Genomic DNA, 40,754 nt, shown 5'->3' with positions numbered 1-40,754 from the left:
AGTCCTTTATTTAATGAATCGCCTCTCAGGTTTAGGAATTTCTCAACTGTAGATTTGATCTTTTCACTATCCGATGCGTCAGGTATATAACAGGCTTCATTCCAGTTATGCTTTTCAGATTTCACATAATCTTTGATAACTATTGGGGCCTCTCCAAATTCAGAGACAAGTTTTATTAAGGTACTTAGCTCCTGTTCTGTTGTCCAAACAGATTTAGGGGTTTTACCTTCGATTTTATGATAGGATTCAGGCAGATAGTGACAGTGAATGTATTCTTCAGGTGTATTGATTAGTTGAATATGCTTTGCCGCAAGACCTTCGTAGAGGTTTTTATATTGATCAGGGGTTAACATCCAGCCTCTGTAGATTGCTTGTTCATTTTTTTCAGCTTTGTGGACAAGTTTTAAAGCTGTTGTTGTATTACCTGCTGTTAGCTCCTCAAAGTTTACAAGGGAAATTCGAAACCCTGCTTTTATTGCAGATTTCATTTCATCCTCATAATCTGGCTCAACTTGTTTATTGTCTATTATACTATTACAAAATATTATTCTCATTGTTGCATGATCTTAAAGTCACCCCACAAAATCCTCCTCAAAACTCGAAATAAACTCAGAAATATACTTTTTGGACTGATCCTCAACCCGTGAGATCAGGTAATGCGTTCTTTTTAGACCATTTTTGCCAATGCGCTTAAATACCAGCTCTTCCGGGATCCTGAACATCGTTAAGGCCCATTGGGGCATACAGGTGATGCCCATGTTGGCGCTCACCATTTCTAGGGCTACTTCGGTGAGGGGTATGGCAGAAATGCGGACGGGGATAATGTGGTTTGGTTTTAGGAATGTCTGGTAGACCGACACAGTCTCCAAAGGGAAAGAGTGGATAATCAGGTGGGCTTCGGTGAAGTCGCCGGCTTCCACATGAGGTTTGTCGGCCAATGGATGCTCGCGGTGCATAATAGCGAAGATCTCATCTTCAAATAATGCCTTGCTGGAAAGAGCAGGAGAGGCTGGTCTTGAGGTTACGATAGCCATATCCAGATCATTGGAGAGTATTTTAGAGACAGGCTGGTGTGTGGCATCAAGTATGAGCTCAACTTCTATTTTTGGATAAAGTGCGGCCATTTTTTGAATGAATGTCGGTAAGCCCTGATAGAACGAGTAGCATTCCGTACTGATCCTGACCAGTCCTTTGGTGCCCTCATTAATTTTTTTGATACTATGAAAGCCCTGCTCTATGGCTGCATGAATGGTGTTGGCCAGCTTGTGCAGTTCGGCGCCTTCATCAGTCAGCTCCCATTTGTTGCGCGAGCGGTGGAACACCTTAAAACCCAATTGCTCTTCAAGCTCCCGAAGCTGGTGGCTTAGGGCCGATTGGGTAAGAAACAGCTTTTCTGATGAGTTGGCAATGTTGCCTTCCTCCGCTATGGTTTTGATGAGCCGGAAGTGTTTGAGTTCCATAGTTTAGTGGTTATGGCGTGCGGTCACGATATGTATCAGACCCTAAAGTTATCACAAATGTGGCTCACTTTAAACTGAAAAATTTTCAGCTATATCATCAAAAACGCTCAATTACAGCATATAGACTTCCCCAGGCTACCCGCATACTTTTGGGAAAACAAAAATTCCTAAAGGTTATGAACAAGCAAATTGAATTTTATGAAAGTAAGCTGGCTTATGAAATGGACCCGTCTGACTTATTTGATGCACTGGAAAATGGGGAAGAAGTAGTGGTGATCGATGCCCGGCAAAGCTTTGGCTATGAAAAGGAGCACATTCCCGGGGCTATCAACATTCCACACCGTGAAATGTCTGAGGGGACTACAAAACACCTTGATAAATCCAAAACCTATGTCTGCTATTGTGACGGCATAGGTTGCAACGCTTCTACCAAAGGGGCACTGAATATGGCACGTCTGGGGTTCAGGGTAAAGGAACTGATCGGCGGAATTGAATGGTGGAAGTTTGACCGCTATGCCACCGAGGGAACCAGCGCAACGGCGGGGTCGGAAATACAGTGTGCATGCTAGAAGAGTACTCCATCAGAGACGCAAAACCCGGTGACATGGATGAGATCATCGGGCTTTGCTATGAACATGCAGCTTTTGAAAAAGCCGAAATCTCAGGTCATGTGGACTGGAAGGTTCTTGAGGATCATATTTTTCATCATAAGGATGTGTACTGCCTGGTGGTTGAATATCAAGATCAGGTTGCCGGCTTCGCCACATTGATGAAGCAATTCTCCACCTGGGATGCGGCTTACTACCTCTATCTCGATTGTTTGTATTTGAAAAGTGTAGCCAGAGGCATAGGACTTGGTCAGGTAATGATGCAGAAAGTAGCCGCATTAGCCAAAGCTCAGGGGTGCGGTTTGGTGCAATGGCAGACTCCGGTTTTTAATGAACCTGCCATCAGGTTTTATGACCGGCTTGGGGCTGTTTCGAAGGATAAGAAGAGGTTTTATTGGAAGGTGTGAGGCTGAGGCCTTTGCCTTTCCGGGTTTGTACAGGTTAGTGTCAGGGCCGATGCAGAGTTTTTCAAAAGACTCTGCTGGGACACTAGATGAACAACGCTGAGTTCTGGGAGAGACCCAGCTTGAACCTGAGGGTATCCAATCCATCAAAATCAAAAAGCCGCAGAAACACGGTTCCTGCGGCCTTAGGTTTAGGCAGGTTGATTAGGTTATTCGAAGTATATTTTCTTAACTATTGTTTCAGCTTTACCCTTGATATGTACCAGGTATATTCCGCTGACAGGTTGGTTTATCTTTATAGCAAATGCCTCATTGTTAGGAGCTTGAGGTGGTATTTGCTGCCTATGTATTACTACACCCTGCGTACTGGTAACCGTTACCTCAAGCTCACCGGCCCTTTCCGGGTAGGAGAGGAAGAATTGAGCCTGCCTTGAAGGGTTGGGGTACAGGCTCACATTTTCCTGAGAAACCGTTTCTCCAAACTTGGTTGATGACACTACGTCTTCAACATTTAAAGTGTAATCTTCCACCTCACTTAGGGCAATGCTGCCGCATGCTGTTGGCGTTGCTCCTTGGGCAACCCTTACCCTGAGTACCACCTCACCGGCTTCGGTACCTGCGGGTACAGTGATTGCCGAACTATACACTTCACCGGCACCTCCGGCACTAAGTACTTCTTCTCCCAGATCATCAAAGTCGCCGTCCCTGTTCCAGTCTACCCAGGCTTTGGCTTTTGTTTCTTCTGTGGCCTGGTTTGGCGTTACCGTCAGTTCCGCTACGGATGCGATATTAGTGCTTTGACCGGTGTAGTCGGCATATCCAGTGGCGTTGTAGCCGGAGCTGTTGCTGATGGTGCCTATAGCCACTTTTTTGATGTGCTGTTCGCTGGCAGAGATGTTGTTATCTGCCGCACAATAAGCCAGGTCAGGCGTGGTGACACTTGCGGTATTGGAGTAAGCGGAGAAAGCATCACCGTTTTTAGCCCTCACTCTATAGGTGTAAGTGGTGTTGGTCAGTAAGCTGCCATTAATGTAGCTTGTGACATCGGCAGCAACCGTCCCAATTTGCTCAAAATCTCCTCCTTCTGACATTCTTTCAATAGCAAAACCATCTTCGTTATCCGAATTATCTTCCCAGCCAAGAGTGACTACAGTGAAAGAAGTAAGCTCAGCCGTGAGCGCAGTGGGTGTTTCGGGGGTGGGGCTTTCGAGTATTTCCACGCTATAATCCTCAACCTCACCATCACCTATAAGCCCGCAGGCATCAGGGGCGGTCGCGAATTGCATGCTTACCCTCATCCGGGTGGTACCGGTCAAAGCAGTTTCGGGTACAGTGATGGTGCCGGTTACAGTCGAAGATGATGCTGTTCCTGCATCAAAAGCCAGTTCGCCGGCATCGTCGAAATCCCTGTCTTGGTTGAAGTCTATCCAAACCCGGAAATACTCTTCAAAGGCGATGTCCAAAAAGCCCGGAGTGAGGGTAATGTCGTTGTTGCCCTGCCTGAGTTCAACAGTCAGGTGGGTGAAATCACTGTACTTTGATGAGTCGGAGGGATTGGAGAAATTCCCCGTTTCCACCTGGGCAATGTACTCATAAGCTGCCCTTTCAGAGGAAGAGGTACAGTAGCCTGAGGCTTCCTCTACAGTGATGTAGCCATTGAGCGTCTTGGTATTGCTGCCATTGCCATTGGTTGCTGTCAGGGTTACGTCATAAACTCCCGGGGTAGTATAGGTGACCACCGGATTTTGTTCACTGCTGCTTTCAGGTGTACCTTTGGAAAAAGTCCATGACCAGGAAGTCGGGGAGTTTGAAGACTGGTCAGTGAATGTGATACTTTCTCCTGCTACAACAGTTGTTTTGGAGGCAGAGAAGGCTGCCATGGGTACCGGTGCGGAGTCGTCGCTGATCACTATGGAATAGTCCTCCACTTCACCGATATACGTATCATCCCCGCAAGGTACTATTTTATCGGCTGAGCCATACCCGATCCTGATCCGCATAGTAGTTACACCCGTAACGGCATTGGCAGGCGTGCTCACCACGGTTTCATATGGCCCGGCACCGTAAAGGTTGAAGACTTCCTCGCCTGTGTCGTCAAAATCTCCGTCCGCGTTCCAGTCAATCCATGCGCCAACGGCATTACCGTCCCAATAGCTGTTTTTTGTGCCAATAGTCAGGGCTTCTGAAGCCCCGCGTTCAAGGCTGGTAACCTGGCTGGTAAAGTCGCTGTAGTTTTGGTATCCTGATGGGTTGTCAATTGCGCCGAATTTTACCCGGTTGACATAATTATCTTCCCGGCTTCCTGACGCACTGCAATAGTTGAGGTTGCTTTTTGCGTGAATGGTGATGTAGGAGGATTTTAGCTCATTATATGAGCCATCACTGCCTGTTACCGTCAGCGTAACATCGTAGGTGCCGGGTGTGTCATAGGCAATTACCGGGGCTGTCTCATTTTCCACACTTGAGGGAGAGCCGCCGGGAAATGACCACTGGATGGATTTGATGTAGCCACTGGAAAGGCTGTTGAACTCCACGGTGCTTCCTGCAATGGCCGCCGTATTTTTAGCAGTAAAATCTGGCTGTGGGGTATCCGGCACATTGGCATCTTTGAGTGGGCCAAGGATTACGATGTCTGCTGCAGGTGTTCCTGTACTAAAATCGAGGTTTTTAAAATACCCGATGGAGTAGTTGAAATTATTCAGTAATGGATTTTTCCTTAGTGCCAGTAAAATGTTATCGAGGGCCGCGCCTATTTCCTGCGCCGCATCTGCATTGTTATTTGCGGCTCCGGAACCTGTAATGGAGGCATCTATGCGGAAACGCCTGTTCATAGCCGAGGCATCCAAAGTGGCGGAAGCAGAGGATAAGCCTGTTGCGTTGATAAATTCATTTTCAATGTCTTCTTCGGAACCCATGGCCAGGTAGTCATCATCGAGCCAGTTGGTTTCAGGCTCCCAACCCTCAACCGTGCCGTTGGCTACCTCAGTAAGGAAAGCGGTAAAATCGGTTTCACCGGTAGCTCTCATTGCATTGACGAGGTTATCAAAGCCCGCTACATCATTGCTTCTGGTCAGCTCAAAGAAGGTTTTGATTTTGTCGAAATCATTCATGTAAAAGTTGTACCACACCATATTGCCGTAGTGATAATGGTAATAGTTGCCACTGGAGTAGCTTGAGTTCAATACAGTATTGAGCGATGGCCAGTCTCCCTGACTATTGGCGATATTGTTTGCGTTGGATGCCAGCAACTTAATGCCATTGGTTTCGGTAGACCCTGCAAAGAATTCTGCCATGCCTTCTTCAAACCACACCAGGCGACTGTCGTTGTAAATTTCACCTTCGCCCCAGTTTCCCGGAATCAAATATCTGCCCTGGAGGTAATGGGTGTATTCATGCCTGAACATCGCTTCCAGTGACAGGGAGCTTTCAACGCCTACGGTGCGGTCCCAGGTGTAAAAGGTAGCGCCTCGCTCGATGTACATGCCGCCGTTATTGGTAGCGATGTTGAAAAGGTAAGTCGCATAATCCTCATACTGCTGTTTGGAGCCGAAAACTACGATGTTCAAAACCTCATTGATATCACCGGCTACGGGTTCATCAGTCTGTAGCATTCTGAAAAACTGGCTTTGAGACTGCTTGGCGGCATGGTACAGCCCCTGTACTTTTTCTTCGTTCAGAGGAGTCCTGACTTTTATCTTGCCGTCATCAAAAGAGTAGGAGTTGGGAAACAGCATTTCATTCAGTTCATCCTTTAGCTCTTCCATGTTTTCGCAAAGATTGTAAGCGGCACAATTGCCATAATCATTGAGAGCTTCAATAGCTTTGAGCCAGCGGGTACTGAGTCGGGTTGAATTGTTGATGATGTCCACCAAAAGCCCTTCGACATCATCGATCAGTAGTGGTGACTCGGCTGCCCTGGCGATTTCTGCAGCAGCATTTTCAGTGATAAAATTGAACTCGTCATTATTTTGAAGTTCAGTATTTGAACTGATGGTGTAGATGAGGTTGAAATAATCAGCGTCACCATTTACGGCATTAATGTATTCGTCATCCTGCATGCCTCTGAACATTAGGAAAAATATGCGATTATAGGCACTGGCGTAGGTTCGGATCAGGTCATTAGGAAGCTGCTTCCATGTTTCATTGATCGCCAGGTCTGTCATGGCCTTTTTGACCAAACTTAGTACCCCTGGTTTGTGTCTCAAACCCGGAAAGTCGAGCAAAATGAGGTATTCATCCAGGATGTCCAGGGCGTCTTCCGTGAGTAAAAACAGGTTGGGGTTGTCTGTGAGTGCTTCACACGCCAGAATGTACCCATCAACAGTAGTGCTATTCATGCTCACGGCATCGTTGTAAAAATCCTGATAGCTGGCTGCGTGTAGGTAGTAAGCCAAGCCATAAAGGCCACTGGCCCGGGTGCCATCGTAGCTTGCCGACAGGTTGTACATGGCTGATGCTACGGCATGCATATTCGTATTGGAAAATATAGATGGGGCGTAGGTTGATTCAATATTGAAAAAACTTCCAAAGCATTCGTAGTCGCCCATTTTAAGTTGGTTAACCAGCTCCGACGAACTGAGTGCGGCCCATTCGGCAGCCTCTGAAGGGCAGGCGGATTGGGTAACTTTCAGGGAAGAAAGACTTGCAATCCGGCCAGCCGCAGGAGGACGGATGTTTTTGTTTTTGGACGTTTTATTTCCATTTGCCATCTGCATTCGGGAGCAGTGATCATGACTATGGTCATGTGGTGTCCTGGGCTGCTGTACCTGGCCTGTTGAATAAGTCTGTACCAGCAGGCACAGTACAAACAGAATAAATTTGGGTTTATGGGGTAACATTTTCACAAATTGTTTTTGGTTTATAGATGATCAAAAAGATTTTACCGGCATTGAAATAGCCACTGAAGGAAGTCTCTCCCTCTAATAAGTTAGTAGAGACCGGAGCAGGACATTAGTTGCCTGCTCCGGATCACTCATGTGTTGGTTTATTGGAATTGAATTTTTCTTACTACTGACGAACTGTTGTTTTTCACCCTTACGAGATACGTTCCCCGCACATTTTGATTGAGTTGAATGGAGATCATGCCAATATTGGCCGCATGCTGAGGTATAACTTCCTGATGTATAGTTACTCCCTGAAGGCTCAATACGGTTATTTCAAGATCCCCCTCATATTCAGGGTATTTTATACTGAATTTCCCCTCTCTGGAAGGATTAGGGAATAGTGAAACCTCTTTTTCGAAATCGATACCTGCACCTGAACGGGTTGGTCCTGCACTGGACCCGGTGTTAAGCGTGTAATCTTCAACTTCACTGAAATACAGGTCTTCACATGGAGTCGGCGTGGCGCTATAGGCTACCCGCACACGTAGCCTTACCGAACCGGAAACACCCGATGGTACTGAAATGGTTGCGCTATAAGGACCTGCTGCACCGCTGGCCGACAGCACCTCTTCATTGGCATCATCGAAATCTCCGTCCTTATTCCAGTCAACCCAGGCCTTGGCTGCCGTGCCGGGCCAGGTATTATGAGGAGTGATGGTAAGCGTCTCTGACGATGAGATGTTGGTGCTTTGGGCGGTGTAATCAGAATAACCATTGGTATCAAACGAAGAGCTGTTGTCGATACTGCCTATAGATACTCTGGTAATGTATTGTCCTGACGGGTTGCCGTTGGTAACGCTACAGTATTCCGCCCCACTGGATGTTGTGGCACTGCTGCTGTTGGAGTATGCAGAGTAAGCCGATCCCTTTTTTGCCCTTACCCGGTAAGTGTAGGTGGTGTTAGGGGAGAGGCCTGTGTCACTGTATGAAGTAGTGTTTGTAGCTACAGAGGTTACCGGAGAGAAGTTGGTGCCATCGGCAGACCTTTCTATTTCAAAGCTCTCTTCATTATCAGAGTTGTCAGTCCAGTTCAGGGAAACGGAAGTAGAGGCACCACTCGCGGTAAGGTTGCCCGGAGCGTTTATGGTAATGGCGTCACCAATGCTCGCCGTGTAGTCTTCTACCTCGCCATAAACGATCGATCCACACGCCTGAGGTGCTGAGCGATATCGCATGCTTACCCTGAGCCTCGTGGTACCCTCAGATGCAGAAGCGGGTACAGTAATAGAGCCTGAAACCGCGGAGGATAAAGCGCTTCCTGCATCAAAGGCCAGTTCGCCGGCATCGTCGAAATCCCCGTCTTGATTGAAGTCAATCCAAACCCTGAAATACTCATTGTAAGCGCTGCCTGAAAAACCCGGTGTAAGGGTGAGGCTGTTGCTGCCCTTTACCAGATTTATAGTTAGGCCGGTATAGTCGCTATAGGTTGAAGCCCCTGTAGGGTTGGAAAAGTCGCCAATAGCTACGTTGGCTATGTGCTCATAGGAAGCGTCATCTCCGGATGAACTACAGTAAGTGGTGGAGCCGCCATCCACGGTGATGAGGTTTGTTGCGGTTTTGGTATCAGAGCCATTGGCATTGGTTACCGTAAGCGCTACATTGTAAGTTCCTGCTGTGTTGTAGGTTACTGTAGGGTTTTGCTCAGTACTTGTAGCAGGCGTTCCGCCGGGAAATGACCAGGACCAACTGTCAGGAGAGCCGGTAGACTGATCGGAATAGGTAATGCTCTCTCCCGGCGTTAAGCTGGTAGCCGAAGCGGTAAAGGCCGCAACGGGAGCTGGGTTGGTAGTAGTAGAACCTGCAATGATTGTCCCCTCGGGCTTGGTATAATAAGCATATTCGTAAACCGTAAATGCGTTTCCACTGGCATTGACACTCACTTTCATCCAGCCGTGAAGTTTTTTTCCTTCCGGGCTGGAAAATCTGAAACCTACATAACCGGTTTGCCCGTCCCAGGCCGTATAGGATGATGAACGCAGGTCATGTTCATCCGGGTAAGCACCTCCATCTACCCAGTTGTTACCGGTACCTATCGGTGTGCCACTGGTCAGCAATGAAATATTTCTTGTAGAACCTTCGCATACCAATGGTTTGGTATAAGTTTCCAGCCTCAGCTTACCGGCGTCATACCAGCTTCCGTAAGCACCATCACCATACTCAACCGTAAAATAAGTCCATGTGGCTGAGCTATTGGCAGTAATGTCGGTGATATCGTTGTAAACGATGGTGTACGGGTCCTGAAAATAAAGCGCAAAACCGCTGTAGGTAGGGTTTTGTATGGAGGAGGCTCCACCTGCAATAGCCGGATCCAGGAAGGTGATGGAAATGTCAGTCACACTGTTACTGCTGGCATGGGCTGATGCACTGCCTGTAAATGACATTTGTGCCGATGTGCTACTCTCCACGTTGATGCTCAGAGAAAGGCCTGCGGGTACATTGCTTGCCGTATAGTGAGTGCCTTGTGTAAGGATGCCGGTAGTGGCAAATGCAGCTCCGTTCTTAGCACTGATTGTGGCACTTCCTTCTATGCCGCCGTTATTGTTATCACTCTCATTCAATTGTGAAACAGAATACAGCAAAATAGGCTGTGAAGCATTGTTTACGCCCGTAGCTTCAAGGTTGGACTGCTGCCATAGCGGCTGTCGCGATGCATGGTCCAGGGCGGCAGTCATTCTGGCTATCTGTCCCTGGGTGAACATTTTGTAGCAGGAGGAATAGTCCATATAGTTTTCTCCATTAGGAATGCCCGCGCCAGGGCACATTTCTGTAGTTACATTGCATGTTCCTGAATTAGCCGTGGTGGCAGGTGTGTCATCTACATTGTCTCCGGGGGCATTGCATTCGTTATCAAAAGTATGCGCGAGGTTAAGCCAGTGCCCGAATTCATGGGTGAGTACTGAGGCAAATTCCTTATCCGTATTGCCATATAAATAGCGACCGTTATAAACCACACGTGCCAGGTTGTTGTCAGACATCCAGGTATCAGGGTACCAGGCTACGCCGGAATTATTATATGTACCGTCGGCATAAAGGTCCAGCATAATGTAAACATTCATATACATGTAGTTGTCCCAGGCATATTGCTGTATCTGGCTGTCATACCCACCGCCATTACCAAAGCCTGACCGCTCAGGGTAGTAGTTGATGCCTGTGGTAGGGTTACCGTTAGGGTCTATCTTTGCGAGCTTAAATTCAATATCCAGGGTGCTTCTAAGCCCTGAAAACAGCGCGCTTACCGTATTGTAGTCGTCATTCAGTCCGTTAAAGTCCTCATTTACTTTTTCGAGGGCGGTGATGATGGTATTGTCATCCACGGTTTTGCCGGCAAAGTCAGATCCGAAAATGTGGAATACCACCGGTATCGTGTAGCCTGAGGCAGTTACTTTGCCCGAGGCTTGGTTTAGCTTTCTCTTGTGCATTAACTGCTCAAACTCTTGTGCTTCCTTTCTTGACTCAGGGTGTTTTTGGTATAGCACCTTCATCTGTTGGTCGGTCTGGCATACCGGCCGGTCACCCTGCCCATGAACAGACAGGATGATGCAAAAACTCAGTAATAGTAAAAGTGTTTGTCTCATGATTTTTTTGGGTTTATAGGTTGTAAAGAATTGTTTAAAGTTTTAGGGGTAACTTTTGGGCAAAAGGATCCCTTTACAACAACATTTTTGTGCTGTCCAATAAAATAATCTACTGATCAAAGCTTATAAAAGACACTCGTCCGGAGACGCTATGGCGGACTAAAAACGGGGATGTTCATGGTTAACATTGGTTTAGGTTGTCATTTAGAATTTATGATTTCAAGGTAGTGGTATTTTTGAGGCGGTGTTGATACTTTTTTAACCCATGTGTATATGCAATTATCAAATTGTTAAGTTTTTAGGTTTGAGACACCATGTAAGTCGGAACTATGTGTTGGAACTGATAATTTAACTCATGCGAAATTTGATGCGGCCCTGAGAAATAGTTTTGATTGTCAATGCATTGAGAAAATGGTCTTTTTTATGCCAGACTATTTAACCAGTGGTTTTGAATAGACATTGCTGAATTCTTATTCATGTATTATAAATACAAATAAGTAGTGTTGTTGCGTGGGTATGGTAAGATAATACCGGAATTTGATCAGATAGCAACAGTTGGTTTGTTGCCGCTCGTTTCTAGTTGTGCAATTATTAACCCGTTGTTATTTGCCCGGAGCGTTAAAAGCAATCGGCAAAACCATTGGCAAGCCAGGATCAAATAATGATGGATGCAATTTAATGATTTTCAAAGGTACGAGTCACGCAACGGTCTGTCTCCCAGTAAATTCAGCTTTATGCTAAGTCAGGGACTCATATTTTTGGGCATCCGGATTAGAAAAAATTACCCTATACCAATACGATATTGTCCGTTATTTTAAACTAACTTGCTATAAGTTAGAATATATAATATTATTACTGTCGGAAAAAGTAGAGATCAGGTGAAAGTACTGCCCTTTAAAGTAACGAAAACAATAAACTCATCCTTTCTGATACAGGTGGATGATCAGCCTTATTTCTATGATATACTGCACAAGCACCCTGAGCTCCAGCTTACTACCATATTGGAAAGTGATGGCACCGTATTGATAGGTGACTACGTTGGCAATTTTAAAGCAGGTGATGTATTCCTGATTAGCAGTAATGTGCCTCATGTATTTAAAAACGACAAGAAGTATTACACTGAGACCGAAGAGTTGAGGGCGCATGGCATTTCCATATTTTTTGAAGAGACCTTATTCGGAGAGAAATTCTTCAAACTGCCGGAGACCCAGGCTGTAGGGCAGTTCCTCGGTAAGCGGCAGTCGCTAAAACTGCACCCTAAGACTGCCGAACTTTTGATACCAAAGATTACAAAGCTGCAATCTCTGAATAACCTTAGCAAGGTAATAGAGATGCTTTCTATACTTGAGATTTTGGCTGCTGCTGAGGACAGCGTTACACTGACCTCAGATGTGACCCACGATTATACGGAATCACAGGCGAAGCGCCTTAATGATATCTACCAGTTTACCATGAATGAGTTCCACCGGGAAATTACTCTCGAGGAAGTAGCGGATGTCTCCAATATGACGGTGCCATCATTTTGTCGTTATTTCAAAAAAAGAACCAGGAAAACCTATATCGAATTCCTTACTGAAATGCGTGTAAGTTATGCCTGTAAATTATTACAAAAAGAAGACCTGAGTATAACCGGTGTTTGCCACCTTTCGGGCTTCAACAACCTTTCCAACTTCAATAGAAAATTCAAGAAAATAACAGGTTACACACCGACCGTTTTCAGAAGGATCAACCACAACCTATAGTAAATCAGGCTTATCGTGCATTAGATCCCCCAATACGAGGGATGTTTAATCTATATTTATTATTCAATTGATAATATATTGTTAATACTATATTTGAATAGGTTAATGCTGTATCAATATCATGTAATATTTGGTTGTAAATTGTAATTCCATTTTTAACCACAACCGATAATGTTATGATACTCAAAACAACCTCAGTTCTCGCACCACCCTAGCGATTAAAGCCAATCCATAGTTTCTACTTTAAGATCTGTTTTTTACAGGTCTGTCATTCAAAATCGAGGCGCGCCAGGGTGCCAGAGGGAGATACCTGTGCCTGCGGGTAAGGGTGTCCCCATTTATTCAATTGTTTCATTTTTAAACCCAAACTTGTTATGAAGAAAATATTACTGATTCTGACACTGGTAATAGTGTCGGGTAATATGGCCTTTTCGCAGAATTTAGTTGTAAAAGGCCAGGTTACTGCCGATACCGACGCATCATCGTTGCCGGGAGTTTCCGTATTGATCAAAGGTACTACGAGCGGTACCATAACTGATGCCGGAGGGAACTACTCCATTGAGGTCCCTTCTGATGCTACCTTGCTGTTTTCATTTATAGGCTATGAAACGCAGGAAGTGAGCGTAGCTGGCCGGTCTGTGATAAATATAGAGCTGACCAGCGATGTTACGGAGCTGTCCGAGGTGGTAGTGACGGCCCTGGGTGTGGAGCGGGAAAAAGCTTCACTCGCCTATGCGGTGCAGGAAGTTGACGGAGATAATGTGACTAAAACCGGAGAGCAAAACTTTATGGGCGCTTTGTCCGGTAAAGTGGCGGGCGTGCAGATCACCAATCCTTCTGCGGCCAGCCTTGGAGGTACGGTAAATGTCCGTATCCGCGGAGCCAACAGTATTTCGGGCAATTCCCAGCCGCTGTATGTGGTAGATGGCATTCCTATTTCCAATCAAAACTTTTCCAATACTTACAACGGCCGTGACTACGGAAACCTCGCTCAGGATATCAACCCTAATGATATCGAGTCGATTTCTGTACTCAAAGGGCCGGCGGCATCGGCATTGTATGGTATCCGGGGAAAGAATGGCGTTATCCTCATCACCACTAAAAAAGGAACAGGCCGGAAAGGAATAGGAGTGGAATACAACGGGCAGGTGGCTTTTGACAGGGTAGCCTTACTTCCTGAATATCAAAATAAATATGCCGGAGGCTATTCGCAGGAGCTGTCCCAGGTGGATGGGCAGGATGTGCTCGACTACAATGCCGATGAAAGCTGGGGGCCTGAAATGGACGGTAGGCCGGTGCGTCACTGGGATAGCTGGTATCCGGGTACGCCGGAGTATGGAAAAACCAGACCGCTGGTACCTAACCCTGACAATGTGAAGGACTTTTTCGAAACGGGCGTTACACAATCCCACAATATCGCCATCAGCGGGGGCAATGATAATACCAGCTTCAGGTTGTCGTATGGCTTTACAGACATTAATGGCACGGTACCCTTTAGTGAGGGGAAGAAAAATAATGCTTCGCTCAATCTGAATTCGCAATTGACCGACAAACTCAGCGTAGAGGCCACAGTCAGCTATGCCAACAACAGCTACAGGGGCAGGCCGGGCTTCGGGTACACCGGCAGTTTCAGCGGCTGGACATTGATCAATGTAGGCCCCAACCTAAATATGTGGACGCAGCGCCAGCTCGACTACGACCGCTTGAAAAATTACAGAGCACCGGATGGCTCTATCAAAACATGGAACATTACCAGTCCGGATAACCTGAATCCTAATTTTTGGGACAACATCTATTTCATGCTCGAAAATGCTTCTCCTTATGATGAGCGCGACAGGATGATAGGGGGGGTGACGCTGAATTATAAGCTTAGCGATGTGTTTTCTATCAAAGGAGTAGCCAAAACTGACTTTTATGACCAGCGCATCAACAACAGGATCCCTACAGAAGCCAAAGCACAGGACTTCTACTATGAAAGCTCCAGAAAAGGTATCGAGAATAACTATGAGTTGTTGCTCAACTTTAACAAATCATTCGATAAAATCTCTCTTTCTGGTTTTGGCGGAGGTAACATCCTCAAACAAAGGTCCCTGGGTATAGAGGGAAACACCGTTGGAGGTTTGTCTGCACCCAACTGGTACAACCTTGAGGCTTCTATAGACCGTCCGTTTGTAGACAACTGGGAGATCACCAAAGAGATCAGAAGTTTGTATGCCTCTGCAAGCCTCGGCTATAATGATATGTTATACCTTGACCTTACAGCACGAAACGACTGGTCTTCGGCCTTACCGGAGAACGACAATTCCTATTTCTACCCATCGGCGGGCCTTAGTTTCGTGTTTTCTGAGTTGATCGATTCCAGGGTTCTTTCCTTTGGTAAAGTCAGAAGCAGCTTTGCCCAGGTAGGTAATGACCTTGACGCCTATGAGATCAACCAGACTTATCTGCCTGGTGGAGCCTATGGTTCGTCATCATCATTTGAGGTTCGTGATTATTATGTAGACCCTAATATCAAGCCATCGCTGACAGAGGCACTTGAGATTGGAGCTGAACTTAAGTTTTTCAACAACAGGCTGGGAGTGGATTTTAACTATTACAACCAGATCAACGAAGATGATATCGTAAGGATCAATGTTTCAGGTACTTCCGGTTATGAGAGGCTTACTACCAACGGAGGTAAAATAGTAAGCAAAGGCATAGAGCTGGCACTTTATGGCACGCCCGTACAGTCTAAAAACTTCACCTGGGATATTGCCTTCAACCTTGCCAGAAACAGGTCGGTGGTAGAAGATATCTATGGAGACATTACGGCCTACTCTATTTTGGAGCGAAGAGGAGCCAGCGTGGTATTGGAAAAAGGTGAAGAATGGGGCGTAATAAGAGGTACTGATTTTAAAATGCTGGACGGCCAGCGCGTGGTGCGGTATGCCGGAAGCTGGTACCACTACAATGATGAAGACAACCTGGAATACCTTACTGAAGATAATCAGGTTATTGGCAATGTGCTTCCTGATTTTACCGGTGGTGCAGTTAATACTTTCAGTTACAAAGGCTTTGATCTCTCCCTGAACTTCGATTTCCAGAAAGGTGGCAGCTTCCATTCTGTAACCAAGATGTTTGGTTTTGGTGCAGGGCAACTTGCCGAAACGGCAGTAATGAACAGTAATGGCATTTCCGTGCGAGACCGTATCAGCGAAGGAGGAGGTTTTGAAGTGTCCGGGGTACTTGAAGACGGTACGGCTGTAAGTGGTTATGCGTCAGGTGCACAGCATACCTGGAATATGGTAGGCGCTACCGGCAACTGGATCTATGATGCCAGCTACATCAAACTACGTGAGGTACGATTGGGCTATAGCGTGCCGTCCAAAGTACTGGAAAACCTGCCTTTTACGAGAGTAAATGTAGCAGTTACCGTAAGGAATGCCTGGCTCATCCATGCCAACATTGACGGCCTCGATCCCTCCGAGATCACTCCCGATGCATCAGGGGTTGCGTTTCATGAAGGTGGTGGTTTGCCGGGTTTCAGGACTTACGGTTTTAACCTGAGATTGAGCCTATAACTGATGGCTGGTAAATTCTAAAATTAAAAAATTACAGAAATGAATAAATTTATAATACCACTCATAATTATACTTACTGCTTGTGGCGATTTTGGGGACACCAATGTAGACCCTAATAATCCGACCAGTGTGCCCGTGGCAGGCTTTCTGACCAATGCCATTCACTCTATGCCCACGTACGAAAGTGGCATTACAGGCTTGTACTATGCACAATATTGGTCAGCAACCCGGTATACCGAAAATTCGCGCTATAGCGTTACCCAATTCGATTTTACATCCATATACAGTGGCCCGCTTAGCGACCTGCAAAAAGTCATTGATATGAACAGTGATCCTGCAACCATGGAAATGGCGGCAGAGAGTGGATCAAATGCTAATCAGATCGCAGTAGCCAGAATATTAAAAGCTTATTTTTTTCTTCACGCTACGGATCGATGGGGCGATCTGCCCTATACAGAGGCGCTTATGGCGCTGGAAAATCTTACCCCGGCTTATGATACCCAATCGGCTATCTATGCTGCGCTATTTGAAGAACTGGATAATGCAATAGAGGAATTTGATGCCGGGGCAGCGCCAAAGGGAGACATCCTGTTCAATGGTGACACTGATAAGTGGAAAAGGTTTGCGAACTCCCTGCGGTTGAGAATGGCTTTGAGAATATCTGATGTTGACGCTATAACTGCAAAAGCAGAGTTTGAGGCAGCAGTTGCCGATGGGGTGCTGGCTTCCAATGATGATAATGCCATATATCATTATTTAGGCAATGGAGTATTTGATAACCCCAGGTACAATGACTTTCTAACCCGTACTGACAATGCAGTAAGTGCAACGATAGTAGACAAGCTGATAGCGCTTAATGATCCGAGAGTTGCCACATATGCCGATCCTATTGGCGCCAGTGCCGGAGATGTCTATACAGGTATGCCCTATGGCCTTGGTAATGCAGAGGCTGGTGGTTACGGTTTTGATGAGGTGTCTCTGCCCAATTCAGTTTATGTAAAAGCCAAGGATTCCAGTGTGCCTATACTGACCTATGCGCAGGTGCTTTTTGGACTTGCCGAAGGCTCTTCATACGGATGGAATGCCGGAGGTAGTGCAGAGAGCTTTTATAATGCGGCTATCAAGGCCAGCATGGAACAATGGGATGTATTTGACCAGACAGCGTATGAAAGCTATATCCAGCAAACCTCGGTTGCTTTTGACGATACCAAAGCTATTGAACTCATAGGTGAGCAAAAATGGCTGGCTTTATACATGCAAGGTTATGAAGGTTGGGCAGAATGGAGGCGCTTAGGCTACCCCGAACTGGTGCCCGCACCTGCTGCAGCCAATAACTCAGGCCAAATCCCGAGACGCCAGGCTTACCCGGCCTCTGAGTCGCAAAACAACCAGGCGAACTATGAAAATGCAGTGGCCCGGCAGGGAGCTGATGACCTGGATACAAGAGTTTGGTGGGATGTGCAGTAAACGGAAAATTAGTTGATTAATGAACAGGAAAGGCGGGATTATTCCCGCTTTTTTTGTGATCTGGGTTAATCGGTAATTTTATAAAGCAAGGTGTCTTTATTGTGTATGGTGCGGGTAGCACTGCTCTCAATGATCAAATTTTGAGAAACTAAAAGATGCTAAATTATAAGATGTTTAAACGTATAAAATAAATATTAAATAACTAATATATTTCAATGATACATTATATATTTTAGCGTCTTAGTTAAATAATTATTCACCTAACGACACTAATTTCTACTACTATGGCGCTTAGAAAGCACTTTATTTTTGCTTTAATCTTATGTTTTTGCTTTGCCGCATGTTCATCAGATGATGACGGCGTAAAACCCGCAGACGATCAGGTTGATCAGGGAGATGGGGATAATAATGATGACGATGATGATAATGGCGATGACAGCAATGATGGTACTTCAGGGTTAACCTTTACAAAACTTACTACAGGTACGGACCTTTCTTTTTTCTCGATCCATTTTATTGATGAACAAAGTGGGTTCCTGGCAGGGGGAACTCCTTCGGTCAGTGTAGAAAAAGCTATAATACTCAAATCAACAGATGGGGGTGCCTCCTGGGCCGAGGCATATTCAAATACAGGTTTTTATATAACAGATGTAACATCATCGACAGACAATATTTTGTTTGCCACCACATCGGATGGAGCCATTCTGAAAAGTGAAAATACAGGCGATACGTGGGAAAGGATCGATATCGAACCGGGTATATACCTGGCTGATATACGATTTTTGGATGCTGAGACCGGCTTTCTCGCTGGATCTACTTCCGGTGGAAATGGCAAGCTTTTTACAACCTCTGATGGAGGAGAAAGCTGGGAGAGCATAATCAATACTACTCCACTTGAAAACAATGCCCTTCATGAAATTGCCTTTCTGGGTAATAATACCATATTGGCTTCCGGCGGAGCATGGGCTAAAGGTGTAGTGCTGAAAAGCACGAATAAGGGTGTGGACTGGACGCCAATAGATGTAGCAGAAGGAGTGAAGATAATGGATATCTCCATGGAAGGAAATTCAGGGTTTGCTGTTGGCGACAATGGACAGTACAGCACGGCAACAGAAAAAGGAATGCTTTTCAAGACGGCTGATGGAGGGGAAACATGGGAAAATGTTGACACCGGCTACGATAACAGGCTCAGGGAGTTGGCGATTAGGGGAGATGTCGGCATTGTGGCCGGTTATAACAAATCCAATAACTTAAGCAACCCCGAGTTTATAATGATGTCTTTTGACGGCGGTGAAAAATGGAGCCGGATAAATCATGATTTTGGACTGAATAGCTGGGGTGATGTGCAATTCATCTCCGATAACAAGATAATCCTTGTAGGTTATGAGGGGCTGGCCGTGATGATTGAGGTTGGTGAATAACACAAGCCGATCAGTTATAGTCATGGTCATTAAATGAAATTTAGAAGAGTCCGGTAGAGATATCGGACTTTTTGTTTTATCAGGAGTTAGATCAGACCGACTTTATCAAGAAGTTCTAAAATTTGATCTTTCGTAATATTTTCAAGTTAGCTTTTTGTCATAAATATGCACCAGGTAAATCTCCTTGTCTTCTGTAATGATATAAGTAATGATCCTTGCCCCTGCAGATTTACCTTTTCCTTTAGAGGTAATATCTGTTTCATATTAGTTTTGCCCAAGCTTGAAAGTTTCTGAATCTACTTAAATCTGTTTAATAGTTCGTTTTAATATACTTTGAATCTGTACGCAATAGTTTAATGGCTACTGAAACAGGAAATTTCAAAGAGCATGGAGATTTTAAACTTTTCTGAGAATAGCACCCAGGTTCCCAAAAATAAAATTATGAACCCACACATTATTGCGGTAACTTTAAAACCCCCGAGTTTTTTTGATTAGATAACTATTTAAGTTTAACTGCTTTAACATCTATATTTATATGGACTCCATCATCGGAATTGCCAATCAGGTTTTTGAGATTGAGCAGAAGCTCTCAGCGAAAGGGGATTCATCAGGCGTTGCCCGAAATGTCAACAGGATGAAGCATCACCTGGAGGAATTTGGTTACACTTTTCACAACCCTTTGCATGAAGATTATAATGATACACGTACCGACTGTGAAGCCAGTATTGTCGGTGACTTTGAGGATGGTAATATGTATATAAGCAAAGTTATCAAGCCAATCATTTTCAAAGATAGTGGAGGAGCACCCGGTATTGTACAAAAAGCCGTGGTGATCGTAGAAAAGAAAGCATAAGTATGAGCAGTACCATTGATTTTGCCATCGACCTGGGCACAACTAATTCCGCAATAGCCAGATCGACCCATGATGGGGTAGAAGTTTTTAAAAACCCGCTGGACTTGAAGCAGACCCTGCCTTCAGTAGTAGGTTTCAGAAGAAACAGGATAATAGTGGGGGATAAAGCCAGGGAACTGCTGGGCAAAGACCCTGAAAATGTATTTGGTGGCTTCAAAAGGAAAATGGGTACCACTGAGACTTTCTTTGTAGGTAACCTTAGCGAAACCAAAACGCCGGTGGAGTTGTCCGCCTACGTACTACGGGAGCTTAAAACCTTCATCCATACCGGTGAAGAAGTAGCTTCGGTAGTGATTACCATACCGGCTTCATTTGATACCATACAATCCAATGCTACCAAGAAAGCTGGTTATGAGGCGGGTTTTGAAGAGGTAGTGCTGCTCCAGGAGCCTATAGCTGCCTGTCTGGCTTTTGCCAATAAAGGAGACAGGGCTGAAAAAGCTGGGAAGTGGCTGGTCTATGATCTCGGTGGCGGCACATTCGATGTGGCCATTGCCTCCATCAACGAGCAGGAGTTAAAAATCGTTGACCATAGAGGTGACAATTTTTTAGGAGGTCTGGATTTTGACCACAGGCTGGTGACTGATGTATTCCTTAAGGAGATATTCCGGAATCCTGCACTGGCTTATCTGAAAAAGGAATATGAAGAGCGGACACTGGATTTCAGAAGGCTGTATCAGGTGTTGTTGCTCAAGGCCGAGGAGGCAAAGAAGCAACTGTCAGTAAAAGAGGCAGTGGACGTGGAGTTGGAGATCAATGACGAAGATGGGATAGAGGAAGAAGTCGTTATTACTGTTACACGTGACCAGTTCAATGAATGCATCCGGGAAAAACTTTCATATACCCTGAACCTTGTGGAAGAGCTCTTGGCTGACAATGAACTTGAGCCCTCAGATATCCGGCAAGTGATATTGGTTGGAGGCAGCACCTATATTCCATTGGTGCAGGAGCTTTTGCAAACAAGGCTGAAAACAGAGGTTAACACTTCTGTAGATCCCACAACTGCCGTTGCCGCAGGCGCAGCGCAGTATGCTGCCGGAAAACCAAAAAAGGTCAAAGCTACGCAGGAAAAAGAAGTTTCAAATTCTGACCAGGAGATTAAAGCCAGGGTATCATACCCCAAATCCAGTATGGATGGTGAGGAGGTATTATTGCTCGACTTTGAGAGCAATGTAGAAGGCTATTTCTACCGGATCAGGCGGGAAGATGGAGGCTTTGATACAGGCATAAGGAATGCAAAACAGAAAGTAAGGGAATTTTTGACCCTGGCGCCAGACAGACTAAATAATTTTAAAGTGGAGGTGCTGAACGTCCAAAATGTACCCGTTGCCAACAATATACCCCTTATAGGAATTTTGCATGGAAAGTTTAGCATTGACGGGCAGCCGCTTCCTCATGATATATGTCTCGAAGTGGATGATCTTGAAGAAAAGCGAACAAAGCTGGAGGTAGTGTTTCCCAAAAACAGCATTCTTCCATTAAATAAAACAATCTACCGCGAGGTTTCAAAGACGATCTACCGGGATGGAGAAGAAAAACTGATCGTGAATGTACTGGAAGGCGACCGTTATGCATTGCCGGAAACCAATCAGACTATCGGAATCATTGAAATAGATCCTGCCAAACTGGATATGGACCTGGTGAAGGGCTCTGATCTGGAAATAAGAATGGAGATCACGGAGTCGCGGGACCTGCACATCAGTGTATACCTCAATCAGACAGATCAGGAGTTTGACCATTTGTTTAACTCTTCCGAAAAATATGTAAGCACAACCCGGTTGGAGGAAGAACTATCCTTGCTCATACATAAGATCAGAAAGGACCTTAAGGAAAAAGAAGGGAAAGAGGATTTTGAAACGGCAGCAACATTGCGCGAATATCTTGCTGAGGCCATGGCGGTGGAAGAGGAGGTCGCATTGATGAAAAATACCCTGTCTGGTGATGAAAAATATCACATCTGTGAGAGGAAACGTCGCGTGGCTCAGAAGTACGATCAGCTTGGCAAACATGCCCGCCTCACCAAAGCACGCATAGAATATTATCAGCTTAAGGAAGGAGTGGAGACTCAGGTGGAGGAAAGCGATGATAAGACTATAAAATTGCGCTTCAAAGAAATTGCAGATCGCGAAAATGAGGTGATGAAAGGGCAGAGTGTATATATGGTAGAGAGCCATGTGAAGAAACTGAAGTCACTAAATAATGAACTCTATATAAACTCTGATGAGGGCATAATAGACCTGTATTACAGGGTTTCGGTTATGGATAATTCCAGCTTTACGGATAAGAAGCTGGCGGCCAATTTCAAAGAACAAGGGCAAAAAGCGCTGGAAAGGCAGAACTATAAGGAGCTAAAGGTTATTGTATTTAACCTGCTTCACCTGTTGCCGGCAAAGAAAGAAAGCAGTGTGTGGAAAAATTTTAAGGGTACCGGAATCGGGTGATGTTTTTATTTTGTGTCCGTAGCTTTCTTAATATAAAAGTACTCATTTACTTTTCTAAAACCGCTGGTGTACGTATTACCTGAAAACTGGACCTTATCGGAATCATCGACATAAAGTGAAAAACTGGAATCCCTGCAATTTGTGCTTTTGTTGCATTGGTTTTGCCAGATGCTTTCCAGATATGTAAGTGTGGTGGAATCAATTTCTGTAAAATGTTCACGACGTATGTTTGTCTGGTTAGAGTGTAGACCATATGCCCATTGCTTACCTAAATAAAACTGCACATAATCATCATTACTGGTGTAAAACGATATTTTCTCTCCGGAGAATAAAAAAGTGGAGTAGTTGTACAAGTTTGTAGACAGAAAAACAACAGCATCATAATCTGATTCATTAGTGAGATAGACTTTTCTGCCGGTTTCGGGTGTGTAACTTAAAAGGTTTTTGTATTCAGAAGCGTACGGCCATATGGTAGTATCCGATAAGTCAACTATGCTGTCTACAGATACCGTTTTGTTTCCATAGTTAAGCTGATCCAGGCTCAGGCTTTTCAGGTCTTGGATGTTCTTTAGGTGAGTTAGTTTATGTAAAAAAGGTTGGGAAAAATCCATTTTGTAACTACTGTGTGTTGAGCTGCTGTTATCACAGTTCTTCAAAATAAGAATGAAGAAGAGTACGGCCATAAAACTCATTTTCAGTATCAGTGCTGTAGCACCCTGTGGTTCGGGGTCCGCTTTTTTTTCTACTGAGGAACCCTCTGCTGCCCGCTGAAATACTTTCAGGTTGTTTTTAATGATCTCTTTAACTTCCTCCGAGCAGTTGAGCGCACTAAGGGAAAAGTAAAGTCTTTTGCAAAGGTGTGGGTGTTTGTGCTGGATGGTTATAGTGAGGTTGATCAGTGCGGTGGCAAAATCTTCCCGCAGTGTCTCAAACGTGTCTGGTAACTGGTTAAGGAACTGGATGAAGTAGTAGTTGATATAATGGCATTGGTGTTCCTTAAACTGCTCTGCGCCACGCTCGTTAAAAATTTTAAGTTCCTGTATGATCCCCCTGATGTTGCTTTGCAGCTTTCCAAAGGTGATGTCATAGCCCGACTGCTCCACCAGTTGAGCCGCCGTGATCACCTTCAGGCCTTTTGTGTATTCCTGCCGGGTGAAGGCCTGGCTCAGTATTTTGCCCAGAGGCTGGGCAAGGAATGGAGAGATGAATGCTTTAAACCCGACTATTTTTTCATGATTAAGCAGGCTTTTATCAAAGAGTACTTCATAGTTGTCAATGCTCTTATTTTCGAGCAAGGCTCTCAGTCCGGGGTTTTCATGCACCCAACGGTGGTAAATAATGTGCTCTGCATTTGAAAGGCTTTCAAATAGTAGCAGAATATCGTTTTTGGTAAAAACCTCCCCGTCAATATTTAAAGTGCCCTTTTCTGCATGGTCCAGCTCTACCAGCAGTATTTTTTTTGCTTTGGTCAGGGTGCTGTCATTGACTTCCTGCAGGTCTACTCCGCTATAGCTTAAAACAGGAAAAGGAGATTTATAATGCATTACACGTCATAATTAAAAAATGACCATTTGGGGAGGTGGCCTTTACAAAACTAAAATTAAAATCTAAATCAATGGGGCATTCGTATCTGTAAATAGTCTAAAACCATAAATCAGTTTTTGGGATGTAGGACTTTATCCGATGAAGCAAGGAAAGGTTACCGGGTATAAACCATATATTTAAGGAAAGATGTTTTTGGTTTCTTGCATTTTTTTAAGGACTTTAAAACATACAATAAAAACTACCTTCATATGTTATTCAGGTTTCAGAGAATTATGCCCTTACTTGTTCTTCTTATAGTTTGGGCTGGTACACTACACGGTCAGGCTAAGTGGGAAAACGAATTCAAAAAGTTTGATGAGCAGGACAGGTTGAGTAACCCTCCCAAGGAAGGTGTCATTGTTTTTACAGGGAGCTCATCCATTCGTATGTGGAAAGATGTGGCTGATGAGTTGAATAATGACAATATCATTAACAGAGGATTTGGTGGTTCAGAGTTTATAGATATCATTGAAAATTTCGAAAGGGTAATAGGCAGGTATAACCCTGCTCAGGTGGTGCTGTATTCAGGAGACAATGACATAACCCACGGAAAGAGTGCCGCTGAGGTTTATGGAGATTTTTGTACAGTCTATGGTATGATAAGGGCGAGGTTTCCGAAAGCCCAGATCAGTGTATTATCTATCAAGCCAAGTCCTGCCAGGTGGGCAAAGGCAGAGGAGATGGAAAAGGCCAACAGGTTGATTAAAGCATATGCCGAGGGTAAGCCATACCTCAGCTTTATAGATGTATACACCCCTATGCTCACGGAAGAAGGTAAGCCCAGGCAGGACCTTTATGTAGAAGATGGCATCCACATGACCCCTGCCGGCTATGAAATATGGAAAAAAGCCATTGCCCCCATACTGTTGCCTGCCAATTAACCCTCATTGGCCGGCCTTGAGTTATTTTTTATGGAACTTTTGCCTATTGCAATTGCCGGTTGCCATCTTTACCTCATAAACCATATATTTGCCGGATCACATTGGGCCAGCATCAGCTATACAGCTTAGTGGTTCATCAAAATTACATTACATCAGATTATGGATATTTTCGAACAGTTTACTTTTAAGGATGACTTGCAAGTGCGTTGGGTGGATCTTGATCCGCTGGGCCATGTCAATAACTCTATTTACATTCAATATTTCGAATTGGGCCGTGGCAAATACATGTCTGCGTCAAGCACCACCTGGGATTGGCATAAAAACATGTTTTTGATCGCTAATATCTCCTGCGACTATAAAAAGGAGCTTAAGCTGACGGATCGCAAGCCAACTGTTTGGGTGCGTACCATGCGTTTCGGTAGCAAAAGTTTTGATCTGGAGTACCTGATCTGTACAGAGCATGAGGGGCAAACCATACTTCATGCACAAGGGAGAAGCACACAGGTGATGTTTGACATGAAGGAAAGAAAAACCATACTCATACCTGAATGGCTCAAAAGCGAAATACTTGCCTATGAAAAGGCTGGGAGCATTGCAGAATAACGCTCCCGGAGTCTCTCTATTTTAGCTGTTCAAAGGCCTCTTCTACTTCAGTAACCGGCAGTTTACAGGTTTTGTTGTAGCAGACATAGATTGTAGTTTCGTCACCTTTGGTTATTTTGCCTTCCAAAAGAGGCAAGCCACTGCTTTGTTTTGTGCCCATAACTACTTTATTGGGGTAGTACTTTTTTGCAAAGTCAATCCTGACATTTTTGGCATTGGTGCCGACAATGGCTACTTCTGCTATTGGTGCAGTAAGATATGTATAAAGGATGCCCCAGTTGTATAAATACGCAGGTTCACCTTCCAGTAGTGTTGTCATTTTTCCAATCATTGCCCTGCTTTTGGCCTTATAGTCTTCATGGTCATAAATGACTCCCAGCAGGTACAGGTTTATCGCCATTTGCGAATTTGAAGCAGGAATAACGTTGTCGAATACCTCCTTTTTCCGGGCTATCAGTTTTTCAGAACTATCATCAGTATAGAAAAAAAGCTTTTCTCCGCTGTCATAAAAATGTTCCAAAGTATAGTCCGTCAGTTCGCGGGCTTGAGTGAGCCATTGCTCATCGAAAGTAGCCTGGTAAAGTGCCAGAAAAGCATCTATAACATGCGCATAATCTTCAAGGTAGCCGTCAATCGAGGCTTTGCCTTCCTTGTAGCTTCTGAACAGGCGGTTGCCATCACTCATGCTGTCGGTTATAAAAGCAGCATTATTTAATGCCAGCATCAGGAATTTTTCCTCCCCAAAGGCTACGTATGCATCTACCAGCCCTTTTAGCATCAGACCGTTCCAACCTGAAAGCGCCTTATCGTCCAGGCCAGGTCTTACTCTGTGCGTCCGCGCTTTTAAAAGCAGCGTATTGGCATTGACTACCTTCTCAGCCAGTGATTCTATATCTATACCTCTTTTGGTAGCAAATTCACGGTCAGACACTGTCTTGTGCAAAATGTTTTTGCCTTCTTCCCAGTTGCCTTCTTCTGTGATGTTGTAGTAATCAATGATCAGATCGCTGTCATTGCCCGTTATCTGTTCAATTTCATCCTTCGTCCAAACGTAGAATTTACCTTCTTCGCCCTCGCTGTCAGCATCCAGCGCCGAGTAAAAGCCGCCCATGCTGTTGGTCATTTCCCTTTCGAGCCATTCTATAGTCTGGTAAACCACCTGCTTGTACAATTCATTGCCGGTAACGGTATACGCTTCGGAGTAGAGGCTCACCAGTTGGCCGTTATCATACAACATCTTCTCAAAGTGGGGCACCAGCCATTCGGCATCTACGGAATACCGGGCAAAACCACCTCCGGCCTGGTCATAAATGCCACCGTAGGCAATTTCATTCAGCGTCACCTCTATCTGTCTGAGGGCCTCCTGGTTATCAGTAAGATGATAATACCGAAGCAGGAAAAGCCACTGGCCGGGCATTGGAAATTTTGGGGCACGATTGAAGCCGCCACGTTTTTTATCGAAGTGCTGCCCTATATTATCATACATCATATCCAGAGCATTGATGCTGTATTCAGTACCTTCATCTTTCAGCCTGTATTTTACCACTTCGCTGGTGGCAATGGCATTGGTGAGCTGCTCTGCCGACTCTTCTACCTCACTGCGTTTTTCACGGTACACCGTGGCTACCTGCTGCAGCAGTTTCGCCCAGGCCTGGGGAGGAAAATATGTGCCTCCATAAAAAGGCTTCTGGTCAGAGGTAAGGAAAACGTTTAGTGGCCAGCCTCCATTTTGCCCCATCGCCTGTACTGCGTCCATATAGATCTGGTCTACATCCGGTCTTTCTTCACGGTCTACCTTGATGGCCACAAAGTGCTCGTTCATAATGGCGGCGATACTGTCGTTTTCAAAAGATTCACGCTCCATCACATGGCACCAGTGGCAGGATGAATAACCAATGCTTACCAGTATCGGTTTATCCTCTTTACGGGCTTTTTCCAAGGCCTCTTCGCCCCAAGGATACCAGTTTACAGGATTATAGGCATGCTGCAGTAAATATGGACTGGTAGCATGGATCAGGCGGTTGGCTTTGGCTTCTTTATGGGTAGTAGCTTGGCTCATGGTATTTTCATTTGAGGTTTTAGTATTGCAATTAGTAAGCAGTATTGCCAGCAGAATGATTCCGGTCAGTCTTAGGGCATTCATTTGTCTGTTAACTGCTGCTCTAGCAGAGCTATCTCCTGGCTGATATCGATCTTACCTTCTAAACGCCTTACCCGGGCTATAGTTTCCCTCAAAAACTTCTGGTGAGCTTCGGAAGCAGGGTTAAAAGGATGGTGGTGTATAGCTTTGAGTATTTTGTCCCACTCCTCTACAAAAGAGGCCGTATCGGTGTCAAGGTAAGCCTCAGTAAACTTCTTCCAGATATATTCCTCGGCATCCCGTGTAGGGTGGATCATATCCGTTTTGTAGAACCTGTAATCGCGAAGATCGTCCATCATAATTTCGTAGCTGGGGAAGTACTGTACATTGTCATACTCCCTTTCCAGTGTGTCGCAGGTTATCCTCAGTATGGATTTGCTCACACTGTTTTGCTCCATGGTATCTTTAATATGCCTGACCGGAGAAACTGTGAGAATGATCCTGATGTCAGGGCAGACGCTCATCAACTGGTGGTGGAAAGCTTCAAATTTTTCAATGATCTGTTTTTGGGTAAGCAGCTCTTTGTTAAAGCGGCTGGCGGGTATTTTATGACAGTTGGCCACAATTTCTTTATTGCTTTTTCTTCGATAAATGAATGAAGTGCCAAAAGTAAGGATCAGCCAGTTTGATTTTTTCAAATGTTTATGAGCATGATCTATGGCATTTTGAATGGCCTTTTCTATTTCCATCGGCTCCTCGTGAGAGAAGGAGGAATGAAAGTCATAGTTGGCATGCAAACCGTGGGTTTCCACATAGGTGGCAGGTTCCGGGTAGCTTTTCGAAAGTGTGTATTCCAAAAGTTTAAAAATAGAAACAGGGTTATAGACTGTGCCGTAGGGGTTTGCCAGGCTGTCGAATTTATAAGTGGTGAACCGCTGGCCCATGCAATCTGAAAAACAGGAGCCGATAGACAGGATAGGAGATGAAATGTTTATTTTTTCCTGCGATGCCTGTGGAGTGATTTCTGTTCTGAACATAAGGTAAAGTTAAAAAGGAAAATAAAAATTTCAGGTTTACTTTTGTGGTAATATTATAAGTAAAACCTGAGATTCAATAATGAGAAGGTTCCTCGCATCTTTATGTTGTATTTTCTGTTTTTCAATGGCTACTCAGCTTCTTCAAAGTTGTTGTTTAAATCCTCCCAAGGATTATTTGGAATTTGTAGATTTTGATTTTTCTGCCAAAAGAATACTTGAACAAAAGGTTTCCCAACGATTTTATTATGAACTTTCAGATGAACCTATAAATGGAGCTATAAGGTATGATAGTGTGGCACTCTATATCGCTCATGACGTAAGACAATCTATTAACAGTGATTATATGGCGCCTTTCCCAGGGGCTCTGTATGCATGTTCGGAAAGAACAATCAATAAAAACTCAATAGACGAAATAACATTAACATCCGATGTTGAATATGCCGGTATCGCTGCCGGGGAGTCTCTTAATCATTTGGTTCAAATGGTGGATCATTCTGTTCATAGTTATGGCAAAAACCTGTATGAGTTCGAGGACACGCAGTATGGAGGGGAATTTTTAATAATCTTCAATATACCACCGGTTAAGGAGGGACAGTTTAATTTTAACCTGATATACCGCATGACTGATGGAAGTGAAATTCAAAAATCCATAGAGCAGTTAATAATTAAACCCTAGCATTATTGCTCAATTATCTGGATTCAATGGAGATTCCCGAGGTGGAAGTAAAATACGAAAAATAATCCCTCTTCATCAGGTCATTGATAAAGTTGCCCGACTCGGAAGTCTGATAATAAGCCTTTGGAGAATCTTTCAAGGCATGATATACATCGTTAAACGAGAAATATCCCAATAATTTACTTAGTCCTGTCAGCGTCTGCTCCGGGCCGATAAATAAGCCTATAGAGTGGGGCATTTGTGCTATTACTTCCCCTTTATTATTAAAATACTTTTTCCAAGATACTGATACAATATTGGCCGAACGACCGCTGTACATTACACGCTGGATTTCAAAATTATCTTCACTGGTTTCATCATACTCAGTTTCCCGGTCATCTGATAAGTACATTACTTCCTCGCTGGTGTTGTATAACCATTCTTCTGTTGTCATCTGGTCGGTGAGCAGATTGTCTTTATAGACCCTGGAAATTTCACCGCTCTCAATAGCTGCCATTATAAGCGTGGGAAGTTCTTTTTCTTCCATATAAAACTTCGCATTTTCCGGATGGGTCAGGTGTATTTCCTCATGCTGAATAACAAAGAAATTTTGATCCGGGGCCAGGAGATAATCGGGAGTTGATGATTCTTCGATATTCGTTTTTAACTTTTTTTCTGCCCGCATTTGATAATCGCCTTGCAAAAGGGCGGAAGTCATAAGTTTTATTTTTGAATCAGAGGAAGCGTCTTCAAAAGGTTGCTCAACGGCCAGCTTATGGTTTCTGTCATAGACCTGGAGCTTGGCATAATCACCATCCTTACCTTTCAATAGGTGTATATAGCTATAGTTAGCATCAGGAAACATATCGTAAACGATGTTGCTTGCAAAATCGCCGTTAGTATGTACGATCTGGCCTTTCCATAACCAGGGAGTGCTGTTGCGGACCCATAGCGCTTTTTTTTGATTGAGGTAATCGGATAGTTCCGCAAAGGATACAGTAAATTCATGCTTGCCCGGATTAGGGGCTTCCTTTACCCTGAAATGAAGAAAGTTGATCCCGGCTATCTTATTGCCTTTTTTTGAGACATCTATTTCTAAAGCAGTAAAATCACCTTCAGTGAAGAAAATGGTATCAACAGATCCAAAACCATAATCCTCTACACTCATGATCAATCTGCTCCTGAATTCATGCGGGTTTAAAGCTGTGAGCTTGTTTGTGGAATAATCAACATCGTACGCATGAACCTTTCCTGCCCGGACTGCCTCTATGGCTAATTCGGGTAATGAATAAACCCTTGAGAAAAAGGGCGCATTTTCTTCTGCATTGAGATCAATCTGTTGAATAAACCTGCCATTTTGTGCATGAGCGTTGAAAATTATAAGGGAGAACAGGAGTAATGTAAACCTATGCATGTGGGGCTTTTTGGTTTTGGATAATCTGCACAAGATAATAAAAAGCCTCCGGTTTTTTGAGAAATTTTTGAGTAAATTTTACCCTAGTCTTTGCCCAATAGAAAGCGGAACGTCTCCTTGCCTTCAACTGATTTTTTGAGGTTTTCAATAAGCATTATGGCCCTGTCGAGGCGAAGGTTTGGGCTTTTTACTCCCGACACATGATAGATAATATACCGCTGCATGGCTGGGGTCAGTTTGTCAAACCGGAGCTTGCCCTCGTAGTCTTGTTTTAGCAGTTCTGCCAGCTCTTCCGGTACATCCATGCCATATTTGCTGTCATCCTTTTTAAGGGCTACATGCACCTCATCGCCCAACTTTACGCCAAGTTCCTTCATGCGTTTGGCATTGATGCTAATGTACGCTTTACCTTCGCCCAGCGCCATTAACCCGCACTGAAAGTTAAGGGAGTTGTTAACAGTACAAACAAGCCTGATTTTTAATGTGCCGAACTCATCAACTACTTCTTTGGGTACCTCAAGGTACTTCATGTTGAGGTAGTCTAGCTGGCCGATAGTGGTTTTGAATTTGATCATGAGGTGGAGGTTATGTTTTAGATGGCTGCTATTTTTTCAATGGCATTCAAAAAATCAGTTTTACATAAATAATATTGGAGCCACCCATAGATAAATTGGGCTACTGACAAAAACAGGATCAAAAGGCCCAGGTAGAAATTTAATTGCAAGGCCAATGCTCCAAACCAAAATAACACAATAAAAGAGAATAGCAGAGTCCCCCTGTTGATAAATCTTAACCTGATTTTTGCCTGACTGGGTATAGCAGTTCCGGTTGCTTTCATGATCAGTCGTTTGCCTGTTAGAAATTTACCAAATCCATATACCTCAAATTTATTCCATTTCATCTCGCCAAAATATTTTCCTGTCGCTATCCAGGGGTTCAACCTGTAGTCAGTGTAGGAAACAGATGTATCAACCAGGTCGTGAAATTTTCGGATAAAATCCTGATGGTTAGTAATATTATAAGTAATGGTTGACATAGGTTTTTTTAGCACTTTGAGCTGCTAAGTTTCTCTAAAAATGCTGAAATTTCAGATTAAACGCCATATTTCTTTCTATTCCTTCTGTTATTGCCTAACTTAGCATCTATAACATGGAGGAAAAAAACAGCAAGTCAAAACCTATCATAGTTATCAAGTATGGCGGTAACGCCATGGTCTCGGAAAATCTCCAACGAGCTGTCCTGAAAAATATCTGCACGCTTAAAGCACAGGGATATGCTGTAGTAATCGTACACGGAGGAGGTCCCTTTATCCAGGAAATTCTTGATCAGGTTGATATCAAAAGTGAGTTTATACACGGTCATCGAAAAACAAGCCCTGAAGCACTGCGTTACGTAGAAATGGCGCTAAAAGGCCGGGTCAACGGTGAAGTAGTGAACATTATCAACAGCCTTGGCCAGACAGCCGTTGGTCTTTCTGGCCGCGATGGCAAGATCATTACAGCCAAAAGGTACTATCACGAGCACAACGATAACGGAAACATCATCCGCACTGACCTAGGACAGGTAGGCGAAGTAAGTCAGATAGACCCGCGATTGATCTATCTTTTACTTGAGCAGGATTATATACCTGTCATCACCTGTATAGCTACAGATGAAGAGGGCAATAGCTATAATATTAATGCAGACCTTTTTGCCGGCAGCCTTGCCGGACACCTGAATGCACAGGTTTTTGGTGTATTGACAGATGTAGATGGTCTTATGAGGGATATTAATGACCCCGATAGCCTGATTAGGGAAATTTCTCTACAACACATCAAACAATTCATTGATGAAGGGGTTATTAAAGGTGGAATGATACCAAAAACAGATGCCTGCCGCCTGGCAGTAGAAAAAGGAGCTTCCCGTGCCACCATTATCAATGGGAAGAAACCAGAGCAAATCCTTTCGCTCATGGATGAAAATCAATCTATAGGAACTACTATAAAACTATAACCCTAACTATTTATGGAAGCGTTAACAAACGCAACACTCAATGAACTTGACAAGGAATACTATTTACAAACTTTCAGACGCTATCCGGTAGCTTTCGATAAAGGGAAAGGTACCAAACTGTGGGATGTTGAGGGCAACGAATACCTCGATGCCCTGGCAGGTATTGCCGTATGTAACCTCGGCCACTGCCATCCCGCTGTTACCGAGGCTATTTGTAATCAGGCTCGTGAGCTGGTGCATATTTCCAATTTCTTTGTAAGCAAGCCACAGGCTATGCTTTCCAAATTGCTATGTGAGCTTTCCGGCCTTGACCGCGTATTCCTATCCAACAGTGGAGCAGAATCAGTGGAAGGTGCCATCAAGCTGGCTAGAAAATATGCCCATAGCAGGAAAAGAGGCGGCAATGTGATTGCCATGCAGGGTTCTTTCCATGGCAGGACCCTGGCGACTATCGCTATGGGAAAAAAGGCCATGCAAAATGGCTTTGAACCAATGCCTCAGGGCTTTCAGCAAGTAGCCTTTAATGACATAAAAGCAGTGGAGAATGCCATTGATGATCAGACTGCAGCCATTATCCTTGAGCCGGTACAAGGAGAGGGAGGTATTAATGTGGTGGACAAAGAATATCTTCATCAGCTTAGAAAACTGTGTGATGAAAAGGATATAGTATTGATATTCGACGAGATCCAATGTGGGATCGGAAGGACCGGTAAAATGTTTGCAAAAGAACACTTCGGTGTTGAGCCTGATATCATGACTTTGGCCAAAGGACTCGGAGGAGGTATGCCTGTTGGCGCTATTCTTTGCAATGAAAAAGTAGGGTCGGCTATAGATTTTGGTGACCACGGTACAACCTTTGGCGGAAACCCGCTGGCATGTGCAGCTTCTTTGGCTACACTCAACATTATCAAAGAGCCTGAATTCCTCAAAGAAGTAGAGAAGAAAGGTGAATTTTTGAGAAACGAGATCAAAAAGAGCAATCCGGAAGGCCTGAAAGAAGTGAGGGGACTTGGCCTTATGGTTGGCGCCGAATTTGAATTTGAAGCCAAGCCGGTAGCCGCAAAAATGCTTGAACATAGAGTAATAGCCAATGCTACGGCCGACAAGGTGGTGCGTTTTGTGCCTCCATTGATCATTACAGAAGAAGAGTTGAAAAAAGTAGTTGAAGTTATGGCTACATCTATTAAAGAAGTGAAAGCAAAATGAGCAAAAAGAAAGTAGGAATAATAGGAGCAACAGGTTATACAGGTTCGGAATTGGTCAGAATACTGCTCCATCACCCTGAGGTGGAAATAGCGGCGATTACTTCCGAGAGTAGAAAAGGAGACCGTTTTTCAGACGTCCATCCCTTTTTCAGAGGATTAGTAGAAATGCAACTGGTTTCCATTAAAGATATAGAATCGTTAGACCTTGATGTAGTATTCCTTGCACTGCCCCATGGTGTGTCCATGGACTTTGTCAAGGACCATGCGGAAAAACCTTATCCGATCATAGACCTTTCAGGCGATTTTCGTCTCGATAGTGCCGGAACCTATGAGGCCTGGTATAATAAAGACCATGTTTACCCCAAAGGTATTGAAGATGCCGCTTATGGCATTCCCGAGCTATTCAGGGAAGAGATCAAGGGCAAAAAGCTTGTTGCCAATCCGGGCTGCTACCCCACAAGTGCAATCCTTGGGCTTGCTCCGTTGGTGGAGCACAATATGGTGGAGCCCAATATTATAGTTGATTCGAAATCAGGAACAACCGGGGCAGGAGTAAAGGCTAAAGCCGCCACACACTTCCCGAATGTGAATGACAATTTCAAAGCCTACAGTGTAAAAACCCACCGGCATACCATTGAGATTGAGGGAACTTTGAATAAAAAGGGAGAAGAAGATTTGACCATTCAATTCACCCCACATCTGCTGCCGGTGGACCGGGGTATAGTTTCGACCATTTACGCTAAACCCAAAGAAGGAGTAGATACAGGCCGGATCAATGAGGTATTCAGGGATTATTATAAAGATGAGCCTTTTATTCGCCTTACGGACCAGCCTCCGGCCATCAAAGAGGTTAGGGGCACAAACTTTTGCGATATCTACTGCACCTATGATGAGCGGACCAATAACTTCATTACCATAAGTGCTATAGATAACCTGGTAAAAGGTGCCGCAGGGCAGGCAGTACAAAATATGAATTTACTATTTGACTGGGACGAAACTGCCGGTCTCGGCCGAGTACCAATGAACCCGTAAAAATAACATCCAAACCATAAGAAGATGATTAAAAATTTAACCAATGTAAGAGGCATTACCTGTTGGGGGGCACATACCGGTGTTAAATCCATGCGCCGCGATCTGGCACTGATCTTTTCGGAAGTGCCGGCCAGTGCTGCAGCTACATTTACCAAAAATCAGGTTGTGGCAGAACCTATTAAAGTTTCAAAAAAGAATATAGCCAATGGAAAAGCCCAGGCTATTGTGATCAATGCCGGTAATGCAAATGCCTGTACCGGTGACCAGGGGAGGCAAGGCGCTGAAGCCATGGTAAAAACCACTGCCGAAGAGCTGGGGATTGATGAAGACCTGGTATTAGTCGCATCAACCGGGCTTATCGGAGAGCCATTTCCGACCGAAGATGTCGTTAATGGTATCAAGGAAAACGTAGGAAAGTTATCCAATAAGTCTAATGCTGGCTCATTTGCGGCCAACGCCATACTTACTACAGATACTTTTGCCAAGGAAGGCTTTCTGGAATTTGAGGTCGATGGTATAGAAGTCAATATGGCGGGTATAGCCAAAGGTTCAGGCATGATCCATCCGAACATGGGCACTATGCTGGCTTTCATTGTATGTGATGTGGCCATATCGCCCAAGCTGCTTGACCAAACGGTGAAAGCGGCAGTGGACAAATCATTCAACATGATAACTGTTGATGGAGATACATCTACCAATGATATGGTAGCAGTACTTTGCAATGGTATGGCGAAGAACCCCGAGCTTACCACTAAAAAAGATCCGGGCTACGAGAGCTTTAAAGAAAAGCTGGAAGAGATCATGATCCACCTGGCACAGACTATAGTCTCTGATGGTGAAGGCTGCTCCAAGTTTGTAAGGTATGAGGTAGTCAATGCGCCCAATGAAGAAATGGGCAGAAAGCTTATCCGTGAAATATCGAACTCCACATTAGTGAAGACAGCCCTCTTTGGCAGAGACCCGAATTGGGGAAGGATCATGTGTGCCGCAGGTAACGCCGGGGTGCCCTTTGATTTTGAAAAAACAGACCTGTACATGGGCAGTGACCAGGAATTAATAAAAGTACTCAGCCAGGGCAAACCCGAGGAATTTGACCGAAACAATATGAAACGAGTGCTGAGGCAGTCACAACTACATATCAAAGTAGACCTCAACAACGGTAAAAAGAAAGCTGAAGGCTGGGGATCAGACCTCACTACAGACTATGTGATGTTTAACTCTGTTTATACTACTTGATTAGGAACATTAGTTCGTAATCAGGGGTCGCTTTGTCCTGCCTCCTTGCAAATGGGAGTATTGTGAACCAGTAAACGGTGAACAGTGAACTCGTTGAAGTCGACGGTAGGAGGAAGCGATCCCCTTGTTCTGAAGAGCATACTAGATGCTACCCACTTTTAAGATTAAGAGGGCTATATGTCTTTTCAGAGTTTTCTGCCACCATCCAGCCTCTGCTTAAAACCTACTACATCACATATCCAACTCCATCTGGATATTCGATCGCTCATAAGGAGATATTCTACCTGCAACTTTGCGAAAGCCCATCTTCTGGTACAGGCTGATGGCTGGTTTTAGAATAGTATTGCTCTCAAGGTACAGCTTTTTTGCTCCGAGCTTTCTGGCTTTGCTGATGACAGCCTGTCCCAGCAGCCATCCGATATTCTTACCCTGTGCTTTGGGTGATACGGCCATTTTGGCCAGTTCATAATCATATTCAGGGTCATTCATTTTTAACCCTGCACATACACCTACAGGCTCATCATTATAAAGGGCAACCACGATGAAGCCACCGTTATTGATAATGTACTGCTGAGGATGGTCAAGGGCTTTATGATCTTCCGGCTCCATTTTAAAGAACCTTGATATCCACTCTTCATTAAGTCTTTTGAAGTCTTCCTGGTATTTGGGAGAGTAGTCAACGATTTTAACCTTTTGGCTTTCATTGTCCTTCAGCTTTTCCTGCACACGGCGCAATAATGACTTCTCCTCTAGCAAATATTCCCATTCTTCTATGGCTTGCCACAGATCATGCCGGGTCTGCGATATGATGTCCTCAATTACTTCATTCACATCTTTGTATTGCGTCTGGACTTTGTTGTTCACATCAATACCCTTTTGCGACAATCCCACGACATTTCTTCGGCCGTCACTTTTATCTTTTGTTTCCGTCACAAAGCCTTTTTTGGACATCTCTCTGATGATCCTGCTCACTGATGGATGAGAGTGACCGATCTCTTTAGCTATAGCGGTAATTGTTTTCTGTTCGCCATTAGACAAAACATAAAAAACAGGAAACCACTTCGGCTGTAGATCAACATTGTACATCTTATAAATCTGCGCAGCATCTTCAGTTATTTTCTCTGTCAGCATGCGCAACCGGCTACCTATAGCCATTTTACCTACTTGATTAAAAAACTTCATAATTAATTACGTAACTGATTACGTAAATATAAATAAAGAAAAGCTATTTCAAAATATTTACCAAAGATTATATGTAGTCTGCCGGCTTACAGCATATTACAGGTGCTCTGGAATAGGGATTCTATGAGATGCCAAACTTCACCGAGGTCATATTCAATGAGCCTCCAACGAGCTGGTCGTTAAAGAACTGAGGCTTTTCGTTATCACCTTGCAATGCCATTAAATAGATCAGCGGAAAATAATGATCAGGGGTAGGGATGGCAAGTTTTGCGGCTGTTCCAAGACTTTCATAGTTAATGAGTGCCTGATGATCACCGGCGGATATTTTATCCTTGAACAGACTGTGGATTTCTATGGCCCAATCATAGCCATAATTAGGTTCATTCATTTTATCCCAAGCTATCATGCCCAGGTTATGGATCATGTTGCCGCTGCCAATAATGAGTACACCCTTTCTGCGGAGTTGGGCGAGTTCCTTTGCAAGGTTATAATGGTAAGCCGCAGGCTTGTAATAATCTATGCTAAGCTGCAATACGGGTATGTTTGCCGCGGGATACATGTGCCTCACAATTGTCCAGGTTCCATGATCGAGGCCCCATTCGTGATCCAGCCCAACAGCAGTGGAGGTGATGAGTTTTTGCGTTTCTCGTGCCAGTTCGGGGCTGCCAGGTGCAGGATATTGCACGTCAAATAAAGCTTGTGGAAAGCCTCCGAAGTCGTGGATGGTTCTTGGGGTATCCATTGCCGTTATGTGAGTGCCTCTGGTAAGCCAGTGAGCAGAGATCACCAGTACGGCCTTGGGTACAGGTATCTGCTGTCCTATATTTCTCCAGCTTTGGCTAAATGCGTTGTCCTGAATGCCGTTCATAGGAGAGCCGTGACCAATAAACAGTGCAGGCATTGTCTGCTCCTGACTATCCAGACTGTCAGTGTATCGCTTGAAAGTTTTCAATGAATCCATAGGTGAAGATAGTATTTAATGTTTAAACATTAAAAGGCTGGCGATAATTTCAATACAGTGTTTATTATTACTTTGCGAATGCCTCAAAATAGGAGTCTTTCATAATCTTACCATCATAAAAGTCAAATTCAGCGATCTTGTTACTATTGGGTAGTGGCAATTTGATGTGATAAACCTTGTCATCGGTTATAGTGGGAAAATTCTTTATAGTGTCTCCGTTTTTATAAAAGTAAACTTCCACTACAAGCGTGTCATAGAAATAGGCTGCCGAGCGAAATTGCTCACCGGATTGATAATAACTTTCAGTGTTTTGGTGTTTTAGCCCATTTTTGTAATTGGTTTCCGCACACTTTGGTCCAAATTTATAATACTCAACTTTAAGCGTTCTTTTATCACTTAACTTATACGTTACAGCTTTAAAATATGGCTTTGTATCTTCTACCACGGGTTTTGGAGTGTAGTGCTGGTTATTAAAGAATGTGTAGGTCACAACTATAAAAGCTGCGACCAGCATTATAAAGACAGACCACTGCAGGTAAACCAATTTATTTTTTTGTCGTTTTATCTTATTGCGGATTCGGGCAAGGGTTTCGGCATCACAGTTTTTGTAGGTGTAGTTTTCTCCGCTCTTCTTAAACTCCTGATCATAGAGCTTTTTGACTTTCGCGAAGGCTGTTTTAGGTTTTCTGGTATAAACCCCTTTTCTCATCCCAAAACCCATATAGCCCATAAGTCGTGCTTTAATTAGTTTTTATTTCGTATAAAACACATTCGCCCAACCTTTCATCGTGGGTAAGTTGAGGGTGAATGAAATTCTTCACTTTACTCATGCCGATCTTTTTCATTACCGCTTCGGATTTGACATTTACTGCCGGAGCTATAGCATAAATATGTGTTAAGTGGAGCATATCGAACGCATAATCCAGGCAGGCCTTTGCGCCTTCGGTAGCATAACCCTGGTTCCAGGTGCTTTTTTTGAGTCTCCACCCTATGTCGATGCAAGGAGTGAAGTCGGCTTGAAAATCCTTGTGGGAAATGCCGATAAAGCCGATTAATTCCTGGGTGTCAAGCTTATCGACGGCAAAATAACAAAAGCCAAATGCTTCATATTCATTTTGCATTCTTATGATAAACGATTTTGTTTCGTCTTCAGACAGGGGTTTAGGAAAGAATTCCATGACCTCACTGTCTGAGCAGAGGCTGAACAGTTCTTTCAGGTCTTCTGTTTTCCAGTTTCGGAAACCTAACCTTGGGGATTGGAATAAGTACTGCATTTATGAATAGAACGTCGGTTTTAATTATTGGGTTGTGAAAAATAAAAATGCCTGTAAACAAAAAAAAGCCGTGAAGACTTATCCTCACGGCTCTGATTTTGTTTTTGCTTTGCGAATTACTCAGCTACAACCTTAATAGTGATTTCGTGCTGAACTTCTTTGTGAAGGTCAAGCGTAGCTTTGTATTCACCAAGGTCTTTGATGTTCTGACTGAAAGAGATTTTCTTTTTATCGATATCAAAACCTTTTGCTTTTAAAGCTTCAGAAACCTGGTTGGTAGTGATAGCTCCGAAGATCTTTCCACTTTCACCGGCTTTGGTTCCTAATTCAACAGTAAGGTCGCCAATGCTCTTAGCTAATTCTTCTGCGTCTTTTTGTATTTTTTCAGCTTTGTGAGCAGCTTGTTTGATATTCTCAGCGATCATTTTGCTATTAGAGTTGTTAGCTATGATAGCATATCCCTGAGGGATCAAATAATTTCTGCCGTAACCTGGTTTTACTTCTACGGTGTCGTTTTTGTAACCAAGTCCTGCTATATCTTGTGTTAATATTACTTGCATGATAATAGTCTTATTATTTTAAAGAATCGGTTACATAAGGCAATAATGCCAGGTGTCTGGCTCTCTTTACTGCTTGAGAGACCTTCTTTTGGAATTTCAGGCTGGTGCCGGTAATTCTTCTTGGCAATATTTTACCTTGCTCATTTACAAATTTCAACAAGAAATCAGGATCCTTGTAGTCGATATACTTAATGCCATTTTTCTTGAAACGGCAGTATTTGTTTTTGTTTTCGTTCCTGTTTACAGGTTCGTTCATTAATGTCATGATGCAGCCTCCTCCTTAGGTTTCTTTTTGTCTTTTCTAAATGCGCCTTTTCTTCTTTTTTCGTTGTACTCAAGAGCGTGTTTGTCGAGTGCAGTAGTGAGGAATCTCATTACAGCTTCGTCTCTTCTAAACTCAGTCTCCAGTTTGTCTACCAATTGAGGGTCTGCCTTGAATTCTACCAGGTTGTAAAAACCAGTTGACTTGTGCTGGATTGGATAAGCCAGCTTTCTTAAGCCCCACTGCTCTTCGTTGATTACTTCGGCGTCGCCGTCTGTAAGTACCTGAACGAATTTCTTGACAGTATCCTTCATCTGTTCTT

32 protein-coding genes are annotated in these 40,754 nt (G+C 44.1%); 15 read left to right on the top strand and 17 right to left on the bottom strand.

The genetic code is table 11. The annotated features are described in order from the left end of the window. Positions 1–554: ATP-grasp domain-containing protein (locus tag E1163_RS25585; protein ID WP_221418080.1), on the bottom strand; the 554-nt coding region annotated here is incomplete at its 3' end. An 18-nt stretch (positions 555–572) separates the two neighbouring features. Then, positions 573–1,460, bottom strand: a complete 888-nt coding sequence (locus E1163_RS25580) for a LysR family transcriptional regulator (protein ID WP_155175761.1) — start codon at positions 1,458–1,460, stop codon at positions 573–575. A 176-nt stretch (positions 1,461–1,636) separates the two neighbouring features. On the opposite strand from E1163_RS25580, the gene E1163_RS25575 reads away from it, so the two are divergent. Together E1163_RS25575 and E1163_RS25570 are read left to right on the top strand one after the other, a co-directional pair. Beyond that, positions 1,637–2,029, top strand: coding sequence for a rhodanese-like domain-containing protein (locus tag E1163_RS25575; RefSeq protein ID WP_155175754.1), 393 nt, complete (start codon positions 1,637–1,639; stop codon positions 2,027–2,029). Further along, positions 2,023–2,475 carry a GNAT family N-acetyltransferase gene (locus tag E1163_RS25570; protein WP_155175752.1) on the top strand — a complete coding sequence of 151 codons (453 nt, stop codon included), beginning with the start codon at positions 2,023–2,025 and terminating at the stop codon, positions 2,473–2,475. The genes E1163_RS25575 and E1163_RS25570 overlap by 7 nt, the downstream gene beginning before the upstream one ends. A 206-nt stretch (positions 2,476–2,681) precedes the next feature. On the opposite strand, the gene E1163_RS25565 is transcribed toward E1163_RS25570, so the two are convergent. Then, the gene (locus E1163_RS25565) at positions 2,682–7,310 is read right to left on the bottom strand and encodes a GEVED domain-containing protein (RefSeq protein WP_155175750.1); all 4,629 of its coding nucleotides are present in this window, start codon (positions 7,308–7,310) and stop codon (positions 2,682–2,684) included. Between the two features lie 146 nt (positions 7,311–7,456). Continuing rightward, positions 7,457–10,930 carry a M43 family zinc metalloprotease gene (locus tag E1163_RS25560; RefSeq protein WP_155175748.1) on the bottom strand — a complete coding sequence of 1,158 codons (3,474 nt, stop codon included), beginning with the start codon at positions 10,928–10,930 and terminating at the stop codon, positions 7,457–7,459. A gap of 878 nt (positions 10,931–11,808) precedes the next feature. On the opposite strand from E1163_RS25560, the gene E1163_RS25555 reads away from it, so the two are divergent. The 6 genes from E1163_RS25555 to E1163_RS25530 all read left to right on the top strand — a co-directional run bounded on the left by E1163_RS25555 (position 11,809) and on the right by E1163_RS25530 (position 22,474). Further along, the gene (locus E1163_RS25555; RefSeq protein ID WP_155175746.1) at positions 11,809–12,672 is read left to right on the top strand and encodes a helix-turn-helix domain-containing protein; all 864 of its coding nucleotides are present in this window, start codon (positions 11,809–11,811) and stop codon (positions 12,670–12,672) included. A 374-nt stretch (positions 12,673–13,046) separates the two neighbouring features. Next, positions 13,047–16,232, top strand: a complete 3,186-nt coding sequence (locus tag E1163_RS25550; RefSeq protein ID WP_155175745.1) for a SusC/RagA family TonB-linked outer membrane protein — start codon at positions 13,047–13,049, stop codon at positions 16,230–16,232. Between the two features lie 39 nt (positions 16,233–16,271). Continuing rightward, the gene (locus tag E1163_RS25545; protein ID WP_155175743.1) at positions 16,272–17,699 is read left to right on the top strand and encodes a SusD/RagB family nutrient-binding outer membrane lipoprotein; all 1,428 of its coding nucleotides are present in this window, start codon (positions 16,272–16,274) and stop codon (positions 17,697–17,699) included. 284 nt (positions 17,700–17,983) lie between these two features. Then, complete coding sequence (locus E1163_RS25540; protein WP_155175741.1) at positions 17,984–19,120, top strand: WD40/YVTN/BNR-like repeat-containing protein; 1,137 nt, start codon at positions 17,984–17,986, stop codon at positions 19,118–19,120. 535 nt (positions 19,121–19,655) lie between these two features. Then, on the top strand, positions 19,656–19,973 hold the full coding sequence (locus tag E1163_RS25535) for a hypothetical protein (protein ID WP_155175739.1): 318 nt from the start codon (positions 19,656–19,658) through the stop codon (positions 19,971–19,973). A gap of 2 nt (positions 19,974–19,975) precedes the next feature. Next, positions 19,976–22,474: an Hsp70 family protein gene (locus E1163_RS25530; RefSeq protein ID WP_155175737.1), complete on the top strand. Its 2,499-nt coding sequence runs from the start codon at positions 19,976–19,978 to the stop codon at positions 22,472–22,474. A gap of 5 nt (positions 22,475–22,479) precedes the next feature. Here E1163_RS25530 and E1163_RS25525 read toward each other — a convergent pair whose 3' ends face one another. Further along, positions 22,480–24,018 carry a hypothetical protein gene (locus E1163_RS25525; protein ID WP_155175735.1) on the bottom strand — a complete coding sequence of 513 codons (1,539 nt, stop codon included), beginning with the start codon at positions 24,016–24,018 and terminating at the stop codon, positions 22,480–22,482. Positions 24,019–24,267: 249 nt separating this feature from the next. Between E1163_RS25525 and E1163_RS25520 the strand changes: the two genes are divergently transcribed. Both E1163_RS25520 and E1163_RS25515 read left to right on the top strand, forming a co-directional pair. Further along, the gene (locus E1163_RS25520; RefSeq protein WP_155175733.1) at positions 24,268–24,939 is read left to right on the top strand and encodes an SGNH/GDSL hydrolase family protein; all 672 of its coding nucleotides are present in this window, start codon (positions 24,268–24,270) and stop codon (positions 24,937–24,939) included. A gap of 159 nt (positions 24,940–25,098) precedes the next feature. Next, positions 25,099–25,542, top strand: coding sequence for an acyl-CoA thioesterase (locus E1163_RS25515; protein WP_155175731.1), 444 nt, complete (start codon positions 25,099–25,101; stop codon positions 25,540–25,542). Between the two features lie 16 nt (positions 25,543–25,558). Here the strand turns inward: E1163_RS25515 and E1163_RS25510 are convergent, their stop codons facing one another. Next, positions 25,559–27,685 carry a thioredoxin domain-containing protein gene (locus E1163_RS25510; protein ID WP_343033967.1) on the bottom strand — a complete coding sequence of 709 codons (2,127 nt, stop codon included), beginning with the start codon at positions 27,683–27,685 and terminating at the stop codon, positions 25,559–25,561. Then, complete coding sequence (locus E1163_RS25505; RefSeq protein ID WP_155175729.1) at positions 27,682–28,659, bottom strand: GSCFA domain-containing protein; 978 nt, start codon at positions 28,657–28,659, stop codon at positions 27,682–27,684. The genes E1163_RS25510 and E1163_RS25505 overlap by 4 nt, the downstream gene beginning before the upstream one ends. A gap of 175 nt (positions 28,660–28,834) precedes the next feature. Between E1163_RS25505 and E1163_RS25500 the strand changes: the two genes are divergently transcribed. Continuing rightward, complete coding sequence (locus E1163_RS25500; protein WP_155175726.1) at positions 28,835–29,335, top strand: hypothetical protein; 501 nt, start codon at positions 28,835–28,837, stop codon at positions 29,333–29,335. Positions 29,336–29,348: 13 nt separating this feature from the next. Here E1163_RS25500 and E1163_RS25495 read toward each other — a convergent pair whose 3' ends face one another. From E1163_RS25495 to E1163_RS25485, 3 genes are all read right to left on the bottom strand, one after another. Continuing rightward, positions 29,349–30,728, bottom strand: coding sequence for a hypothetical protein (locus E1163_RS25495; RefSeq protein ID WP_155175724.1), 1,380 nt, complete (start codon positions 30,726–30,728; stop codon positions 29,349–29,351). 83 nt (positions 30,729–30,811) lie between these two features. After that, positions 30,812–31,303 carry a DUF1905 domain-containing protein gene (locus E1163_RS25490; protein ID WP_155175722.1) on the bottom strand — a complete coding sequence of 164 codons (492 nt, stop codon included), beginning with the start codon at positions 31,301–31,303 and terminating at the stop codon, positions 30,812–30,814. 17 nt (positions 31,304–31,320) lie between these two features. Beyond that, on the bottom strand, positions 31,321–31,764 hold the full coding sequence (locus E1163_RS25485; RefSeq protein WP_155175721.1) for a hypothetical protein: 444 nt from the start codon (positions 31,762–31,764) through the stop codon (positions 31,321–31,323). 113 nt (positions 31,765–31,877) lie between these two features. Here E1163_RS25485 and argB point away from each other — a divergent pair, with 113 nt between their 5' ends. Genes argB through argJ form a run of 4 tightly spaced genes read left to right on the top strand, consistent with a single transcriptional unit; the run spans position 31,878 to position 36,193 of the window. Next, the gene (gene argB / locus E1163_RS25480) at positions 31,878–32,720 is read left to right on the top strand and encodes an acetylglutamate kinase (protein WP_155175719.1); all 843 of its coding nucleotides are present in this window, start codon (positions 31,878–31,880) and stop codon (positions 32,718–32,720) included. Positions 32,721–32,732: 12 nt separating this feature from the next. Beyond that, positions 32,733–33,926 carry an aspartate aminotransferase family protein gene (locus E1163_RS25475; protein WP_155175717.1) on the top strand — a complete coding sequence of 398 codons (1,194 nt, stop codon included), beginning with the start codon at positions 32,733–32,735 and terminating at the stop codon, positions 33,924–33,926. Next, the gene (argC, locus tag E1163_RS25470; protein ID WP_155175715.1) at positions 33,923–34,957 is read left to right on the top strand and encodes an N-acetyl-gamma-glutamyl-phosphate reductase; all 1,035 of its coding nucleotides are present in this window, start codon (positions 33,923–33,925) and stop codon (positions 34,955–34,957) included. The genes E1163_RS25475 and argC overlap by 4 nt, the downstream gene beginning before the upstream one ends. Positions 34,958–34,981: 24 nt before the next feature. Continuing rightward, positions 34,982–36,193 (top strand): bifunctional glutamate N-acetyltransferase/amino-acid acetyltransferase ArgJ, encoded by a 1,212-nt coding sequence (argJ, locus tag E1163_RS25465; protein ID WP_155175713.1) that lies wholly within the window; start codon positions 34,982–34,984, stop codon positions 36,191–36,193. A 231-nt stretch (positions 36,194–36,424) separates the two neighbouring features. On the opposite strand, the gene E1163_RS25460 is transcribed toward argJ, so the two are convergent. From E1163_RS25460 to rpsF, 7 genes are all read right to left on the bottom strand, one after another. Next, entirely contained in the window at positions 36,425–37,375 is a 951-nt protein-coding gene (locus E1163_RS25460) for a bifunctional helix-turn-helix transcriptional regulator/GNAT family N-acetyltransferase (RefSeq protein ID WP_155175711.1), read from the bottom strand. 121 nt (positions 37,376–37,496) lie between these two features. Further along, complete coding sequence (ygiD, locus tag E1163_RS25455) at positions 37,497–38,336, bottom strand: 4,5-DOPA-extradiol-dioxygenase (RefSeq protein ID WP_155175709.1); 840 nt, start codon at positions 38,334–38,336, stop codon at positions 37,497–37,499. 67 nt (positions 38,337–38,403) lie between these two features. Further along, positions 38,404–39,066, bottom strand: a complete 663-nt coding sequence (locus E1163_RS25450) for a hypothetical protein (RefSeq protein WP_155175707.1) — start codon at positions 39,064–39,066, stop codon at positions 38,404–38,406. A gap of 10 nt (positions 39,067–39,076) precedes the next feature. Continuing rightward, positions 39,077–39,610 (bottom strand): GNAT family N-acetyltransferase, encoded by a 534-nt coding sequence (locus E1163_RS25445; RefSeq protein ID WP_155175705.1) that lies wholly within the window; start codon positions 39,608–39,610, stop codon positions 39,077–39,079. A gap of 116 nt (positions 39,611–39,726) precedes the next feature. Beyond that, complete coding sequence (gene rplI / locus E1163_RS25440; protein WP_155175703.1) at positions 39,727–40,170, bottom strand: 50S ribosomal protein L9; 444 nt, start codon at positions 40,168–40,170, stop codon at positions 39,727–39,729. A gap of 13 nt (positions 40,171–40,183) precedes the next feature. Continuing rightward, the gene (rpsR, locus tag E1163_RS25435) at positions 40,184–40,435 is read right to left on the bottom strand and encodes a 30S ribosomal protein S18 (RefSeq protein ID WP_040495468.1); all 252 of its coding nucleotides are present in this window, start codon (positions 40,433–40,435) and stop codon (positions 40,184–40,186) included. Then, entirely contained in the window at positions 40,432–40,746 is a 315-nt protein-coding gene (gene rpsF, locus E1163_RS25430) for a 30S ribosomal protein S6 (RefSeq protein ID WP_246223894.1), read from the bottom strand. The genes rpsR and rpsF overlap by 4 nt, the downstream gene beginning before the upstream one ends. Positions 40,747–40,754 lie beyond the last annotated feature (8 nt).

Source organism: Fulvivirga kasyanovii, assembly GCF_009711405.1.
Taxonomy (GTDB): Bacteria; Bacteroidota; Bacteroidia; order Cytophagales; family Cyclobacteriaceae; genus Fulvivirga; species Fulvivirga kasyanovii.
The sequence above is the reverse complement of the archived record's forward strand: the minus strand, read 5'-3'. Positions and strand labels throughout refer to the sequence as shown.

Bases quoted from the DNA above. Each gene is read 5' to 3' on its own strand.
- E1163_RS25460 (WP_155175711.1), bottom strand. From the start codon at position 37,375: ATGAAGTTTTTTAATCAAGTAGGTAAAATGGCTATAGGTAGCCGGTTG.
- E1163_RS25560 (WP_155175748.1), bottom strand. From the start codon at position 10,930: ATGAGACAAACACTTTTACTATTACTGAGTTTTTGCATCATCCTGTCT.
- E1163_RS25575 (WP_155175754.1), top strand. From the start codon at position 1,637: ATGAACAAGCAAATTGAATTTTATGAAAGTAAGCTGGCTTATGAAATG.
- argB (WP_155175719.1), top strand. From the start codon at position 31,878: ATGGAGGAAAAAAACAGCAAGTCAAAACCTATCATAGTTATCAAGTAT.
- E1163_RS25445 (WP_155175705.1), bottom strand. From the start codon at position 39,610: ATGCAGTACTTATTCCAATCCCCAAGGTTAGGTTTCCGAAACTGGAAA.
- E1163_RS25570 (WP_155175752.1), top strand. From the start codon at position 2,023: ATGCTAGAAGAGTACTCCATCAGAGACGCAAAACCCGGTGACATGGAT.
- E1163_RS25510 (WP_343033967.1), bottom strand. From the start codon at position 27,685: ATGAATGCCCTAAGACTGACCGGAATCATTCTGCTGGCAATACTGCTT.
- rplI (WP_155175703.1), bottom strand. From the start codon at position 40,170: ATGCAAGTAATATTAACACAAGATATAGCAGGACTTGGTTACAAAAAC.
- E1163_RS25450 (WP_155175707.1), bottom strand. From the start codon at position 39,066: ATGGGCTATATGGGTTTTGGGATGAGAAAAGGGGTTTATACCAGAAAA.
- ygiD (WP_155175709.1), bottom strand. From the start codon at position 38,336: ATGGATTCATTGAAAACTTTCAAGCGATACACTGACAGTCTGGATAGT.
- E1163_RS25490 (WP_155175722.1), bottom strand. From the start codon at position 31,303: ATGATCAAATTCAAAACCACTATCGGCCAGCTAGACTACCTCAACATG.
- rpsF (WP_246223894.1), bottom strand. From the start codon at position 40,746: ATGAAGGATACTGTCAAGAAATTCGTTCAGGTACTTACAGACGGCGAC.
- E1163_RS25495 (WP_155175724.1), bottom strand. From the start codon at position 30,728: ATGCATAGGTTTACATTACTCCTGTTCTCCCTTATAATTTTCAACGCT.
- rpsR (WP_040495468.1), bottom strand. From the start codon at position 40,435: ATGACATTAATGAACGAACCTGTAAACAGGAACGAAAACAAAAACAAA.
- E1163_RS25580 (WP_155175761.1), bottom strand. From the start codon at position 1,460: ATGGAACTCAAACACTTCCGGCTCATCAAAACCATAGCGGAGGAAGGC.
- E1163_RS25540 (WP_155175741.1), top strand. From the start codon at position 17,984: ATGGCGCTTAGAAAGCACTTTATTTTTGCTTTAATCTTATGTTTTTGC.
- E1163_RS25525 (WP_155175735.1), bottom strand. From the start codon at position 24,018: ATGCATTATAAATCTCCTTTTCCTGTTTTAAGCTATAGCGGAGTAGAC.
- E1163_RS25515 (WP_155175731.1), top strand. From the start codon at position 25,099: ATGGATATTTTCGAACAGTTTACTTTTAAGGATGACTTGCAAGTGCGT.
- E1163_RS25505 (WP_155175729.1), bottom strand. From the start codon at position 28,659: ATGTTCAGAACAGAAATCACTCCACAGGCATCGCAGGAAAAAATAAAC.
- E1163_RS25485 (WP_155175721.1), bottom strand. From the start codon at position 31,764: ATGTCAACCATTACTTATAATATTACTAACCATCAGGATTTTATCCGA.
- E1163_RS25520 (WP_155175733.1), top strand. From the start codon at position 24,268: ATGTTATTCAGGTTTCAGAGAATTATGCCCTTACTTGTTCTTCTTATA.
- E1163_RS25530 (WP_155175737.1), top strand. From the start codon at position 19,976: ATGAGCAGTACCATTGATTTTGCCATCGACCTGGGCACAACTAATTCC.
- E1163_RS25565 (WP_155175750.1), bottom strand. From the start codon at position 7,310: ATGTTACCCCATAAACCCAAATTTATTCTGTTTGTACTGTGCCTGCTG.
- E1163_RS25550 (WP_155175745.1), top strand. From the start codon at position 13,047: ATGAAGAAAATATTACTGATTCTGACACTGGTAATAGTGTCGGGTAAT.
- E1163_RS25545 (WP_155175743.1), top strand. From the start codon at position 16,272: ATGAATAAATTTATAATACCACTCATAATTATACTTACTGCTTGTGGC.
- argC (WP_155175715.1), top strand. From the start codon at position 33,923: ATGAGCAAAAAGAAAGTAGGAATAATAGGAGCAACAGGTTATACAGGT.
- argJ (WP_155175713.1), top strand. From the start codon at position 34,982: ATGATTAAAAATTTAACCAATGTAAGAGGCATTACCTGTTGGGGGGCA.
- E1163_RS25475 (WP_155175717.1), top strand. From the start codon at position 32,733: ATGGAAGCGTTAACAAACGCAACACTCAATGAACTTGACAAGGAATAC.
- E1163_RS25535 (WP_155175739.1), top strand. From the start codon at position 19,656: ATGGACTCCATCATCGGAATTGCCAATCAGGTTTTTGAGATTGAGCAG.